38 protein-coding genes, 1 pseudogene and 1 riboswitch are annotated in these 44,122 nt (G+C 64.8%); of the genes and pseudogenes, 14 read left to right on the forward strand and 25 right to left on the reverse strand.

The features are described 5' to 3' along the window. Positions 1-118 precede the first annotated feature (118 nt). The 12 genes and pseudogenes from B2790_RS16565 to B2790_RS16620 all read right to left on the reverse strand — a co-directional run bounded on the left by B2790_RS16565 (position 119) and on the right by B2790_RS16620 (position 11,155). Positions 119-940, reverse strand: coding sequence for a Ku protein (locus tag B2790_RS16565; RefSeq protein WP_286919244.1), 822 nt, complete (start codon positions 938-940; stop codon positions 119-121). Positions 941-1,012: 72 nt separating this feature from the next. Then, positions 1,013-1,918, reverse strand: a complete 906-nt coding sequence (locus B2790_RS16570) for an SDR family oxidoreductase (protein ID WP_075045213.1) — start codon at positions 1,916-1,918, stop codon at positions 1,013-1,015. 442 nt (positions 1,919-2,360) lie between these two features. Next, entirely contained in the window at positions 2,361-2,852 is a 492-nt protein-coding gene (locus B2790_RS16575; protein WP_286919245.1) for a hypothetical protein, read from the reverse strand. A 504-nt stretch (positions 2,853-3,356) separates the two neighbouring features. Beyond that, positions 3,357-3,944, reverse strand: a complete 588-nt coding sequence (locus tag B2790_RS16580; RefSeq protein WP_286919247.1) for a nucleosidase — start codon at positions 3,942-3,944, stop codon at positions 3,357-3,359. Between the two features lie 56 nt (positions 3,945-4,000). Beyond that, the gene (locus B2790_RS16585) at positions 4,001-5,107 is read right to left on the reverse strand and encodes a carboxylate-amine ligase (protein ID WP_286919249.1); all 1,107 of its coding nucleotides are present in this window, start codon (positions 5,105-5,107) and stop codon (positions 4,001-4,003) included. Between the two features lie 6 nt (positions 5,108-5,113). Beyond that, positions 5,114-6,067 carry a class I SAM-dependent methyltransferase gene (locus tag B2790_RS16590; protein WP_286919250.1) on the reverse strand — a complete coding sequence of 318 codons (954 nt, stop codon included), beginning with the start codon at positions 6,065-6,067 and terminating at the stop codon, positions 5,114-5,116. After that, positions 6,067-7,401: an iron-containing redox enzyme family protein gene (locus tag B2790_RS16595; RefSeq protein ID WP_286919251.1), complete on the reverse strand. Its 1,335-nt coding sequence runs from the start codon at positions 7,399-7,401 to the stop codon at positions 6,067-6,069. The genes B2790_RS16590 and B2790_RS16595 overlap by 1 nt, the downstream gene beginning before the upstream one ends. A 21-nt stretch (positions 7,402-7,422) precedes the next feature. Beyond that, a complete protein-coding gene (locus tag B2790_RS16600) occupies positions 7,423-7,620 on the reverse strand; it encodes a hypothetical protein (protein WP_003259932.1) in 198 nt (65 codons plus the stop codon). Between the two features lie 60 nt (positions 7,621-7,680). Further along, positions 7,681-7,800 (reverse strand): annotated as a pseudogene (locus B2790_RS16605) (general stress protein); the annotation flags it as partial. A gap of 205 nt (positions 7,801-8,005) precedes the next feature. Beyond that, positions 8,006-9,289: an NTP/NDP exchange transporter gene (locus B2790_RS16610; protein ID WP_286919252.1), complete on the reverse strand. Its 1,284-nt coding sequence runs from the start codon at positions 9,287-9,289 to the stop codon at positions 8,006-8,008. A gap of 4 nt (positions 9,290-9,293) precedes the next feature. After that, the gene (locus tag B2790_RS16615) at positions 9,294-10,202 is read right to left on the reverse strand and encodes an aldo/keto reductase (RefSeq protein WP_085692582.1); all 909 of its coding nucleotides are present in this window, start codon (positions 10,200-10,202) and stop codon (positions 9,294-9,296) included. Between the two features lie 89 nt (positions 10,203-10,291). Then, positions 10,292-11,155 (reverse strand): Dyp-type peroxidase, encoded by an 864-nt coding sequence (locus B2790_RS16620; RefSeq protein ID WP_085615693.1) that lies wholly within the window; start codon positions 11,153-11,155, stop codon positions 10,292-10,294. Between the two features lie 183 nt (positions 11,156-11,338). Here B2790_RS16620 and B2790_RS16625 point away from each other — a divergent pair, with 183 nt between their 5' ends. Continuing rightward, positions 11,339-12,232, forward strand: coding sequence for a bile acid:sodium symporter family protein (locus B2790_RS16625; RefSeq protein WP_286919253.1), 894 nt, complete (start codon positions 11,339-11,341; stop codon positions 12,230-12,232). A 115-nt stretch (positions 12,233-12,347) separates the two neighbouring features. Here the strand turns inward: B2790_RS16625 and B2790_RS16630 are convergent, their stop codons facing one another. Then, positions 12,348-12,815: a sterol desaturase family protein gene (locus B2790_RS16630; protein WP_286919254.1), complete on the reverse strand. Its 468-nt coding sequence runs from the start codon at positions 12,813-12,815 to the stop codon at positions 12,348-12,350. Between the two features lie 398 nt (positions 12,816-13,213). Here B2790_RS16630 and B2790_RS16635 point away from each other — a divergent pair, with 398 nt between their 5' ends. Beyond that, entirely contained in the window at positions 13,214-13,927 is a 714-nt protein-coding gene (locus tag B2790_RS16635; RefSeq protein WP_013972648.1) for an MgtC/SapB family protein, read from the forward strand. A gap of 17 nt (positions 13,928-13,944) precedes the next feature. Beyond that, positions 13,945-14,454: a GNAT family N-acetyltransferase gene (locus B2790_RS16640; protein ID WP_286919255.1), complete on the forward strand. Its 510-nt coding sequence runs from the start codon at positions 13,945-13,947 to the stop codon at positions 14,452-14,454. 132 nt (positions 14,455-14,586) lie between these two features. Here the strand turns inward: B2790_RS16640 and B2790_RS16645 are convergent, their stop codons facing one another. Next, positions 14,587-16,155: a sensor domain-containing diguanylate cyclase gene (locus tag B2790_RS16645; RefSeq protein WP_286919256.1), complete on the reverse strand. Its 1,569-nt coding sequence runs from the start codon at positions 16,153-16,155 to the stop codon at positions 14,587-14,589. A 152-nt stretch (positions 16,156-16,307) separates the two neighbouring features. On the opposite strand from B2790_RS16645, the gene B2790_RS16650 reads away from it, so the two are divergent. Further along, the gene (locus B2790_RS16650; protein ID WP_075045201.1) at positions 16,308-16,808 is read left to right on the forward strand and encodes a DUF4142 domain-containing protein; all 501 of its coding nucleotides are present in this window, start codon (positions 16,308-16,310) and stop codon (positions 16,806-16,808) included. Between the two features lie 8 nt (positions 16,809-16,816). After that, positions 16,817-17,068 (forward strand): hypothetical protein, encoded by a 252-nt coding sequence (locus tag B2790_RS16655; protein ID WP_075045200.1) that lies wholly within the window; start codon positions 16,817-16,819, stop codon positions 17,066-17,068. A gap of 161 nt (positions 17,069-17,229) precedes the next feature. On the opposite strand, the gene B2790_RS16660 is transcribed toward B2790_RS16655, so the two are convergent. The 4 genes from B2790_RS16660 to B2790_RS16675 all read right to left on the reverse strand — a co-directional run bounded on the left by B2790_RS16660 (position 17,230) and on the right by B2790_RS16675 (position 21,177). Beyond that, positions 17,230-18,222: a DNA-binding protein gene (locus B2790_RS16660; RefSeq protein ID WP_286919257.1), complete on the reverse strand. Its 993-nt coding sequence runs from the start codon at positions 18,220-18,222 to the stop codon at positions 17,230-17,232. 228 nt (positions 18,223-18,450) lie between these two features. Beyond that, entirely contained in the window at positions 18,451-19,692 is a 1,242-nt protein-coding gene (codA, locus tag B2790_RS16665) for a cytosine deaminase (RefSeq protein ID WP_286919258.1), read from the reverse strand. Between the two features lie 178 nt (positions 19,693-19,870). Beyond that, positions 19,871-20,533 carry a thiaminase II gene (gene tenA, locus B2790_RS16670; RefSeq protein ID WP_084785179.1) on the reverse strand — a complete coding sequence of 221 codons (663 nt, stop codon included), beginning with the start codon at positions 20,531-20,533 and terminating at the stop codon, positions 19,871-19,873. Beyond that, positions 20,530-21,177, reverse strand: a complete 648-nt coding sequence (locus B2790_RS16675) for a TenA family protein (protein WP_286919259.1) — start codon at positions 21,175-21,177, stop codon at positions 20,530-20,532. Before B2790_RS16675 ends, tenA begins: the two co-directional genes overlap by 4 nt. A 79-nt stretch (positions 21,178-21,256) precedes the next feature. Then, a riboswitch (TPP riboswitch) is annotated at positions 21,257-21,371 on the reverse strand. A gap of 241 nt (positions 21,372-21,612) precedes the next feature. On the opposite strand from B2790_RS16675, the gene B2790_RS16680 reads away from it, so the two are divergent. The 4 genes from B2790_RS16680 (at position 21,613) to B2790_RS16695 (ending at position 29,717) form a co-directional block, all read left to right on the forward strand. Then, the gene (locus B2790_RS16680) at positions 21,613-25,005 is read left to right on the forward strand and encodes an Ig-like domain-containing protein (protein ID WP_286919260.1); all 3,393 of its coding nucleotides are present in this window, start codon (positions 21,613-21,615) and stop codon (positions 25,003-25,005) included. 156 nt (positions 25,006-25,161) lie between these two features. Then, positions 25,162-26,145 (forward strand): SCO family protein, encoded by a 984-nt coding sequence (locus B2790_RS16685; protein WP_286919261.1) that lies wholly within the window; start codon positions 25,162-25,164, stop codon positions 26,143-26,145. 82 nt (positions 26,146-26,227) lie between these two features. Further along, positions 26,228-28,552 (forward strand): putative bifunctional diguanylate cyclase/phosphodiesterase, encoded by a 2,325-nt coding sequence (locus B2790_RS16690; protein ID WP_286919262.1) that lies wholly within the window; start codon positions 26,228-26,230, stop codon positions 28,550-28,552. A gap of 214 nt (positions 28,553-28,766) precedes the next feature. Beyond that, on the forward strand, positions 28,767-29,717 hold the full coding sequence (locus tag B2790_RS16695; RefSeq protein WP_075045195.1) for a site-specific integrase: 951 nt from the start codon (positions 28,767-28,769) through the stop codon (positions 29,715-29,717). On the opposite strand, the gene B2790_RS16700 is transcribed toward B2790_RS16695, so the two are convergent. Next, positions 29,707-30,624: an SMP-30/gluconolactonase/LRE family protein gene (locus B2790_RS16700; protein WP_286919270.1), complete on the reverse strand. Its 918-nt coding sequence runs from the start codon at positions 30,622-30,624 to the stop codon at positions 29,707-29,709. The genes B2790_RS16695 and B2790_RS16700 overlap by 11 nt on opposite strands. Before the next feature lie 205 nt (positions 30,625-30,829). On the opposite strand from B2790_RS16700, the gene B2790_RS16705 reads away from it, so the two are divergent. Continuing rightward, entirely contained in the window at positions 30,830-31,759 is a 930-nt protein-coding gene (locus B2790_RS16705) for a LysR substrate-binding domain-containing protein (RefSeq protein WP_286919263.1), read from the forward strand. 144 nt (positions 31,760-31,903) lie between these two features. Here B2790_RS16705 and B2790_RS16710 read toward each other — a convergent pair whose 3' ends face one another. Both B2790_RS16710 and B2790_RS16715 read right to left on the reverse strand, forming a co-directional pair. Then, positions 31,904-33,043 carry a glycerate kinase gene (locus B2790_RS16710; protein WP_286919264.1) on the reverse strand — a complete coding sequence of 380 codons (1,140 nt, stop codon included), beginning with the start codon at positions 33,041-33,043 and terminating at the stop codon, positions 31,904-31,906. 120 nt (positions 33,044-33,163) lie between these two features. Beyond that, the gene (locus B2790_RS16715; protein ID WP_025339054.1) at positions 33,164-34,261 is read right to left on the reverse strand and encodes a sugar diacid recognition domain-containing protein; all 1,098 of its coding nucleotides are present in this window, start codon (positions 34,259-34,261) and stop codon (positions 33,164-33,166) included. Between the two features lie 163 nt (positions 34,262-34,424). On the opposite strand from B2790_RS16715, the gene B2790_RS16720 reads away from it, so the two are divergent. From B2790_RS16720 to B2790_RS16735, 4 genes are all read left to right on the forward strand, one after another. Beyond that, complete coding sequence (locus tag B2790_RS16720) at positions 34,425-35,753, forward strand: MFS transporter (RefSeq protein WP_085693197.1); 1,329 nt, start codon at positions 34,425-34,427, stop codon at positions 35,751-35,753. A gap of 197 nt (positions 35,754-35,950) precedes the next feature. Next, positions 35,951-37,471, forward strand: a complete 1,521-nt coding sequence (locus B2790_RS16725; protein ID WP_286919265.1) for an FAD-dependent oxidoreductase — start codon at positions 35,951-35,953, stop codon at positions 37,469-37,471. 71 nt (positions 37,472-37,542) lie between these two features. Beyond that, on the forward strand, positions 37,543-38,553 hold the full coding sequence (locus B2790_RS16730) for an aldo/keto reductase (protein ID WP_025339051.1): 1,011 nt from the start codon (positions 37,543-37,545) through the stop codon (positions 38,551-38,553). Positions 38,554-38,786: 233 nt separating this feature from the next. Further along, a complete protein-coding gene (locus B2790_RS16735; protein WP_286919266.1) occupies positions 38,787-39,884 on the forward strand; it encodes an alkene reductase in 1,098 nt (365 codons plus the stop codon). A 148-nt stretch (positions 39,885-40,032) separates the two neighbouring features. Here the strand turns inward: B2790_RS16735 and B2790_RS16740 are convergent, their stop codons facing one another. The 4 genes from B2790_RS16740 to B2790_RS16755 all read right to left on the reverse strand — a co-directional run bounded on the left by B2790_RS16740 (position 40,033) and on the right by B2790_RS16755 (position 43,874). Continuing rightward, on the reverse strand, positions 40,033-41,013 hold the full coding sequence (locus B2790_RS16740) for an LLM class flavin-dependent oxidoreductase (protein ID WP_286919267.1): 981 nt from the start codon (positions 41,011-41,013) through the stop codon (positions 40,033-40,035). 100 nt (positions 41,014-41,113) lie between these two features. Continuing rightward, positions 41,114-42,025: a LysR family transcriptional regulator gene (locus B2790_RS16745; RefSeq protein ID WP_286919268.1), complete on the reverse strand. Its 912-nt coding sequence runs from the start codon at positions 42,023-42,025 to the stop codon at positions 41,114-41,116. A gap of 76 nt (positions 42,026-42,101) precedes the next feature. Continuing rightward, on the reverse strand, positions 42,102-42,794 hold the full coding sequence (locus tag B2790_RS16750) for a TraX family protein (RefSeq protein WP_274120541.1): 693 nt from the start codon (positions 42,792-42,794) through the stop codon (positions 42,102-42,104). Between the two features lie 3 nt (positions 42,795-42,797). Continuing rightward, positions 42,798-43,874, reverse strand: a complete 1,077-nt coding sequence (locus tag B2790_RS16755; RefSeq protein ID WP_286919269.1) for a metal-dependent hydrolase — start codon at positions 43,872-43,874, stop codon at positions 42,798-42,800. Positions 43,875-44,122 lie beyond the last annotated feature (248 nt).

The following is a 44,122-nucleotide window of genomic DNA, read 5'->3' on the forward strand; positions in this document are numbered from 1 at the left end:
GCGGGCTTGCCCGCTCCTACAGGTACGGCGCTGGATTTGGAAAATGCGAGGTCCCTGTGGGAGCGGGCATGCCCGCGAAGGGCCGCAAAGCGGCCCCAATCAAGCCGACAAACATGGTTCACGACGCCTTGCGTGTCTTCTTCGCCGGCTTCTTGCCACCGAGGCTGCGCTTGAGCAGTTCGGTGAGGTCGAGGATGTCGGCGCTTTTCCCTGCTTCCGTCGCCTCGCCCTTCTCCACGGTCTCGATCTTGCCCTTGCTGGCCTTCTCTTCCACCAGGTCCAGGATGGTCTGGCGGAAGGCATCGTGGTAATCCGCGGGCTTCCAGGGCCCGCTCATGTCTTCCACCAACCGCTTGGCCATGTCCAGTTCGCGCTTGTCCACCTTGGCCTCGGTGACGCTGCTGTCCAGTTCCAGCGTTTCCAGCCCGCGCACTTCTTCGGGCCAGCGCAGGGTGATCATCACCAGCGCATCATCCAGCGGGCGCAACAGCGCCAGGTGCTGTCGGGTGTGCAGCACCACCGTGGCCAGCGCCACCTTGCCGGTTTTTGCCAGGGTCTCGCGCAGCAAGGCGTACACCTTGCCGCCACGGCGGTCGGGGGTAAGGTAGTACGGCGTGTCGAAGTGCTGCAGCGGGATCTCGCCAGCCTCCACGAAGGAAAAGATATCGATCGTCTGGGTCGCCTCGGGCCGGGCCTTGCGGATTTCCTCCTCGCTGATCACCACGTAGCGGCCCTTCTCGAACTCGACGCCCTTGACGATGTTGTCCTTGTCGATTTCCTTGCCGGTAACCTTGTTCACCCGCTTGTAGCCGACCGGTTCCATGCTGCGCTTGTCGAGCCAGTCGAAATCGACCCGCTCGGTGCGCACCGCGGTGTTGAGGGCCACGGGGATGTGCACGAGGCCGAAACTGATGGCGCCTTTCCAGATTGCCCTAGCCATGGAGGTGCTCCCAGGTTGCCTGCCAATACCTGAATCGACTGCAACGGGCGGCGAAGGTTTAGCCGCCCCGCCTTACGGCAGCGGGTTGCCGCCGGTCACGCCGAACACCTCGCCGGTGATGTAGCTGGACTCCTGGCTGGCCAGCAACACATACACCGGCGCACATTCGGCGGGCTGCCCCGGTCGCTTCATCGGTGTATGCGCGCCGAAGTCGGGGATTTTCTCCGGTGGTTGGCCGCCGCTGGGCTGCAGTACGGTCCAGATGGGGCCAGGGGCCACGGCGTTGACCCGGATACCGCGCTCGATCACCTGCTTGGCCAAGGCCTTGGTGAAGGCAACGATCGCGGCCTTGGTGGTGGCATAGTCGAGCAAGGTGGCCGAAGGCTGGTAGGACTGGATCGAGGCGGTGTTGATGATGGTCGCCCCCGCCGGCATCAGCGGCACGGCCGCCTGGCACAGCCAGAACAGCGCGTAGACGTTGGTTTTCAGGGTGTGGTCGAACTGCTCGTGGCTGACCTGGCTGATGTCCTTGCGCGCCTCCTGCTTGCCGGCGACGTTGACCAGGATGTCCAGGCCGCCGAGCTGCTCGTGGGCCTGGTCGACCAGTTCCTTGCAGAACTGCTCGTCCTTCAGGTCACCGGCAAGGGCCACCACCTTGCGGCCTTCGGCTTCGATCAGCTTGATGACTTCGCGGGCATCGGGTTGTTCGATGGGCAGGTAATTGAGGGCAATGTCGGCACCTTCGCGGGCGAAGGCAATGGCCACGGCCCTGCCGATGCCCGAGTCCGCGCCGGTGATCAGCGCCTTGCGCCCCGCCAGGCGGCCAAAGCCCTTGTAGGTGGTTTCGCCGTGGTCTGGTTCGGGCTGCATGTTGGCGTCCAGCCCTGGTGCTGGCTGGCCTTGGGCCGGGAATGGAGGGTGCGGGTACTGGGTCAGCGGGTTCTGCATGCTGAACTGGTCGTGCGGTTTGCTGGGCATGGGGGCCACTCCTCTGGTGAAACCGGTGTTGGCCCATTCGCGGGCTTGCCCGCTCCCACAGGTATTGAAACTGGTGGTAGTCCTGTGGGAGCGGGCAAGCCCGCGAAGGCCGTTCTACCGATTTCGAGGTAAACCGCCATCGATGGTTTTTTCCAACTGGCCCAAACACTGACCAGCGGTCGATACGTCACTCAAAGTGACTAGTTCCGTACCTCAGCTGCGTCGACATCCGGTGCATCTGGTGCGTCTGGAGCATCTGGCGCGTCGTCCACATCCGCCCTTGCAGCGTCTCTGGCTGCATTGGCAGCGACTTTGGCTTCGTCCCTGGCGGCATCTGCTGTAGCCCTGGCAGCATCTCTGGCGGCATCAGCTTCGTCTCTGGCTGCGTCGCGGGCAGCATCTGCCGCGGCCCTGGCAGCGTCTCTGGCTTCATCTGCGCCGGCTACGCCAGCAGCTTTTGCGGCGTCGCGGGCTGCATCCGCCTCGGCTCTGGCAGCGTCTCTGGCGGCATCTGCAGTAGCTTTTGCCGCATCCCGGGCGGCATCTGCCTCAGCCCTTGCAGCGTCTCTGGCTGCATCAGCATCGTCTCGTGCTGCGTCCCTGGCGGCATCTGCCGCATCGTTGTCGTTGTCGTTGTCATGCGCATCGCCTGGGCCTCTGCCGGCCATGCCACCATGGTCACCATCGCCGGCCCCCGGGCCACCATGGCCGCCATGACCGCCACCGCCATCACCACCGTGACCACTGCCTCCGCCACCGCTGCCACCACCGTGACCGCCACCGCCTCCAGAGCCACCGCCGCCACTACCGTGACCGCCGCCGCCTCCAGAACCACCGCTCCCACCACCGTGACCGCCGCCACCTCCAGAGCCACCGCCACCGCCGCTGCCGCCGTGGCCACCACCACCGCCGCCGCTGCCACCGTCTTTGGCATACACGCTGGAGAAACTACCGATGTAGTCGGGCACCAGGACGGTCGAGGCCGACAGGACGCCACCTATTGCCAATGCCAACAAACATTTCTTGAGCAACATGATGCACCTCCGCTTGGAGTTGCGTCGTCATCTCCGTATCGAACGCAATGACCAATGAGTTCGCAACCGCCCATGGAGCGGACAGCCAACCGGCGCGGCCATAGATCTGCAGTGTCAGCGAGCAGCTTCGGTTTCGCACGATCCTTCAGAGCCAGTCAGCATCTTTGCGTGGGAAATATTCCCACATATTAAGACTAGTACTGTCTGCCTGAGTTCAAAGGACCGAATATCAGGCCAAGGTACGTTCCAAGACTGTTGGGGCCGCTTTGCGGCCCTTCGCGGGCGTGCCCGCTCCCACAGGAACCGCGCATATCCTGAGCATGGCACCAAACCTGTGGGAGCGGGCAAGTCGGGACGCCGAACCGCCGCGAAGGGCTGCAAAGCAGCCCCAATCAAGCTAGCAGTCACGCCTGGCTGAACAGCACCTGCCTGAAAGCCTCAGCAGCCAGGTGAACCTGCACCGCCCAGTCCTGCGCCGCGTCACTGCCAGCATCATCGGAAATATATTTCAGGCACACGAACGGGATGCCTTCGCCGCGTGCGATCAGCGCCAGCACGTAGGCTTCCATGTCGACCACGTCATAAGGTGCATCGCCATGGTTGATCTCGAAGCTGTCACCACTGCCGCAAGTCTCCAGGGCCAGGCCGGGGATCTGCGCCCCATGCTCCAGCACCACCGGGATGTCCGACAGAGGTGTCTGGTAGCGGGCGAAGCCCAGCGGGGTCACATCCATGTCGCGCTGCACGAAGCGGGTACAGCACACCACCTCGCCCTTGCCATGGCGCTGGCTGCCGGCCGAGCCGAGGTTGACGATCAGCCTGGGCCGGCGCGCGGCAATGGCCTTGGTCAGGGCGATGGCAGCATTGACCTTGCCGATGCCGGTGAACACGGTGTTGACGTAAGCGAATACATCGCCGGCCTCGGCTTCGAGGGCAAAGACAAACAACGTGTCGTCCAGGGAAATGTCGGGGAATTGCTTGATCAGCATCATGGCGCAGGTGGTTCCGAGTGGCTGCGAAAGGCGCGGCCATTTTCGGCAAACCCCGGCTAATTGCAAGCCCCGGCGGCCACCACGGCCCGTAACGCCTGCGCCCTGCCCAGGCCGGCAGCGCTGGCCTGAGCCAGGCATTGCAGTTGCTGATCGGCATGGGTGCCGTCGCGCAGCAGGCGCTGTGCATGGTGAAAGGCACGCTCGGCGTCTGCGGTGTCGATCGGCAACTGCTCCTGCAGCTGGGCCAACCAACCTTCGGCCGTGACCGGCTGTTGCTCATGCAGGCCAATGAACTCGCCCTGGCGCCCATGACGCATGGCGCGCCAGTAGTTTTCCTGGGTGATCCAGCGCTGTTCGCGGTTGCAGGCCGCCGGGTCATGCCGGTACACGATGCTGTGCTCCACCAGGTGACGAAACAGCGCAGCGATGCACAGCGCGTCCTCCAGCCGCGGGCAGCCATCGCAGATGCGCAGCTCGACCGTCGGGAAGCGCCGCGAAGGCCGGATCGCCCACCAGAAGTCGCCATCCGCGGCCAGCGATCCTGTGCGTTGCAGCAATGCGCGGTAGCGCTCGTACGCGGCCCAGTCCGGCAACGGCTCCGGCAAGCCCATGTGCGGCCACTCCCCGCAAATCACCCGACGGTAGCTCATGTAGCCGGTGCACTGGCCTGCCCACAGCGGGGATGACGCACTCAGCACCAGCAACAAGGGCAACCAGCCCAGTACGCGGTTAATCAATTGCATGCGGTCGCAACCTGGCGGTACGCCCACGTGTACATGCAGGCCGTTGAGCAGGCTGCGCCGCGCCACATGCCGGTAGTCGGCGAACAGTTGCTGGTAGTGCGCCGGGGTAGCAGGTTTCTGCCGCAGCCAGGCGGCATTGGGGTGGCTCGCCGCACCGTACAGGCCCATGCCCTCTTCGGCCAGCGCTGTGTTCAGCTGCTGGCGGCTGTGCTGGAAGAACTCGCGTGCCTCGAACAGGTTGGTGAACACCGGCGAGGCCACCTCGATCTGGCTGCGGAACATTTCCTGGGCAAAATGCTGGCCCAGCACCTTGCGACAACGCCCGACCACGGCTGGCGAAGGTGTGGCTGGCACCTGCCCTGTGTCCAGGTTCACCAGCAGGTATTCTTCCTCGATGCCGAACGTGCAGGGTCGGGCCATGCTGCCTCAGCTGTTGCGGGTAACTGTGAGCACCACCGCAGCGATGCGCTCGACCTGCTCGTAACCGGGTTCGTTCAGTTGCTCGCCGAACACGTCCGGGTCGATTTCCCGATACACCCAGGACCATTCCGGGCCTGCCAGGCGCAGGCGAATGGCTTCGAGCAAGGCGTCCCGGCCTTCGACGATCGCCACGCCGGTATACAACAGTAGCGAGCCCCCCGAGCCGAGCCGCTCGCAGGCTTGTTCGACGATTCGCAGCGAAAGCTGCGCGCCGAGCGAACCGCCGCCATGCCGATAGGTACGTTCGCTGGCATCGAGCATGTACGGCGGGTTGGCAACGATAAGGTCGAACAGCCCGGTAATACCGCCGAGCAGGTCACTTGGCTCCACGGACACATTGCTGACGCCCGCCAATGCCGCGTTGATCGCGGTGTAACGCAATGCGAGCGGGTTGATATCCACGGCGCTGACCTGGGCATTGGGAGCCGCCCGGGCAATCAGCAAGGCGCCGACACCCGTGCCGCAACCGATATCCACGGCATGCTCGACACGCTTCGGCGTGCGTTGCAGGTGATCATGGATGACCTGGGCGAAACGGTAACTGTCGGGGCCGAAAAACACCGCGTCGGATTGTTGGGTGGGGTACGCAGAGTGCACCAGCAGCAGGTCGTCGAGCGTGGACCAGCGCACCCTGCTGATCAGCAAATCACCGTGCTCCTCGAGTACCTGGGCCTGCCGCATCTGGTCCAGCTCATCGGCAGAAACCAGTGACGATCGGAACGGACGGTTCCAGCCGAACACATCGCGCACTGTCCTGGCCTGCCCGGCTTCCGGGCGCGCATTCACGCGAGCATGGGTTGCCGGGGTGACGCAGGTGAAGCGGTAGCCGTCGGCGCGCAGGCGCCTGCCCAATTGCAGCATTGCCTGGTCAGCCTGGATCTGTTGCGGATCGAGCAGCATCAGCGGGTCATCTCCTGAACAAGGCCGGTAGCACGCATGTAGCGCCGAGTGGCCAGCAAGCCTTCCGGTGTTGCATGGCGGTTACCGGACATCGTGTCGATCAACGTCTCGATATCGGCGTCCGGGGCAGCAGTCGCAAGCGCATCATCCGATTGCACTTGCACCTCCCAGCTGCCAGGCAGCACGCGGCGCCCCCGGGATTGCCAGCCTGCCGCGATCCAGTCGTGCCATAGTTGTTTTTCATACGCCGTGAACACGCCACACATCGGTGCCGAGGGGCCGTCGATGAGCCCCCACCAGCGGCTGTTGGCGGGTGCTTCACCACGGCGGATCCAGCCCTGCGCCTGCAAGGCCTGCAGAAACGCGGGCATGGCGCCGGGTTCGGCCAGCCATTGGTTGACGGTACGCTTTTGCAGGCGGCAATGGTCGGAATGCATGAACTGGCCAAAATTGCGCTTGTGCTCCAGTGCCGACAGCAATTCGGATTCAAGATCGAAGCTGCTGATCAGGCTGGGTGTATCAAGCCCCAGGACGTTCAAGCGGTACCCACTGCGCACCCGCTGGTAGAACTGGCCAGCTTCGTCGGCCGGGCAGAGTTGGCGTAGCGCCTGGATGGACAGATGCGCATGCCCGCTGGCCGCGTTGTCGATGGTCACGTGAAGCTGGAAATAATGGCCATCGATGCCCAATTCCGACAATTCGTAGGTGGTGATCAGCAGATGCAACGGTGGTTGTTCATAGCCCAGGTTGTAGCCGATAACCTCGGGAAGAAAATCATCGCCGTGGCGCCCCAATGCCAACTGCAAGGCGCCTTGCAGATAACGCTGGTCGTCCAGTTCAGGCAAACCCAGGCAACCCAGCCGGCTCAACAGCCGTTGGTAGATCAGCACATGGTTGCAGCGCGGATCACCGCCGCCCAGTTCTTCCAGGTAGGTGCGAATCAGGCCGTGATAGCGCGGATCGCCCCACTGTCGCAAGGTACTGTGCAGCCATGCCCCGTCCACTGCCTTGGTGGGCGCCACTTGTTGCAGGAACCACAACGCCTGGGCGCGGTTGGCAAAATAGCGCCGCGGCGCGCCTTGGCGGCGTTGCTCGAGGTAACTGGCATAGGCCTCGGCCACCTGGTTTGCATGGCTAGCGCTCCAGGCTTCCAGCTGAGCAGGATCGGCAGGCAAGTCATCCGGCAAATGCTGCGCGCGTACCAATTGTTCGCTCAGCCACGCCGCGCTCGTGGTGTCGTGGGCCACGAGCAACTTGTTGTAACGCTCCTTCAGGCTTGGCCCATTTGCCGAAGCTGGTATCACCGCGGCGGTCTTGCGGGTCATTACCGTCATGCCGTAGTCCTTGTCCGCGTTTTATTGGCTGGGTTTCTGGCCAGGCATCGGCTCAGGGTCCGGCGCAGGTTGGGGAGCAGGTTTGTCGCCGGGTTGCTGCATCTGCAGCGAAGGTTTGCTCTGGTCGGCATCCTTTGCCGGGTGGTCGTTGTCCCGGTCGAAACAGCCACCCAGCAAGCCAAGCGTGCCCACCAGCGCTATCAGAGGGATCAATCGCATGGGGTTCTCCTCATGTGCAGAATCGCAGTGCCCGATCACCCGGGCACTGCGTAGCCTCACTTACGAACGGCCGCCCTTGCGGCCCGATTCGCTGGTACGGCCACCACCGGATTGCTGGCCGCCCTTGCGCCCAGCTTCGGAGGCTTTTTCGCGGTCATTGGCAAAGTTGCCCGGGTTCTTGTTGCCACCTTGGCTGCCCTGCTGGTTGCCGGTGCGGCTGTTCTCTTTGTTGGCCATGGTCTTAAACCTCGTATGACTTCGGAATGCACGGCATTACCTGCCGTACACCAGTTGGGAGTTCGGCCATTTCGGCGGATTCGGTTTAATGCGAAGCGTTCGGACCAACGGCATTAAATAAGCGGCATCAGCATATTTGGCGCGCCTGTCAGTCGCGCGATGTGGTTTCCAGGCGTGCCTGTCGCCTTCCCAGCAAACCTCCGGTCATCGCCCAGCCCAGGGCAATCAGCGTACCGATCAACATCGCCAGTTGCGGGTACTCGCCCATCACATCCAGCCCCCGCTTGACCCAGCCGCTGAGCGCGTCGCCGCCGCGGTAGACCACGGTGTCGATGAAGTTCTTGGCCTTGTACTTGTCCTCGGGGGGCAGCACGGTGAACAGCATCTCCCGCCCCGGCCGCACCAGCGCGTACTCACCGGCCCGGCGCACCACCATCACCACCGCGAACACGGCGAACACCGGGGCCAGTGCCAGCCACAGGAAGCCCGCAGCCATCACCAGCGGCACCGCCACCAGCAGCACGCCCACCCCCAGGCGGCGGGCCAGGCGCCCGGTGAGGAACACCTGGGTGAGGATGGCCAAGGCCTGTACCACGGTGTCGATCAGGCCGAACACCTGGGTTTGCCGGGTACGGTCGGTGAAGGTTTCGCTGACGATGCGCGCCTGTTCGAAATACAGGAAGGTGCTGACACTGGCGAGCAACACCACGAACAGGGCAATGCCCAGCAGGTAGGGCGAGCGCAGTACGGCAGTGGCACCGGCAAACGGATTGCCGCCCAGTGGCCGGGAACCTGCCCGCTCGGCTTGCGCCGGCAGTGGATGCCGCGTGCGCCAGCGTTGCAGGTACAACGTGGCGCCGATGCTGCCCAGCAGCAACGCTGCGGCCAACACCAGCAACCCGGCATGGCCCAGCGGCGCCACCAGCAGCGTGCCCAGGATGGGGCCACTGAGCCCACCCAGGCTGGCCCCGGCCGCGAGCAGGCCGAACAGGCGCTTGCCTTGCGCGGTGGAAAACAGGTCGGCGAGCACGCTCCAGGCCAGCGAGATGCTCAGCAGGTTGAACACCGACAACCAGATGTAGAAGGCCCGAGCCGTCCACGAAGCTTCCGGATTGCGGGCAAACAGCACGGCGAACAGCAGCAGGTTGCTGGCGAAGAAGCCGTAGGTCCAGGGCAGGATGTACCGGCGCTGCACCTTGGAGGCCAGACAGCCAAACAACGGCAGGCACGCCAGTGTGGCGATGAAGGTGCCGGTGAACAGCCATTGCAGGTTGTCCACGCCACCGGCAACGCCCATGGTTTCGCGCACCGGGCGCAGCATGAAATAGCCAGTGAACAACAGGTAGAACAGCAGCAAACCGGCGATCACCGCCGGCCCTTCGCCGGGCTGGATGTTCAGCCCCTGGTCCAGGCGACGCCGCCAGGCTGCCATGGTGTCAGGCAAACTGCTTGATCAGCGCCTGTTGCTGCGCCTGGGTCAGCAACGGCCCGTGCCCGGCCTTGAGCTGGTCAAGTTGGCGCTCGGGCCGGCTGGTCGCGGGGATGACCGTGGTCACCGCCGGGTGACTGATGGCGAACTTCAGAAACAGCTGCGCCCAGCTGCCGATACCTGCCTCTGCGGCCCAGCCGGGCAAGGCCTGGTCCTTCACCCGGGCGAACAGGCGGCCATCGTCGAATGCCCGGTTGATCAGCACGGCGACGCCCTTGTCCTGGCACAGCGGCAGCAGTTCGCGGGCGGCGTCGGGGGCATTGACCGAGTAGTTGATCTGGATGAAGTCCAGCGGTTCGCTGCGCACGATGCGGGCGACCTCGTCCTGGCCACTGTTCAGGTAATGGGTGATGCCGACATAGCGGGTCTTGCCCTGCTGCTTCAACTCGCGGGCATAGGGCAGTTGGGTCTGCCAGTCGCGCAGGTTGTGGATCTGCAGCAAGTCGACCTTGTCGGTGCGCAGGCTCTCGAGGCTGCCGGCCCATTGCGCTTCGGCGTCTGCCCGGCTGTCGGCGGCGATCTTGGTGGCGATGAAGCATTGCCGGTGCCAGCCGCCCTCTTCCAGCAGCTGGCCGAGAATGCTGTCGGCGCCGCCATAGTTGGGCGAGGTGTCGATGACCCGGCCACCGCCTTCGAAGAACGCCTTCAGTACAACTTTCAGCTGCTGGTACTGGGCCGAACCGGCTTGCACTTCGAAACTGCCGGAGGTACCGGCACCGATCACCGGCAGCGCTTCACCGGTGCTCGGCACGTTGCGGGTCAGCAAGCCCGCCGGGGCAGCGGCGTGCAACCAGGGGCTGGCGGCCAGCAAGCCCAAGGTAGCACCCGCACGTAGGACATCACGACGTGCGTACATGGAAAAGCTCCCGTCACGAAGCGGAAACTTTCAAGGCTAGCCGCTGTACCCCACTGCGCCCGGTGTTTCTGTATCTGGATATTTAGCGATCAGGCTTGCAGCAGCAGGCTCAGGTCGACACCCGTCTCGCTCATGGGCGGGCACCAGTAGTATCCACCGGTCAGTGGCCGGCTGAAGCGGTACAGGCCGTCGATGATGCCGTCCTCCAGGCCGCTCATGCGCCGCAGCTGCACCTCGAACGCATCGAAGCTGTGGCCCAGGGCCACGAACGCCAGGCCAGCGCCACGTTGGTCTGCCCAAGCCACCGAACGACGGACGATGAACGCTTCTGGTTCGAAGCTTTCCTGGGCCGTGCGCTTGACGTGGGCGGACTCGGGGGCATCGTCGAGCTCTTCGTTGTCGCTGAGGCGGCGGCCGATGATGTTGTCCTGGTCGGCCTGGGGCAGCGACTTGAAGTACTCCAGGTCGTGCTTCCACAACTGGAACGCGGCAAAGCTGGAGCCATCGGCGCCAATGGCCGCTTGCACGGCCTCTTCGTCCACCGGGTTTTCGGTGCCGTCCTCATAGCCGGTCAGGTCATGGCCGCCACGGTGCAGGAAGCCGTCGACGCTGTCGGCCAGGCGCAGGGCCGGTGCCAATGCCAGCTCCAGGGCCTGGGCCCGCAGCAGCAAGTCGCCGCGCTCGTTGCCGCGCAGCCACAGCCACAGGGCGTGTTGGGTGCTGGGGTTCTCCACTGCAGCATCCAGCTGCGGGAAGGCGCGCAAGCCAGGTACTTCACGGCCCAGGGCCTTGGCCAGCGGGGCGCCGACACCCAGGATCAGCTGTTCGCCATCGACCTGCGGCAGCAAGGCATCCAGGGCAGCAGGCAGGGCCTCTGGCGACTGCAGGGTGAAGAACAGGTGACGGGCGTGGGCCGGCACCGGGGTGGCAAGCAGACCTTGCTGGAACGGCATGACAGGCTAATCCTCGGTAAAAACCGGAATGCTACTGCGCCTGCAGGCCTACTGCAACGCGGCATACAGCCTCGCTGGCCGCTGCGCTTGGTAACAAACGGTTACCAAGGCTGGCGCTTTGCAATTAGCTATCAATCAGGGCCGACCTACACTCCTCGGGATCCTTCGCCCGAGAGACCGCCCATGACCGCCTCACCTTTGCTCTCCGCCTTTCTGCCGCTGGCCCTGGGCATCATCATGCTCGGCCTCGGGTTATCGCTGACCCTGGCCGACTTCGCCCGCGTGGTGAAATACCCCAAGCCGGTGGTGGTAGGCCTGGTTTGCCAGATCCTGCTGCTGCCGCTGGTGTGCTTCCTGATTGCCAACGGCTTTGGCCTGGAGTCGGCTCTGGCGGTGGGGTTGATGCTGCTGGCCGCCTCGCCTGGAGGCACCACGGCCAACCTTTTCAGCCACCTGGCCCATGGCGATGTGGCGTTGAATATCACCCTGACGGCGGTTAACTCGCTGATCGCGATCCTGACCATGCCACTGCTGGTGAACCTGTCGCTGAGCTGGTTCATGGCATCGGACCAGGCCATACCGCTGCAATTTGCCAAGGTGATGCAGGTGTTCGCCATCGTCCTGCTGCCGGTGGCGCTGGGCATGCTGGTTCGCCGCTTCGCACCCGCTTTCGCCGCGCGCATGGAGAAGCCGATGAAGCTGGTGGCCGCGTTGTTCCTGGCGTTCACCATCGTCCTGGCGCTGGCCAAGGACTGGCAGACCGTGGTTGCGTACGCGCCGGTGGTGGGCCTGGCCGCGCTGCTGTTCAACCTGCTGAGCCTTAGCGTGGGCTACTGGGTGCCGCGCCTGCTGAACATTCCCAAGCGCCAGGCGATTGCCATCGGCATGGAGATCGGCATCCACAACGGCACCTTGGCGATTGCCCTGGCATTGAGCCCTTCGCTGCTGAACAACGCCACCATGGCGGTGCCGGCGGCGCTGTACAGCCTGATCATGTTCTTCACCGCGGCGGCGTTTGGCTGGTGGGTGAGCCGCGGGCATGTGGCGGCGCAGCCCAAGGGTGAAACGGTGAATTGAGGCGAGTTCCCTGTGGGAGCGGGCGTGCCCGCGAACACCGGCAAAGCCGGTGCCATGCACCGCGCTGCCTGCTTCGCGGGCATGCCCGCTCCCACAGGTCAGGTGCCAGTCCCTGTCACAACTGGCTGCGCTTACGCCGCAACTGCTGTTTCAGCACCTTCAACGGCGGTGCATAGAAAAACCCGAACGACACACTCCCCGTGCGCCCCTTCACCGCGTGATGCAACCGGTGCGCGCGATGCAAACGCTTTAGGTAGCGGTTGACCGGCCGTGGCTTGCGTGGCCAATGCCGGTGAAAGAACCCGTCGTGGGCCACGACATACAGCACGCCGTACCCCGCCACGCCGCCACCCACCCACTGCAAGGGCGCAAAACCACCCTTGCCCAGGGCCACCAGCAGCGTGGCGATCAGCCCCAGGGCCACCAGGTACAGGTCATTGGTTTCGAGCATGCCCAGTTGCGGCTCATGGTGCGAGCGGTGCAGCCACCAGCCCCAGCCATGCATGATGTACTTGTGAGCCAGCGTGCCAACGCCCTCCATGGCCACCAGGGTGCCGAACAGCACGGCGAGATTGAACAGCATGGAACGGTCCGGGGGATGGCAAGGGAAGGCGCAAGGGTACCGATTGCCCGCATTTTTTTCCATGCAGGCGTGACCGGTAGCAGGCCCATTGCGGATGAAGCCATTGTCATGTTTTTGCCCTTGACCTGGCCTGCCACGGGGCGTAAGGTCCGCGGCGCAATTTTGCATCCCTGAACAGGAGACCTGCATTGGACAGTAGCCCCAGTCGCATGCGACAGGCCCACGTGGCGCGCTAGTCCGGCGGTGTCCTGCACTGTCTGGCCGGCCTGGCAAGACGGTGGTTTCTTGTAATCCCCCTCTTCTTCCTCCCTCCTTCGTGGTCCTGCGCATTTTCTGGTTTTTCAACCGCGCCAGCTGATGGCGTTCTTGCGGGCGTGTGCCCGTGGAAGAGGTTTGCTATGGATTGGAAAGTATTTCTGCTGCGTGTCAGCATCGCCCTGCTGCTGGGGGCGCTGATCGGCGCCGAACGTCAACTGCGCCAGCGCCTGACCGGGCTGCGCACCAATGCACTGGTCAGCACCGGTGCCTGCCTGTTCGTGCTGATGACCCAGGCGGTGCCGGGCATGGCGCCCACCGATGCGTCGCGTATCGCCGCGTACGTGGTATCGGGCATCGGTTTTCTTGGTGGCGGCGTGATCATGCGCGACGGGTTCAACGTACGCGGCCTGAACACCGCCGCCACGCTGTGGTGCACGGCCGCGGTCGGCGTGCTGTGCAGCCTCGGGCTGCTGCTGGAAGCGACGCTGGGTAGCCTGGTGGTGCTGTGTGCCAATATCCTGTTGCGTGACATTGCCCAGCGCCTGGACCGCCAGGAAGTGGTGCCGGCCAGCGAGGTGGAACAGCACTTCGAGGTGCGCATCGTCTGCCGCGCCGAGGACGAGATCCAGGTCCGCAGCCTGATGTTGCACAGCCTGGGTGACCCGCAGCTGCGCCTGCAGTCACTGCACAGCGAAGACCTGGCGAACCCCGCACGCCTGGAAGTTCGCGCCGAACTGCTCGGCACCGCGCAGGCACCAGCGCAACTGGAACGGTTGGTCAGCCGGGTCAGCCTGGAGAAAGGTGTAAGCTCGGTGCGCTGGCAATTGCAGCCGCAGGTGCTGGCGGCAGACTAGAACGAAAGGACTTTTTCATGCGCATTCGCCCTACCCTCGAGCAAGACATTCAATGGCTGCCGGGCGTCGAACGCTCGGCTGCCCAGGCCTTTGCCGCCCGGCCGGCGCTGGCATGGCTGGCGCAAGGAGATGTGATGGACTGCGGCACCCATCAGGCATTTGTCGAAGCTGGCGGGAGCTGGGTGGCCGAGGGGCCGGATGGGCGCATTCTGGGGTTTGCATGTGCCCGGTTCGAGGATCAGGCGCTGCATCTTCATGAAGTTTCGGTGCGTCGGGAGGCCCAGGGGCAAGGTGTCGGGCGCAAGCTGCTGCAGCAGGTGGCCGATGCGGCGCGCCAGGCGGGGGTGCGGGAGCTGACCTTGACCACCTTTGCCGATGTGCCGTGGAATGCGCCGTTCTATGCGCGGGTGGGGTTCGAGGTGATTGATGAGGGGCTGCTGGATGCACGCTTGCAGCAGATTCTGGCCGAGGAGCGTGCCCATGGGCTTGAGGGCCGTTGTGCGATGCGCCTTGGCGTAGATAACTAGCCCCCCGGGGCTGCTTTGCAGCCCATCGCCGGCAAGCCAGCTCCCACAGGGACCGCGCCGTGCCAAAGAGATGCATATTACCTGTGGGAGCTGGCTTGCCGGCGATGGGGCCGGTACAGGCAACCCGGGACCTTATTCATCTACGCCCACCACCGCATGTTCTGCCACGCAATACCCGTCCCGCCCCTGGCGCTTGGCTTGGTACAGCGCCGCATCCGCTGCCGCCATCAGGCGCTCGGCCGTCACTCCCTCCCGCGTCAGGTCACCCACGGCAATCCCCGCACTGAACGACACCCGCCCCAGTGGGCTGCCCGCATGCTCCAGCGGCTGCCGACGCAACAGCTGTTGCACTTCCTGCATCAGCAGTTCCGCCCCGCGAACATCGGTATCAGGCAGCAGCAATGTGAACTCCTCGCCGCCATAGCGCACAGCCAGGTCGGCCGGCCGCTTCAGCGCCTGCTGCAGCACCTCGGCAAAGCGCCGCAGGCACTGGTCACCCGCGGGGTGCCCGTAACGGTCGTTGTAGGCCTTGAAGTAATCCAGGTCGAGCATCACCAGCGCCAGCGGATAGCCCTGGCGTCGCGCCCGGCGCAGCTCCGGCTCGAACACTGCATCCAGCCGCCGGCGGTTACCCAGGCCGGTCAGGCTGTCGGTCAATGCCAGGGCCTTCAGGGTCTGGTGTGCCTGGTGCAGCGCTCGCTCGATGACGATACGCTCGCGCAACTGGCGCAGCACCACGCCACCAAAGGCCGCCAGCCCCACCAGCAACAGCAGCAAGACCGCCACCGACTTGATCGCATCGTGTCGCCAGGGCGCAACGATCGACTCCCGCGACAAGCCCGCCTCCACTACCAGCGGGTAGCTGCCCAGCGCGCGAAAGCCATACAGCCGTGGCGTGCCGTCCACCACGGCGACCGCCTCGGCCACCCCTTCGCTTGCAAACGGCAGGTGCTTGCGGAAGATCTCGCTGCTGCTCAGGCTGCGGCCCACCACCTGCTCGACGAACGGCCGCCGTACCAGAATGGTGCCGTCGCGCTTGGCCAGCACCAGCGCGCCACGTTCATCGATCTTGAAGTCGCCGTAGTAGCGCACGAACCACTCCACCTTGATGGTGCCCAGCAACACCCCGGCGAAGCTGCCATCGGCGTATTGCAGGCGCCGCGAAATGGGGATGATCAGGTCGCCAGTGGAACGGCTGCGCACCACCGAACCGATGTGTACCCCACGGTCGGTATGGTCGCGGTGGTAGATGAAGTAGTCGCGGTCGGCATTGTTGGCATTGGGCGGGACTACCGCCTGGTCGGTCACGATCCAGCTGCCATCCGGGCCATACACGAACAACCCGTGCAACTGCGGCATGATGCTTTTCTGCTGCACCAGCAAGGTATGCAGACGCGGCCGGTCGATGTGCTCGAAGCCGTCGCCTTCCAGGCGCTCGGCCAGCGCCGCGGTAATTGCGTCGACCTGGCGGATGGCGTCTTCGGCATGCTGCGCCGTGGCCCGGGCCAGGTTGGTGACCATGTTTTCGGCGTTGGTGAAGGCGTGCCGGTAGTCGCGCCAGATACGCCAGCCTTCAACCACGACGAAGGCCAGCATCACCACCAGCATGAACGCCAGTACCAGGCGGAACAGCGCCACGGCGCGGCCCTCGCCTGTTATCGCGAAGAACCCGTCTTCATCCTGTTTCCTGGCTGCACACATTGAAATCCCTAGCCACACCGAGTTCGCCGCCCTTCACTATAGTTCAGTACCACCTGGGCGCAGCCGGCCAGGAAAAAGATTAAACCTTTGCCGCCCATTCACCCTCAACCGTACGCGACACTGAGGTCGCGCCACGGTTTAAGGAGTGAAGCATGAGCAGTCTCTTCATCAAGCGCGTCGGTTTTTCGATGGTGTTGGGCCTGGCATCGGTACACGCGATGGCGGCGAGTTCCGATGACTTCGTCGAAGCGGCCACCGAGGCCGGTATTGCCGAAGTGGTCACCGGCAAGCTGGCTTTGGAAAAAACTCAGAATGCCGAAATCAAGACCTTCGCCCAGCAGATGGTCACCGACCACACCCAGGCCAATCAGAAACTCGGCGACATCGCTCGCAAGCTCGATATATCCGTACCCGATGAGGCGGCAATAACCGACAAGGTCAAGAAAATGATCCTGGAATGGCGGGAGGAGTCGTTTGACAAGTCCTACGTCAACAACCAGGTCGACGCTCACGAAAAGGCAGTGGAGCTGTTCAAGAAGGAAGCGGCATCTTCTGACAAGGCTGAATTGAAGGCCTTTGCCAGCGAAACCCTGCCCAAGCTAGAACAGCATCTGGAGCATGCCAAGGCGCTTCAGGCCAAACACGCCAAGTGAGGGCCGCCATGAGTAACGATGCATTGAAAGCCGAAGTGCTGACTCGCCTGCTGCATGCTCACCCCCAGGGTCTCGGCAAGGAAGTGCTGGACAACTACCGGGGCGAGAAGGCCGTGGCCGGTATGCTCAAGACGCTGCAGGAGGCCGGTTTGATTCAGGATGGCAGCGTGGCGGTGAGCAGCGACCATCAGATCAGCGTGAACTACCCCATCAAACTCTCGGCTGCGGGCGTGGAGGCAGCCAGACAAGCCGAAGACTGAGCGCTCCCTCCCGCCCAACCTTGTCGCACAGGGAACAAGGTTCGAGAGCGTGTCACATTCCCTGTGGGAGCGGGCGTGCCCGCGAAGGGCGCAGCGCGGTGTATGGCACCGGCTACGCCGGTGTTCGCGGGCATGCCCGCTCCCACAGGGCCTCTTCGCAGCTACTGCGCCGCGTTGGCGGCAGACAACTGCGACTGACACTGGTGCAACGCCTCGTCTCGCGCCTTGAGCTGCTCTTCAAGCTGCTGCAACTGGCGAGCCTGTTCCGTGCACAAGTCGCGCCTGGCCTCCAGGCTCTGTGCCTGTACATCCAGCTGCCGACGCATTTCCTCGCTGGCACCCTGCGCCTGGGCCAGGATCGTGCGCAAGCCCTGGATCTGCGCATCACGCTGTTCCAGCAATTCATCCTGCGCCCTGCAGGCGCTGGCAGCCTGGCGATGCTCTCCCAGCAAACGCTCGTTGTCGCGGTGCAGGCGGGTCAGCTCGTCCTGCTTGACGATCAAGCCTTGCTGCAGCTGACGCACCTCCACCTGCAACTGTTGCAGTTGCGCTTCGTGGCGACGCTGTTCCTGTTCACGCTGTTCGCGGCTGGCGTTGCGGTAGTGCTCCAGCGCATCGCGGGCATGACGGTGCTTGTCTTCCAGTGATTTGACCTGCTCTTCCTTGTCGGCGAGGCGCACCTGCAGCTCGCCCAGCGACTGGTTGAGGCTGGCACTGCGCAGCTGTTCGGCTTGAAGGGTGCTTTGGGTGGAGAGCAGTTTCTCCGATTCGGCCGCCAGCGCGGCCGCGTCGATCTGATGCTGCTGATGCGCCGCAGCCAGTGCCTGCTGGGCAATCGCCAGCTGCGCCTCCAGTTGTTCGCGCTGTCGAGTGAAGGCGCTTTCGGCCTGCTCGATCTTCAGGTCGGCCTCGTCCTGCAACTGGGTTGCCAGCTGCCCGACCATTCGGCTCAGCACGTCGCTCAGCGCAATGCCGCCCTCGGAGGCCACAGGCTGCTGGCCATTCAACTCTTTCAGGTAGCGGTGAATCGTGGTCTTGGAGCCGGTGTTGCCCAGCTCGATACGTATGGCATCGATGCTGGGGTTCTCGCCACGGGCAATCAGCGCCTGACGCGCCTGCTGCACTACAACCTTGTTGATACCGCCCCGGGCCATGCTTGCTCCTACGATTTTGTAACGTGTTATGTACTATGTAATTACATACCAATTATGGAGACAAGCCTTTGCCCGTGCAAACATTTCCTATGATGGAATAATCACGGCTTATCGCATGTGAGTGGTTCATGAAGGCCGTGCAAGGGAATAAAGCAGTACGCCAGACAGCAAAACGCCCCGCTCGGCTTCAAGCCGGCGGGGCGCTGCAGAATGTTGACGCAGGGAGCGTCAGGTGTAGTGTTCAACCCTGGCAGGCGTTCTACGCATCAGCACCTTGCCGTTGCGTACCGACACCAGCGCATGCCCCTGGCTGCGCACCATTTCGTAATCGTCCGGCGCCGACAGCAGCAACAGGTTGGCCGGCCGCCCCACTTCGATGCCGTAGCGCTCGCCCAGGTTCAGGGTGCGGGCGCTGTTGTCGGTGATCAGGTCCAGGCAGCGCTGCAGGTCTTCGTAGCCAAGCATGTGGCAGATGTGCAGGCCGGCCTCGAGAATACGCAGGATGTTGCCATTGCCCAGCGGGTACCAAGGGTCGACGATGGAGTCCTGGCCAAAGCACACGTTCATCCCGGCCCGGTCGAGCTCGGCCACGCGGGTGACGCCGCGGCGTTTCGGGTAGTTGTCGAAACGCCCTTGCAGGTGAATGCTCTCGGTCGGGCAGGACACGAAATTGATACCCGACTGCTTGAGCAGGCGGAACAGCTTGTAGCAGTAGGCATTGTCGTACGAGCCCATGGCCACGGTATGGCTGGCTGTCACCCGGGCGCCCATGCCGCGCACCCGCGCCTCTTCGGCCAGAACTTCGAGAAAGCGCGACTGCGGGTCGTCGGTCTCGTCGCAATGCACATCCACCAGGCAGCCGCTGCGCTCGGCCAGGTCCATCAGGAACTTGACCGACGACACGCCCTGGTCGCGGGTGTTCTCGAAATGCGGGATGCCGCCAACCACGTCGGCACCGATGGCAACCGCTTCGGTCATCAGCGCCCGGCCGTTGGCATAAGACTCGATACCCTCCTGGGGGAAGGCGACGATCTGCAGGTCGAGCAGGTGGCGCACTTCGTCACGCACTTCGACCATGGCCTTCAGCGCGGTCAGAGTGGGGTCGGTGACATCGACATGGGTACGCACATGCTGGATGCCATGCTCCACCAGCATGCCGATGGTCTTTTTCGCGCGGATCTTGATGTCGTCGTGGGTGGTGATCGCCTTGCGCTCGGCCCAGCGCTCGATGCCTTCGAACAGGGTGCCGCTCATGTTCCAGCGCGGCTCGCCGGCTGTGAGCGTGGCGTCCAGGTGGATGTGCGGTTCGATGAAGGGCGCCACCACCAGGTTCTGCCCGGCATCCAGGTCATCGGCAGCGCGCGTCGCCACCCCTTCGGCCTGGGGCTCGATGGCGGCAATGCGTTCGCCGCTGAGCTCGATGCGGAACAGGCCGGGCTTGCCGCGCAGGCGTGCGTTGATGATGTTCATGATGCTTCTCCCTGGGCTTTGCGGGTGGCCCTACCCGCATAGTGGCCCAAGCCTTGTGGTATTTGCTACTGGCCCTATCGCCGGCAAGCCAGCTCCCACAGGTAAACCACAGCCCTTAAGTCTGTGCAGTACCTGTGGGAGCTGGCTTGCCGGCGATAGGGCCGGCGCAGGCAGCAAATCAGGCTCCGTCCAAGCCCATCTGCCAGAAGTCCGCCTCCAGGCTGGACGCCTGGCCGAAAATCCCCACCAGCTCGGCAAACCGTTGCTCGGTCATGCTCCGCGCTGCCAGCTCGTCCAGATGCTTGCGCGCCGCGGTGGCAACACCCTGATAGCCCTCGCCGGCATACTCGGCGATCCACTCGCGGTACGGGTGGTTGCTCAGATCGCCAATGCGCTCGGACAACGCCCGGCCAATCTCGGCATAGCCGATCACGCAAGGCGCCAAGGCCACATGCAACTCCAGCAGGTCACCCGCGGCACCGCAGTCCAGCACATAGCGGGTATAGGCAACCGTGGCCTGGTGCTCTGGCGCGGCCTCGATATCGGCCTGGGTCAGGCCCCAGCGTGCGCACAGGCGCAAGTGCAGCTCGGTTTCATCCAGAATCGCCGCCAGCCCGGCCTGCGCGGCGCGGATGTCGGCCGGGCGACGGCTCTTGTAGGCGGCCAGCGCCCAGGCGCGGGCGAACTGGATGAGGAACAGGTAATCCTGTACCAGGTAGGTGCGGAAGGCGGCTTCGCTCAGCGTACCCTCGCCCATCTGGCGCACGAATTCGTGGTCGACGTAGCTGTTCCACTGCGGCGTGGCGGCAGCCTTGAGGCGGTCGAAGATATCCATGCTCATTTGTCCTCCGGGTAGACGGCATCGAAGAAGGCCAGCTCCAGCGCCACGGTGCGCTGGTAAAAGTCAGCCGCCAGCGCGGCTTCCTGCGGGCCGACGCGGTCGAGTTCGGCTTGCAGGAAGGCAACGAAGTCCTGGAATGCCGGGTTGTCGTGCAGGGTGATCCATTCGGCGTGGACGAAGTTGTCCGGCATCGGTTCTGGCGCCTTCAGCGCCCAGTCCAGGTACAGGCCTTCGGCGACGTTGAGCACCGCCAGCGCGGCCACATAGGACCGGGTGGCCGCCGCTTCGCGCATGATCGCCTTGAAGCCTGCGGTTGGCACGGTGTCGGCCGGTTCGCTGCGTTGCGCGGGGCTTACCCCCAGGGCCTCGAAGGCGCGCAGGAAGTAGGTGTTCTCGTCACTGGAGATCATCCCGGCAAAGCGGCCGAAGCGCAGGCGCGCCTCGAAGGTGTCGGCGGTGGCGATGGCCGCGCCCAGCAGGGTCAGGAAGCTGTCGAGGAAGCGGTGGTCCTGCACCAGGTAGTCGACCATGATCGGGTCCGGCAGGCTGCCGTCGCACAATTGGGTGACGAAGCGGTGGCCAACGGCCGCCGACCAGGTCGGCTCGCTGCGGCGGCGCAGGGACTGGCTGAAGCGTTCGGTCATGTTGCTGTCCTTGATGGGGGGTGACAGCGAGACCGCGATGGTTGGCATGGACGGGCCTCGCAGTGAGGCCGGCAAAAAGGCAGGTTTCAAGTCCCATCCCTTCGCCGGCATGATCCGGATCAGGTTCGAAGGGTCACCGCGCTGCAGCATCCAGCGGTTTCTCAGCCCGATGCCGGGCTCCCCTTGGTGGCGCTCAGGTATACCCCAGGGCGCCGCTGCTGTCACCACCCGATCTGTGGGCAATGGGTGACCCACTGGTGGGGCCCCTCACCCATTTTTGACGCAATGGCATTTAGCGCACATCAGGCGGCACAAGGATTTGTTTAGAAACACATTCCTCGTATTTGGTTGGCACACCCGTTGCTCTAGCCCCAGAAACGGGCAAAAAGCCATTGATGGCCGCAGGCCATTATGTCGAGAGCGAGGCACAAGGCAATGAAAACACCTGCCGTGATCCACCCTGCCAGGCATGCATTCCAGCTGTCCACCCTCACCACGCTGATGCTCGGCCTCGGGCTGGTCACGGCTATCGCCGCTCCCCTCGACGACAACAGCATGCCACCGCCGACCGACCCTTCGGCCTATACCGACCAGCCGGAAGATCCAACCCAGGCCTTGCTGGACCTTTACAGCATGCCAGAGGCCAATCGAGGCGCACTCGAGTTGACCGATGGCGTGTACGGTGACCGCGACACAGTACGCGCCAACAACGTGCTGCCGCCGGCCCTGCAAACCGGAGAAAAATACCCCACCAACGGCAAGCCCAGCCCTTTGTTCGGGGCGCTGCCGTTTACCCAGCAGTTACTGCTGTTCGAGGAATTTGGCACGGAAAAACTCGACCCCACGTTGCCGCCGCCGGCCCTGACCTTCCCGGTGCCCACCTTGGGCGCAGCACCGGCGCAGGACCCTAATGTGGTGGCCCGCAGCGGCCCTAGCGGCACGGCCCTGGAAGCCTTCCTCAAACAGCCGGGCCTGTACCCGTTCCCGACCCAGTATTCCAACGTGCTCGACCGCAACCCGTGGAAGGCGCAGATCGAAATGTTCCTCAACCGCCAGCCGGTCGGCTCGCCGGCGGAAGGTCGACCACCAGGAAAAGGCTGGTCGCACCAGCGCTGGAACGAGTTCTACCCGCAGGCAGGGTTCAAGACCGCCCAGGCCGGTGCGCGCATCAACCTCGGCCTGCGTGACCGCAAGCAACTGCACAACTATGCAGTCGGTGAATTTGCCCCGGGAGGTCTGTACTACCAGACTTCCGACATCCCGAACACATTGGGCACCACCAAGGGCATCGACACCCGCTTCCACCCAAAAATGCCGCTGCAGAACCACAAGTCACTGTGGACCTTCGACGGCACCTTCCCGCCCAAGCTGCTGATGGTGCGCTATGGCCAGCCGATCCTGATGCGCCATTACAACGCCCTGCCGATCGACCCTGCAGCTAACAACGGCTTTGGTCTGCACACCCTCTCCACCCACGAGCACAACGGCCATTCGCCGGCCGAGAGCGACGGCTATGCCAATGCCTACTTCTTCCCCGGCCAGTATTACGACTACCGTTGGCCGTTGCAGCTGGCCGGCTACGACACCATCAACACCCGCGCCCAGGACCCGCGTGCGGCGTTCCCCTGCTCTCCGGGTGAAACCCTGTTCGTCAATGACGCCTCGCCAGGCCTGAAAACCTGCCAGAACGGCAGCATCAAGATTCGTGGTGACTGGCGCGAAACCATGAGCACCCATTGGTTCCACGACCACATGATGGATTTCACGGCACAGAACGTCTACAAAGGCAACGCCGTGATGATGAACTACTACAGTGCCCTGGACCGCGGCAACGAGGCGCTGCAGGATGGCGTCAACCTGCGTTTCCCCAGTGGCTCGGGCATGCCGTGGGGCAACCGGGACTACGATGTCAATCTGGTGATCGCCGACAAGGCCTGGGATGCCAACGGCCAGTTGTGGTTCAACCCGTTCAACACCGACGGCTTCCTCGGCGACCAAATCCTGGTCAACTGGCAGTACCGGCCCACGCTCAAGGTACGCGCACGCAGCTACCGCTTCCGTATCCTCAATGGCTCGGTGTCGCGCTACCTGAAGCTTGCCGTCGTGCGGGAGATCGCCGGCAACAGCGGCGAGTTCAAAGGCCCCACCGGCTCCAACCTGTCGTATGCGCGGGTACCGTTCCACATGATCGCCAACGACGGCAACATCATGGAACACACCGTGCCGTTCGACGGCACCATGGACCTCAACGGTGACGGCAACCTGCAGGACAACAACGGCGTCCTGCCGCTGCAGGGCATCGCCGAGCGCTACGACATCATCATCAACTTCGCCAAGCACGGCATCAAGGTCGGCGACAAGCTGTACCTCGTCAACCTGGAGGAGCATCAGAGCGGCAAGGGCCCGGAAGGCGCCATTGCCCTGGCCGATGTGCTGTCGGAAAAATACAAGGCGGTGATCAAGCAGACCAGCAACGGGCCGGAGTGGGACAACGGCGACCCGGCGATCGGCAAGTTCATGCAGTTCGTGGTTCAGCCCTACAGCGGCCAGGACCTGAGCATGGACCCGGTTGCCTATGAGCCGGCCAAACCGGGCAAGGCCGAAGGCCTGAAAATGCTGCCGCTGCCGATTGACCGTAATTCGGCCACCGACCAGGCCAAGCTCAAGGATGCCCGCCATCGCGAGTTCATCTTTGGTCGCTCGGACGGTACCGACACCCAGCCCTGGACGATCAAGACCGATGGCGGCTTTGGCTATTCCATGGACCCACGGCGCATCAACGCGGCGCCACAGTTGGCCCAGCAGTCCACCGACGGTGGCTTCAGCGGCGACGGCACCCTGGAAGTGTGGAAGATCATCAACGGCGGCAATGGCTGGAGCCACCCGGTGCATGTGCACTTCGAGGAAGGTGTGATCCTCAGCCGCGATGGCAAGGCCCCACCAGAATGGGAAAAATGGGCGCGCAAGGATGTGTATCGCATCGGGCCGGATATCGATTCTTCGGAAGAAGTGGAAGTGGCCCTGCGCTTCCGCGAGTTTGCCGGGACCTACATGGAACACTGCCACAACACCCAGCATGAGGACTCGTCGATGCTGCTGCGCTGGGACCTGGAACACCCAGGCCAGTTCCAGGTGATGCCGACCCCGCTGCCGGGTTGGGATGGCGTGGAGTACGTGGCTTCGGTTGGCCTGCCGACCTTCCGCACCAAAGACCATGATGACGACGACCCGGCCAACAAACCGCCGGTCGCGGCCAACGACAGCGCGGCTACTACGGCAGGCAAGCAGATCACCCTGAACGTGCTCGCCAACGACACCGATCCGGAAAACAACCTGCCGTTGACCGTCGTCGGCCTCAGCCAGCCGAGCTCCGGCCAGGGCGCTACCAGTACCGACGGCACAACGGTCACCTACGTCCCACCGGCCACGGTAACCACAGCGTTCACCGCCAGCTTCAACTACTCGGCTCGTGATGCCAAGGGCGCCGAATCGGTGGCCCCGGCCACGGTCAGCATTGCGGTGAGCCCGGCAGCGGCGGTCGACCAGATCCAGGTCACCAGTGCCACGGTGCAGGTGCGCAGCGGCAACCGCTTCACCTGGGACATTTCGGGCACCACCACGGTGGCCACCGGCAACAGCATTACCGTGACGGCGGCTACCACCAGTGGCCCGCTGCTGCTGGGCACGGCCACGCTCAGTGCCACTACCAGCGGTGCCCGTTGGCGGTTGTCGACCACCACCACCGGCAGCGGCCCGGCCACACCAGCGACCGTGACCGTGAAATCGGCACTGGGGCAGAGCGTGACGGCGCCGGTCAGCATCAGGTAACCGAAAGCGGGGGCCGCCATGCGGCCCATCGCTGGCAAGCCGGCTCCCACCTCGACCGCATCGGCTCCAAGCCTTGTGCAGTACCTGTGGGAGCTGGCTTGCCGGCGATAGGGCTGCAGGGCAGCCCCCAATACCGTTATCGACGAGGACCGCATCATGTCCGGCTCATGGCGTTTCCTGCTGGTGCTCTCACTGTTCGCCGCCAGCATCCCGTTCTGGCCGCTGCAACCGCAGCAACCCGTGGCCGAGGAAGCTGCAACGCCCTGGGGTGCCGACTACTTCCCCAACATCCCGCTGCTCACCCAGGAAGGTGAAAAAGTGCATTTCTTCGACGACCTGATCAAAAACAAGGTGGTCGCCATCAACTTCATCTTCACCGGCTGCTCCGATTCCTGCCCGGTGGAAACCGCCCGCCTGCGCCAGGTACAAAAAATCCTCGGTGACCGGGTCGGCAAGGACATCTTCCTCTACTCCATCAGCATCGACCCCTACAACGACACCCCCGCCACCCTCAAGCGCTACGCCGAAAAGTTCGGTATCGGCCCCGGCTGGACGCTGCTCACCGGCGAGCCAGCCGATATCGAACAATTGCGCCGCAGCCTGGGCCTGTACATCGATGGCCTGGAAAACGGCCGCTCCAAAGACCACAACCTGAGCCTGATCATCGGCAACCAGGCCACCGGCCGCTGGATGAAAGCCTCGCCCTTCGAAAGCCCGTACATCCTCGCCGACCGCCTGGGCAACAGCCTGCACAACTGGAAACAGGCCAGCGCCATGGCCAACGACTACGCCCAGGCTCCCGAGGTGCGCGCCCCCAGCAGTGGCGAGCAGCTGTTCCGTACCCGTTGCTCGTCCTGCCACACCCTGGGCAACGCCGAACCAGGGCAGCCCGGCATCGGCCCCGACCTGCTGGGCGTGACCCGCCAGCGTGATGCCAGCTGGCTGACCCGCTGGCTGAAGGAGCCCGACCTGATGCTGGCCCAGAAAGACCCCTTGGCCATGCTGCTGTACGAACAGTACAACCGCGTGGCCATGCCCAACATGCGCCTGGGCGATACCGAAGTCAGCGCGCTGATGAGTTACATGGAGGAAGAAACCGCGCGCCTGCAGACGCCCCTGGCCGATAAGGGCAATCCTTAAAGGCAATTAGCCATCAGTCATTAGGCTGTCATCTTACTGTCGTATTTTTTCGACCATCACCCAGGGTCGGGAACTATCAGCAGTGATTCGCCGTTCGCTTTCATCCGCCAGCCTTCTGCGGCTGCTGATCCTGATGCTCTGTGCAGCCACCCTGGCCTTTCTCTGGGGGCTGCACGTTTCGCAGAAGGCCGCCGCCCGCCAGGACGCGCTGTCGGCCAAGGCCGCCGAGCACCTGAACCTGGCCAGTATCGTCGGCGAGAGCCTGCGCCAGCTGGTGGATCGCGCCCAAGCCGTGGGCCGGGTCACCCAGGACGACATGAAGGTGCTGCGCCAGGGCAGCGTCAGCCTGGCGCGGATGCTTGCCGAAGACCCGGTATTCAAGCGCATGAGCCTGTATGACCGGCAAGGCCGGCTGTTGTCGGCCAGCCATGCCGACGAGGCTGCCGAGCTGCCCGAAGACTGGTTGCGCCAGCTGCAGCGGCACGTTGCCCGCTACGGCTTTAAACCGTTCCTGCCCAGCGTGCAGCCCCCCGGCCAACCGGCCACCCTGCCCAACTGGCACCTGCCCTTCCTGCTGCCGCTGACCAACCTGCCCGGCCGCGAAATCGACAATATCCTGGTGGTGCAGCTGGACATCGGCTACCTGGCGGTGCTGCTACAGCACATCGACCTGGGCAGCAGCGGGCTGGTGCGCCTGTTGCAGGATGACGGCCTGGAGCGGTTGCGCATCGATAGCAGCGGCGTGGTGGTGGCCGGCGACGCCCTGCTGCCCGGGCTGCCGGACAGTGGCAGTGAAGCAGGCATGCTGACCCAGTACGCGGCCGGCGACCCGTACCAGAGCCTGTACCGGCGCCTGCCAGAGCGGGGTTTCAGCGTGGTGGTCAGCCAGCGCCAGGACGAAATCCTCGCGCCCTCGACGCTGGCCTATTCCCGGCAGTTCTGGCTGAACCTGAGCATGACCCTGATGATCCTCGCCAGCCTGCTGTGGACCTTGCGCCTGTTGCGCAAGCGCCAGGAGGCCTTCAGCGCGCTGGAACAGGCGCAGCAGGTCAACCAGCAGTTGATCGGCCGCCTCGAGGACGAACACCGGCGCAGCAGCCATGCCGCGGCCACCGACCACCTCAGCGGCCTGCACAACCGGCGCCAGTTCGTCGAGGTGGCCAGCCAGGCGCTGACCCGGCAACGCGGCAAGCGCCGGCTGATGGCGATCCTGTTCATCGACATGGACCGTTTCAAGTCGATCAACGACTCGCTCGGGCACAAGGTCGGCGACCTGCTGCTGCAGGCCGTGGCCGGGCGTATCCAGCGTCTGCTGGAGCCAGGCGACGAGGCTTCGCGCTTTGGTGGCGACGAGTTCGTGGTGCTGCTGGCCGGCGAGCGCAGCGAGGAACAGATCAATGCCTGGGTGCGCGTACTGGTGCAGAAGCTGTCGGCCACCTACGCGCTGGACGGCCAGGAGGTCAACACCAGCCCCAGCGTGGGCGTGAGCATCTGCCCGCGCGATGGCCAGGACATCGACAGCCTGATCCGCAGTGCTGATGCCGCGATGTACTCGGCCAAGCAGGCCGGGCGCGCCCAGTACCGTTTCTTCGACCCGTCGCTGAACCTGGCCGACATCCACGCCTTCACCCTCGAACAGGCCTTCGGCAGCGCCCTGGCCGAGCGCCAGTTCGTGCTGCACTACCAGCCACAGATCCGCCTCGACACCCAGCAGGTGCTGGGCTACGAAGCGCTGGTGCGCTGGGACCACCCCGAGTTCGGCCTGCTGTACCCGGACCGGTTCATTGACCTTGCCGAACGCAGCGGCTTCATTGTCGAACTGGGCTGGGAGGTGCTGCGCCTGGCCTGCGAGGCCTTGTCGAGTTGGCACGCCCAGGGCCGGGAGACACGGCTGGCGGTCAATGTATCCGCCCTGCAGCTACGCCAGGCGGACTTCGCTGCACGGCTATTGAGCAAACTGCAGCAGTACGCCATCGCCCCGCAGCAGCTGGAGCTGGAAATCACCGAAACCACCATCCTCGACCCCGAAGGCACGGCGGTGGCGCACCTGCACACCCTGCGCGACGCTGGCCTGGGCATCAGCCTGGACGATTTCGGCCGCGGCTACGCCGGATTCGCCCACCTGCACTCGCTGCCGCTGAGCAAACTGAAGATCGACCGCTCGCTGATTGCGCCGCTGTCCAACAGCCACGACGACAGCCCGATCGTGTCGTCCACCATCATCCTTGCCAAACGACTGGGCCTGGAAGTGGTGGCCGAAGGCGTGGAAACCCGCGAACAAGTGGTGTGCCTGAAGCTTGCCGGCTGCGATATCGCCCAGGGCTACCACTTCAGCCGGCCGCTGTCGCCGGCGCAGTTGCGTGACTACCCGCTCTTCAACGGTGTCGAGGACAAGGCCTGCGTGTAACGCAAGCCAGATTGGGGCTGCTTCGCAGCCCATCGCGACACAAGGCCGCTCCCACAGGTACAGCGCTGGACCTGCAGGCAGCGCAACCCTGTGGGAGCGGCCTTGTGTCGCGAAAGAGGCGCAAAGCGCCCCCGACAATCCCGCCAGCATCGCAGCCAGGACAGGCAACCCATTTCGGTTTATCGTGTGCCCATCATCCACTCGCCCCCGCACCATGACCGACATCGAGCGCTACCTCCGCGCCGCCACCCGTGACAACACCCGGCGCAGCTACCAGGCCGCCATCGAGCATTTCGAAACCCATTGGGGCGGTTTTCTGCCGGCCACGGCCGAGAGCATCGCCCGCTACTTGGCCGACCACGCCGACCAGCATGCCGTCAGCACCCTGCGCCAGCGCCTGGCGGCGCTCAGTCAATGGCACGTCGCCCAAGGTTTCCCCGACCCGACCAAGGCGCCGCTGGTGCGCCAGGTGCTGCGCGGCATCCGCACCTTGCACCCGACACCGCCCAGGCAGGCCGCGCCGCTGTTGCTGCAGCACCTGCAAAGCGCAGTGGAATGTTTCGAAGAAGAAGCCCGCCAGGCCCGGGAACAGCATGACCTGGCCACCCTGCGTCGGGCGCGTCGCGACGCTGCGCTGCTGTTGCTGGGCTTCTGGCGCGGTTTTCGGGGTGATGAACTGGCACGCCTGCGCGTGGAGCACATCCAGGCCGAGGCGGGTGTCGGCATCACCCTGTTCCTGCCGCGCAGCAAGGGCGACCGCGAGGCCCTGGGCGTACAACACCGCACCCCGGCCCTCAAGGCCTTGTGCCCGGTCACGGCCTACCTGCAATGGCTGGAAGTCGCCGGCATCGCCCATGGGCCGGTGTTCCGCAAGCTCGACCGCTGGGGCAACCTCGGCGACACCGCGCTCAACAGCAACAGCCTGGTCGGCCTGCTGCGGCGCATGCTGGAACGCGCCGGGGTACCGGCGGCGCTGTATACCGGCCACTCGCTGCGCCGTGGCTTCGCCACCTGGGCCACGGCCAACGGTTGGGAGTTGAAGGCGCTGATGAGCTATGTGGGCTGGAAAGACGCCAAGTCCGCGTTGCGCTACATCGACGCGGCGCAGCGCTTTGGCGAACTGGCCGTGCTACCGGCCAGCCAGGCGCAAAAGCTCATTCCTTGAAGGTGTGCCGGGCGATGCCGCCAATTTCCGGGTTGATGGCATACAGGTCGCCAGCGTCGGGGTAATGGTGCAGGTCTTCGGCACTCATGCCGAAGCGCGCGGTACTGATGAACAAGGTATTCATGCCCGCCCCGCCAAAGCAGCAACTGGTGGGGCACGGCACTGGCATCAGCACCTGGTCGGTCAGGTGGCCGTTGCTGTCATAGCGCAGCAGGCAACTGCCATGGTACTGGCACACCCACAGGCCGCCTTCGCGGTCCAGCGCAAGGCCGTCCGGGCGCCCCAGTTCGGCAGGGGTTTCGGCAAACAGGGTGACCGCACCAAGCCGGCCTTCGACCAGGTAGCTGGCGCGGTAGATCGAGCGCGCCGCCGAATCGACGAAGTACACCGTGTGGCCATCCTGCGACCAGGCCAAGCCGGTGGGTAACGCCATGTCGTCGTGGATCACCTGGTCGCTCAACTGCCCGTCAAAGCGGAACAGCGCCCCGGTATTGCCACTCAGGGCATCGTCCATCAGCCCGGTTACGAAGCGGCCCTGCGGGTCGCAGGCGCCGTCGTTGAAACGGTAGGTCGAACGTGGGTGAACCGACACCGAATGCCGGCGTACCTTGCGCAGCGGCACGTCGAAGATGGCCACGCTGGCGTCTTCGGTGAAAATCAGGTTGCCCTGGTCGGTCAACGCCAACGCGCCGATGCGTGCCGCGGATTCGTACAGGCATTCGGCTTCGCCATCGGGTGTCAGGCGGTTGATCCGCCCGCCAGAGATATCGACGAAGTACAACGCGCCGCTGCATTCATCCCAGACCAGGCTCTCGCCCAGGTCGGCGCGGGTGTTGGCGACGTTGACTGGCACATGGCTGCATGCCTTGAGGCGGTTACGCAGTTCGCCCACTTCCGCCAGCGTCATGGAACAGGCCAGTCCCAGGCCCTGTGCGGCATCGGTGAAGACCGCAACGTTGTCGTGGAAAGGCTCTGTGACGGGCATTTGCTGGCTACCTTCGATTCTCCCTTCTACGATAACAACAAAAAAATCAAAGACTTAATATTAAAAGCATGTAACTTTGATATCTCATGGATATCACCGCCGGTTCACCGGGCCGAAGGACCGCAGGATGATCGAGACACGTTTGCTTCGGCAGTTCGTTGCCGTGGCCGAAGAGCTGCACTTCCACAAGGCCGCCGCGCGCCTGCACATGGCGCAACCACCGCTGAGCCAGGCGATTGGTCGCCTCGAGGACAAGCTCGGTTTCAGCCTGTTCCTGCGCAACAAGCGCGGGGTGCGGCTGACTGCAGCGGGCACGGCCTTCCTCGACACCGCCTACCGCACGCTGGCCGAGCTGGAACAGGGCATCGAGTATGCGCGCAATGTGTCCGCCGGCATCTGCGGCAAGCTGCACATCACCGCCATTTCCATCGCGTATTACGAGTCGCTGCTCACCACCTTGCGCCGCTTTCGCGAGGCGTACCCGAGCGTGCAGCTGACCATCCGCGAGATGCCATCGGCCTTGCAGGCCAAGGCCCTGCTGGCCGGTGAGGCGGATATCGGCTTCATGCGCAGGTTGCCGTTGCCGGCTGGCACCCTAGAGTCACGGTTGCTGCTCGACGAGCAAATCGTCATGGCCCTGCCCGCCCGCCACGCCAAAGCACAGGAAGGGGCGGTAGACCTGCGCGATTTCGCTGATGAGGATTTCGTCTTCACCCCGCAAGCCCTGGGCAGCGGCTACCACGCGCAGTTGACGGCGCTGTGCGAGGCGGCGGGTTTCTACCCCAGGGTGGTGCAGGAAGCGGCACAGGTCCACACCCTGCTCGGCCTGGTGGCCTGTGGATTTGGCGTGGCCCTGGTGCCGGCCTCGTTCATCGGCTCCATACCGCGCGAGCGCGTGCAGTTCCGAGCAATCCTGCCAATCGACGACCAGCCCACCCCAGGCCTGGGCTTGTACATGAAATGGAACGCGCGGAATGCTTCACCGGCGCTGGCCAACTTCATTGCCATGTTCGAGAACCCGGGCGGGGCGGCGTCCCAACTTGCCCGCTCCCAGTAACCGCGCTTTTTCTGAACCTCGCACGAAACCTGTGGGAGCGGGCATGCCCGCGAACACCGGCGAAGCCGGTGCCATGAAACCGCAGTGCCTGTTTCGCGGGCACGCCCGCTCCCACAGGGTTCACCGCCAGTACCTGGATCTCGATCAAGTTCGCGTTGCGCAGCGCCACAGCCGCCCGATATCACAAGCCCGCGCCTGCAGAAGCCCAGCCGCATCGGCACATGCCTGCTCCAGGCTCATCGGCCCGCTGGCCAGGGCAAAGGCAGCATCGACACCATGGGCATACAGCTGCTGATAGCCTTCACCCAAGGTCCCGGCCAACACCACCACCGGCACCCCGTGGCGCTTGGCAACCCGGGCCACGCCCATCGGTGTCTTGCCACGCAAGGTCTGGGCGTCGAAGCGCCCTTCGCCGGTCACCACCAGGTCTGCGCCCTGCACCAAGGCATCCAGGCCGGCCAGTTCGGCCACCACTTCCACCCCTGGGCGGAACTGCGCGCCCATGAAAGCACGCGCGGCGAACCCCATGCCGCCGGCAGCGCCACAGCCAGGGTAGTCCCGCACATCCTCACCCAGCAGCTGCGCACAATGGTCGGCAAAATGCCCCAGGGCCTGGTCCAGCGCCTGCACCTGCTGTGGGTTGGCGCCCTTCTGCGGGCCGAAGATCGCCGAGGCGCCATTGGCGCCACACAGCGGGTTGTCGACGTCTGCTGCGACTTCGAACTGCACCTCGGCCAGGCGCGGGTCGAGGTCGCTGGCATCGATGCGGGCCAGCTTGGCCAAGGCCAGGCCGCCCTCTTCCAGCGCTTGCCCATCGGCGTCCAGCAGGCGCAGGCCCAGCGCCCGCAACATGCCGCTGCCCGCGTCGTTGGTGGCACTGCCGCCGATGGCCAGCACTACCCGTTGCGCGCCGGCGGCCAGGGCGGCGGCAATCAGCTCACCGGTGCCCCAGGTGCTGCTGCGGCAGGCATCGCGCTGGCCTGGCGGCACCAGCTGCAGGCCACTGGCCTGGGCCATTTCGATGATCGCCGTGCGGCTTTGCGGTAGCCAGCCCCAGCCGGCCTCCACGCTTTGCCCCAGCGGCCCGCGCACGGTCTGACGACGCAGTTCGCCGTGGCTGGCGGCGAGAATCGCATCCATGGTGCCTTCGCCACCGTCGGCCATCGGGCACTCGACCAGCTCGGCCTCCGGCCAGGCCTCGCCCAGGCCCGCCGCAATGGCGCGGGCGACACCGGCAGCGTCGAGGCTGTCCTTGAACGAGTCGGGGGCAATGACGATCTTCATGGGGTTTCTCCTGTCCTGATGAGCGGCATGCTGACAGGTGGCTGCCAAGGAGGCCTCGGTCAAATGCACAAAACGCCGGGCGGGTTGTTTGGGCAGATGCCTTTCGCCTGCACCGGCCCTTCAGTCGGCAGGCAGCAGCTGCAACCCCAGGTACAAGCTAAGCATCCCTTCCATGCGCAGCGGGTCGACCTCGCCCAGCTCGGCAATCCGCTCCAGGCGGTAGCGCAGGCTGTTGCGGTGGATGCCCAGGGCATCGGCACAGGCCTGGCTCTGGCCGTCATGGGCACACCAGGCGCGCAGGGTGGTAAGCAACTGCCCACTGCTGTCCTTGCTGCGAATACGCTGCAACGGCTCCAGCAATTCATCCAGCGCATCATCGTTGCGATGCCGCCACAGCAATGCCGGCAACCGGTAGCGTTGCAGGCTGAGCAGGCGCTCGCCCGGCAGTACCTCGCGCCCATAGGCCAACAGGTCGCGCACCCGGCGATAACCCCGGCGCAGTTGTTCCAGGCTTTGCGCGGCACTGCCCAGGGCCAGCCGCTCCACTTCCCAGCCATGGCGCTGCAGGCGTTCCAGCAGGCGAGGTTCGTCCAGCACCACGCCTGCCGGGCGACACCACAACAATGACTGGCGGGCCGGGCTTACGCACCAACTGTCCGGGTAGCGGCTCATCAACCATGCCGCCAGGGTTTCGGCGGCTGGCCCCGAGGCCAGTTCGAACAGGCACGGTACCCGTGGCAACTGGGGTTTCAGGCCCAGTTGCCGGGCCTCGTCGAGCAACCGCGGAGAATCGCCGCTGCCGCCCAGCAGCAGGGCCAGCAAATCGTCACAGCGCTGCCGTCGCCATTGCTGGTCGGCCTGCAAATGGCGCTGGGCCAGCAGCATTTCGGCGGTCATGCGCACCAGTTCACCATAGGTACGCACTTGCTGCGGGTCACCGGTCAGGCCGAGTACGCCCATCAATCGGCCATCCAGCATCAGCGGCAGGTTCACCCCGGGCTGCACGCCCTTCAGGCATTTGGCCGCGTCGGTATCCAGCTCGACGATGCGGCCGTTGGCCAGCACCAGTTGCGCGCCCTCGTGGCGGGTGTTGATACGCTCCGGCTCGCCACTGCCAAGGATCAACCCCTGGCTGTCCATGACATTGACGTTGCATGGCAGAATGGCCATCGCGCGGTCAACGATATCCTGCGCCAGGTCATGGTCGAGTTCGAACATTGAACGGTCCTTTGGGTGTCAGGGTTTTGGGCTCGGGCACAGCAGCCCGGTGCAAGTGCTGTGCAAAAGCACAAAGACAGGCACGCCGCAGTCCCCGAGACTCGTCAGGGCGAGCGCCGGAACAGGCGACGCGGCGACAACCATAACAACAGAGAACCCGATCATGGCATACAGCCCCGCCCCTGACCAAGGCACGGACACCAACCGCAACGCGCTGTACCGGCGCATCACCCTGCGGCTGATTCCGTTCATTTTCATCTGCTACCTGTTCAACTACCTGGACCGCGTCAACGTCGGCTTTGCCAAGCTGCAGATGCTCGACGCGCTGAAGTTCAGCGAAACGGTGTACGGCCTTGGTGCCGGCATCTTCTTCATCGGTTACGTGCTCTGCGGCCTGCCGAGCAACCTGGCACTCAACCGCTTCGGCCCGCGGCGCTGGATCGCGCTGATGATGATCGCCTGGGGCAGCCTCTCCACCTGCCTGCTGTTCGTCACGACGCCCACCGAGTTCTACGCCTTGCGCCTGCTGACCGGCGCCGCCGAAGCCGGCTTCTTCCCAGGCGTGGTGCTGTACCTTTCGCGCTGGTTCCCGGCGGCACGCCGCGGTCGCATCATGGCCCTGTTCATGTCGGCGATCCCGGTTTCGGGCCTGCTCGGCGGGCCGTTCTCCGGCTGGATCCTCCAACACTTCGCCGCCGGCCAGCACGGCCTGGCCGGCTGGCAATGGATGTTCCTGATCCAGGGCCTGCCGACCGTTGCCCTGGGTGTACTGGCGGTGTTCCTGCTCAGTGACGGCTACCAGAAAGCTGCCTGGCTGAGCCCGGCCGAACGCCAGCTGATCGCCGCCGACCTCGAGGCCGATGCCGCCAGCAAGCCGAGCACCACCGGCGACGGCGTGCTCGCCGTGCTGACCAACCCGCTGATCTGGACCTTCGGCTTTGTCTACTTCTGCATCCAGAGCGGTGTGTACGCGATCAACTTCTGGCTGCCGTCGATCATCAAGAACATGGGCTTCGACAACCCGCTGCTGATCGGCTGGCTCAGCGCCATCCCGTACCTGCTGGCCGGCGTGTTCATGATCCTGTGCGGGCGTTCGGCCGACCTGCGCAACGAGCGCCGCTGGCATCTTGTGGTGCCGATGCTGATGGGCGCCATCGGCCTGCTGATCGCGGTGAACTTCGCCGGCAACCCGGCCATCGCCATCCTCGGCCTGTCGATCGCCACCATGGGCGCGCTCACCGGCCTGCCGATGTTCTGGCCGATGCCCACCGCGCTGCTCAGCGCCGGCGCGGCTGTCGCGGGCCTGGCGATCATCAACTCGGTGGGCCAGATGGCCGGTTTCCTCAGCCCGTACCTGGTCGGTTTCATCAAGGACCAGACCGGCTCGACCGATGCCGCGCTGTATTCGCTGGCGGCGTTGATCGTGCTGGGTAGCCTGGTGGCCTTGCGGGTTACCCGGGCTGGTGCGCTGAGTACTGCAAGGGCCAGTTGAACCCATTCGCGGGCTCGCCCGCTCCCACAGGATCACCACAAGCTCGAACACTGTGGTATCCCTGTGGGAGCGGGCAAGCCCGCGAAGAGGCCCGCCCAGACCACACACAATCCCCCCCTCCACCGATCGTCAGCTCAACGCATCCCCTCCCCGACCCAGGCGTCAAATGGTTCCAAAGGTCCCTTTGGAGAACCCCCATGACCCAGCACGCCGTGGCCCGCCTGGCCCAACTCGACGAACACCGCCCCCTGCGCGTCCAGGCCGGCAACGAGGAGATCATCCTCATCCGCCAGGGCGACCAGGTGCACGCCTACCAGGGCAACTGCCCCCACGAAGGCGCGCCACTCAATGAAGGCGTGGTGTGCGGCGGCCTGCTGGTGTGCCCCTGGCACAAGGCCGCGTTCGCCGTGGACGAGGGCGCGGTCTGCGAGCCGCCGGCCCTGGCCGACCTGCGCCGCTACAAAACCTGGGTCAAGGGCGACGAGGTCTGGGTCGACGACCAACCCCTGCCCAGAACCGAGCCGCCCCGCCACAGCGACGCCCGCTGTTTCGTGGTGGTCGGCGCCGGTGCCGCGGGCAGCGCCGCAGTCGCCACCCTGCTGGCCCATGGCTTTGCCGGCCGCCTGGTCTGGGTCGATCAGGAGCGCCAGCCAGCCTACGATCGTACTTCCCTTAGCAAATTCGTGATCGCCGGGCAGATGCCGCCCGATGAAGTGCCGGCCCTGCTCGACGCCGACGCCCTGCGCAAGGGCCAGCTGGAGCGCAAGCATGGCAAGGTGCGCACCCTGAACACCCAGAAACGCCAGATCACCCTGGCCGACGGCCAGCAGATCGACTATGACGCCTGCCTGCTGGCCACCGGCGGCAAGGCGCTGCGGCCCGACATCCCGGGCGTCGACCTGCCCGGGGTATTTACCCTGCGCTCACGGGAGGATGCCGCGCACCTGCTGGACGCTGCCGAGCCCGGCCAGCCGGCAGTGATAGTCGGCGACGGTTTCATCGGCCTTGAGGCCGCCTCGGCCTTACGCAAGTACGGCGTGCAGGTGCACCTGGTCACCCGCCATGAGGTCCCCCTGGCCCGGCAGCTGGGCGAGCGCATCGGCCGTAGCATCCGCGAGTTGCACGAACGCAAGGGGGTCACCTTCCACGGCCCCACCGAGGTCGAGCGGATCGAGGGCCAGGGCAAGGTCGAGGCCGTGCTGCTGGCCAACGGTGAACGGCTACAGACGCCATTGGTGCTGCTGGGCACCGGGGTCAGACCGGCGACCGCTTTCATCCAGGGGGTGCTGCTGACCGAAGACAAGTCGGTGCAAGTCGACGCTGAAATGCGCGCTGCAGATGGCCTTTGGGCCGCAGGGGATATCGCCACCTTCCCGCTCAGCGGGCGCCCGGTGCGTATCGAACACTGGCGCCTGGCCCAGCAACATGGGGTGATCGCCGCCGCCAACATGCTTGGCGAGCAGCGCCGCTATGCCGACGTGCCGTTCTTCTGGACCTACCAGCACGGCCGCACCTACGAAGTACTGGGCCACGCCCGGGACTGGAACCGCATCGAGTTCGTCGGCGAGCCGGAAAAAGGCGACTTCATCGCCTTGCAATGCGTGGATGAGCGCGTCGAGGCGGTCATCGCCAAGGGCTATTCCGATGCCATGGCGACGTTGTCGCAACGCCTGAAGCGCCCGTTGACCTTGCAGGAGGCCTTGGCGCTGATCGGTTGAGGCTGCCTTTCATTGCGCCCCGGTTGTGTGTAAAACGGGAAGATCAGCCTACTGCACAAGGACCCAAGCGCATGATCTACCGCCCCCTCGGCCACAGTGGCCTGCAGGTTTCCGCCCTTACCCTGGGCAGCATGATGTTCGGCGAGCAGACCAGCACCGAGGACGCCCTGCGCATCATCGACAAGGCCTGGGACCAGGGCATCAACTTCATCGACACCGCAGACGTGTACAACGCCGGGCGCGCGGAGGAAATCGTCGGCGAAGCGGTGGCCCGCCATCGCCAGGACTGGATCGTGGCCAGCAAGGTCGGCTTCGGCCCGGCCGATGGCCTGCCCAACCGCAGCGGGTTGTCGCGCAAGCACATCTTCAATGCCCTGGAAGCCACGCTGACGCGCATGGACATGGACTACCTGGACATCTACTACCTGCACCGCGAAGACCACAAGGTGCCGCTGGAAGAAACCGTACAGGCCATCGGCGACTTGCTGCGCCAGGGCAAGATCCGCTACTGGGGCGTGTCCAACTTCCGCGGCTGGCGCATCGCCGAGGCCTGCCACATTGCCGAGCGCCTGGGCGTGCCCAGGCCAGTGGTGAGCCAGCCGCTGTACAACATCGTCAACCGCCAGGCCGAGCCGGAGCAACTCACCGCAGCCGGCGCCCATGGCCTGGGCGTGGTGCCGTTCAGCCCGCTCGCGCGGGGCGTGCTCAGCGGCAAGTATGCGCCGGGGGCGGTGCCGGATGCCGGCAGCCGTGCCGGGCGCCAGGACAAGCGCATCATGGAGGTGGAATGGCGCCAGGAGTCGCTGGCCATTGCCCGGCAGATCCAGGCCTATGTGGAGGCCAAGGGCGTGGGTATCGTCGAGTTCGCGATTGCCTGGGTGCTGAACAACCGGCTGGTCAGTTCGGCGATTGTCGGGCCGCGGACGGAAGAACAGTGGGATACCTATGGCGGCGCGCTGGCGGTGAAGATTACCGCGGAGGATGAAGCGTTCATTGATTCGCTGGTCACGCCGGGGCATGCGTCGACGCCGGGGTTCAATGATGTGGCGCATTATGTGAGTGGGCGGTTGGCCCGCAGCTGATCGTTCTCCTGTTCTGGCCTCTTCGCGGGCACGCCCGCTCCCACAGGATCACCACAGTCTGGGAAATTGTAAGGTCCCTGTGGGAGCGGGCGAGCCCGCGAAGAGGCCGGAACAGGCGGTGCAGAAGCATCAGGAACAGCCATTGGGGAGCCCAATGCCGGGCTCCCGGTCCCCCCTTTCCCCAATCACCTCGGTATCGTGCGCACCATTGGTTTTCCACCTCTGGAGCAGCAATGAAACTCTTGCAACCCCTGAAAGTCGGCCCGCTCACCCTGCCCAACCGGGTGTTCATGGCCCCCCTCACCCGCCTGCGCAGCCTGGAGCCGGGTGACGTACCTACCCCGCTGATGGCCGAGTACTACCGCCAACGCGCCAGCGCCGGGCTGATCATCACCGAAGCCACGCAGATTTCCTTCCAGGCCAAAGGCTATTCCGGCTCGCCAGGCATCCACAGCGCCGAGCAGATCGCCGCCTGGAAGCGTGTCAACGAAGGCATCCACGCCGATGGCGGCCATAGCGCCGTGCAGGTGTGGCACACCGGGCGGGTATCGCACACTTCCTTGCAACCCGGTGGCGAAGCCCCGGTGGCACCTTCGGCGCTGCCGGCCGCTGCCCGCACTACCCTGCGTGACGAGCACGGCAACCTGATGCGTGTGGAAACCTCTGCGCCGCGGGCGCTGAGCGAGGCGGAAATCGCCGGCATCGTTGCAGACTTCGGCCAGGCGGCGGCCAATGCCCGTGAAGCCGGGTTCGACTTCATCGAGCTGCACGCCGCCCACGGCTACCTGCTGCACCAGTTCCTCACCCCCAGCGCCAACCAACGCGAAGACCGCTACGGCGGCAGCGTCGAGAACCGTGCGCGTATCGTGCTTGAAGCAGTGGACGCGGCGATTGCCAACTGGAGCGCCGAACGCGTGGGTATCCGTGTGTTCCCGCTGGGTGGTTTCAATGGCGTGGACAATGGCGAGGACCAGGAAGCCGCAGGCCTATACCTGATCCGCGAACTGGCCAAGCGCAACCTTGCCTACCTGCACCTGTCCGAACCGGACTGGGCTGGCGGCAAGCCGCTGCGTGACGAATTCCGCCAGGCGATTCGTGCAGCCTACCCGGGGGTGATCATTGCTGCCGGTGCCTACACCGCCGAGAAAGGCGAAGACCTGATCGGGCGTGGCTTGATCGATGCCGTAGCGTTTGGGCGCAGCTTCATTGCCAACCCGGACCTGGTAGAGCGGCTGCGGGTGCAGGCGCCGTTGAATGCGCACCGGGCCCAGTTCGACTATGCCAATGGGGCTGAGGGGTATACGGATTATCCGTTCCTCAAGCAGGCTTGATGCTGAAAGAGGGAGCTCATGGGCTCCCTTTTTTGTTGCCTGTGCCGGCCTCTTCGCGGGCACGCCCGCTCCCACAAGGCCCCCACAGGACGAAAGACCTGCGCAATACCTGTGGGAGCGGGCATGCCCGCGAAGAGGCCTGTAGGGCTTAGCTCAGTTCAGCCAGGGCCTGCGCGGCATAGGCATGCGAACGCTGCCGCGCCAGCGGGTCGTGGATGCGGCAGTCGATCATCAGTTCATCCGCCCCGGTCTGCTCGATCAGGGTGCGCAACCCTTCCCTTACCCGCTCCGGCCCGCCGGCCACGGTGCAGGCCATCACCTGCTCAAGTACCGCGCGCTCATGGCCCGGCAGGCTTTCGACATAACCCTCCTGCGGCTTGGGCAGCAGGCCGAAGCGCCCGACATGCAGGTCCAGCATCCACTTGCGATGGGAGCTGGCCAGGTAATCCGCCTCGGCGTCGCTGTCGGCGGCGAACAGGTTCATGCCCACCATCACATACGGCTTGGCCAGTTGTGCCGAAGGCTGGAAGTTGGCCCGGTAGTGGGCAATGGCCTGCAGCAGGTAGCGCGGGGCAAAGTGCGAGGCGAAGGCATAGGGCAGGCCCAGTTTCGCTGCCAGGTCGGCGCCGAACAGGCTGGAGCCGAGGATCCACACCGGGATGTCATGCTTGCCCGGCACGCCGCGCACGCGGCGCTGGCCGTTGTCGGCCAGGTAGTCACGCAGCTCGGCGATGTCCTGGCTGAAGTCGCGCTCTGGCGCAGCACCACGCAAGGCGCGCACGGTCGGCCCCGAGCTGCCCGGCGCACGGCCGAGGCCCAGGTCGATGCGGCCAGGGTGCAGGGTGTCGAGCGTGCCGAACTGCTCGGCCACCACCAGCGGCGCGTGGTTGGGCAGCATGATGCCACCGGCGCCGACGCGGATATGCCGGGTGGCGTTGGCGATTTCGTTGATGACCAGTGACGTGGCGGCCGAGCCGATGCCCGGCATGTCGTGGTGTTCGGCGATCCAGTAGCGGCTGTAGTGCTGTTGCTCGACATGGCGCGCCAGTTGGCGGGACTCTTCGATCGCGTCGGCGAAGGTCTTGCCTTCGCCGATCATGACCAGGTCCAGTACGGACAGTGCAGTCATGGGGTCTCCACAGGGATTATCAGTGACTGCCAGTTTCCCTGCTGCGCAGCCAGTGATAAACCCGGCTTCAGGCCCGGCATAGGGGCCTGCCATTCCCCAATCAGTATTCCCAGGGCACGCCCGGTTCCCAGCTGGCCACCAGCAGATCAATGAAGCCGCGTACCCGTGGCGACAGGTGGCGCTTGCTTGGGTACACGATGCGAATCGGGTCCGCTGGCGGCCGATAGGCTTGCAGCACCTCCACCAGGGTGCCGGCGCGCAGGTCGTCGCCGGTAATGTAGGTGGGCAGGTGAATCAGCCCGAAACCCGCCCGCGCGCCGTCGAGCATCGCCTCGGAGCTGTCGATGTTCAGCCGCCCGGGGTCTTCGCACAGGTGCAGCCCCGCTTCGGTATGGAAGCGCCACGGCATGGCCTTTTCACCGGCCAGGAAGGCGATCTTGTCGTGGCCGTAGAGGTCGCCGGGCACCTGCGGTACGCCGCGTGCGTCCAGGTATGCGGGCGAGGCGCAGGTGACGAACTGCTGCCAGGCCACCGTGCGCGTCAACAGTTGCGAGTCTTCCTTCGGTGCGCCGACACGCACCGCAACGTCGATACCCTCCTCGACCAGGTCGACGAAACGGTCGGTGAAGCGGATATCCGCGCGCAGCTCGGGCCACTGCTTCAGGTAGCGGTCGAGAATCGGCAGCACATGGCGCTGGCCGAACGACAGGGGTGCTGTCAGGCGCAGGGTGCCGGTGGGCTTGCCACGGCGCTGGGCCATGGTGCTTTCCACCTCGTCCAGGTCATCCAGAATCTGCCGCCAGCGCTCGTAGGCCACCAGGCCCTCGTCGGTCAGGCTCAGCTTGCGCGTGGTGCGGTTGAGCAGGCGCACGGCCATGCGCGCCTCCAGGCGAGCGATGCTCTTGCCCACCGCCGAACGCGTCAGGCCCAAGGTGGCGGCGGCGGCGGTAAAACTGCCGGCCTTCGCGGCGCTGACGAAGGCGGCGATGTCGCCGAAGCGGTTGGGTTCCATGGGGGTTCCTGAGTCTGGTGCGGCCGGTTTAGATGGGTATGGATTTGTGAAATGCAAGCAGGACCGTCGAGAGCGATCAAGCGAAAACCTTGATCGCCAATAAATGCACCGGATAGAACAGGTAGCCCCAACGCCCCACGGCTGGCACCCGCCAATCATCATGACGCAGCAACAGCAACCCGACCGGAATGGCCAAGGCTGCAGCAATCAGCGTCAGCACGGTAATGGGCGCCAACAGATGTTCCCGCAACCAACTGTTGGTCAGGTTCCCACCCATGGCCAACAGGCAAGGTAACACCCAGGCCGCCCCTCCCTTGCGGCGGGCCATCAACCAGGCGCCCGGCAGCATCACCCCCGGCAGCCCGTACATCAGCTGTTCGCTGAACAACCACCCTGCAAACAGACCGGCAACGCCTAGCACGCGCGCCGACCTCGATGGATGATGCACGCCCCAGGCAACCAGCAAGCCCAACACCAGGGTCGGCATCACGCTGAACGTTGGCGAACCACTGTCCAGCCAACGGTATACAGGCTCCGACAGCACCGCGAACACCAGCATCAACCCCATATAACGCAGGTTGCCGCGGGTATACAGCGCCCCGCCCCTGGCACGCCCCACATTCACTGCAATGGCCAGGCAGAACAGCGGAAACGCCAACCGGCCCAGTACGAACAGGCCATCGGCAGCAGGCCACAGGAAACGCAGGTGGTCGGCGACCATGGTCAGCATCGCCGTCCACTTGACCAGGTCCAGCCCGGCTGATCGCATGCCTCAGCGCCCGGGCTCGACTGCGCCAGGGCCCAGGTAACGGTCGGTCCAGGCAGCCAGCGGCAAGGGTGGCTGCTGTTCGACGATCCGTCGCCAGATCAGCACCAGGTCGTCGCCATTGAACGCCGCCCCTGGTCCAGCGCCCTTCCACATCGACGGCACATCGGCAATCCAGTGCCCCTGGCTGTCTCGGTGGGCCATGTTGAAGCGGAACGTGTAGTTCCCCGGGATGCCCATGCGCAGGTCGCTGACCACCAGCGCATCGCCGACCTGGTCGTAGCGCAGCCAGTCATCGGTGAACCAGCGCAAACGCTGGTGCAACGGGTGCCCGGCCAGCGCTTGCGCCAGTTGCAGATTACGCGGCAAACGCTGCATTTCTGGCGCTTGCTGGTCGAACCCGCTGCTGATGCCTTCGTAGTAATCACCATCCGGGGTCTTGGCCAGCACCCGCCAGACCAGGCTGTTGAAGGCTATCGGCACGGCACGTACCTGGCTGACGGCGATACCCTGGCGATCGAGGGCAGCCTGGAAACGTTGCTCGGCCGCCATGCGTCCGGCCAGGCCGAAACCCAGGTAGGCCGCGCTGAATACCAGGGCCAAGGTGAGTAGCTGCGTAGCCTTGCTGGTCAGCCCCTTGATGATTGCGTAGATCACCGCGGCCAGCAGCGGCACGGTGTAGACCGGGTCGATGATGAACACCGCGGCCCAGCTTTCCGGGGTGGCCTGCAAGGGCCAGAACAACTGCGTGCCGTAGACCGTGAAGGCGTCGAGCAACGGGTGGGTGACCAGCACCAGCCAGAACGCCAGGAACAGCCTGGGCAAGGTATAGCCTTTGCCTGGCCAGCACTTGTTGACCAGCCAGGCCAGCAGCAAGGCCAGCCCGGTGAGCACGAACAGGGAATGAGAAAAGCCGCGGTGGTAGGTCATCTGCGACACCGGGTCGGCGTAGCGGATGATCACGTCCAGGTCAGGAAGCGTGCCCAGCGCCGCGCCATACAGCAGCGAGCGGCGGCCCTGGATGCGGCCGAGTACGGTACCTTGCAGGGCTGCGCCGAGTACGGCCTGGGTGATGGAGTCCAAGGGTGGCATTCCTGAAAAGGTGGTTTCCAGAAGCTACCTTCATCCTGCCCTGATGCGCAATTCCCTTGGTTATGGGCTTTCATTGTGGGAGATGGCCCAGCCCTTTGGGCTGCGCTGTCGCGTAGATAACTCAGTGCGCAAGCGGTCCGCGTACCGTGTGGGAGCGGGCGTGCCCGCGAAGATCCAACGCGGTGCCTGGCACCGGCTCCGCCGGTGTTCGCGGGCGCGCCCGCTCCTATGTATGGACT

This window comes from Pseudomonas sp. UBA6753 (assembly GCF_002453565.1).
Lineage (GTDB): Bacteria > Pseudomonadota > Gammaproteobacteria > Pseudomonadales > Pseudomonadaceae > Aquipseudomonas > Aquipseudomonas putida_Z.

Bases quoted from the DNA above. Each gene is read 5' to 3' on its own strand.
- B2790_RS16685 (WP_286919261.1), top strand. From the start codon at position 25,162: ATGTCCGGCTCATGGCGTTTCCTGCTGGTGCTCTCACTGTTCGCCGCC.
- B2790_RS16640 (WP_286919255.1), top strand. From the start codon at position 13,945: ATGCGCATTCGCCCTACCCTCGAGCAAGACATTCAATGGCTGCCGGGC.
- B2790_RS16635 (WP_013972648.1), top strand. From the start codon at position 13,214: ATGGATTGGAAAGTATTTCTGCTGCGTGTCAGCATCGCCCTGCTGCTG.
- B2790_RS16625 (WP_286919253.1), top strand. From the start codon at position 11,339: ATGACCGCCTCACCTTTGCTCTCCGCCTTTCTGCCGCTGGCCCTGGGC.
- B2790_RS16740 (WP_286919267.1), bottom strand. From the start codon at position 41,013: ATGACTGCACTGTCCGTACTGGACCTGGTCATGATCGGCGAAGGCAAG.
- B2790_RS16575 (WP_286919245.1), bottom strand. From the start codon at position 2,852: ATGCCAAAGACGGTGGCAGCGGCGGCGGTGGTGGTGGCCACGGCGGCA.
- B2790_RS16695 (WP_075045195.1), top strand. From the start codon at position 28,767: ATGACCGACATCGAGCGCTACCTCCGCGCCGCCACCCGTGACAACACC.
- B2790_RS16600 (WP_003259932.1), bottom strand. From the start codon at position 7,620: ATGCGATTGATCCCTCTGATAGCGCTGGTGGGCACGCTTGGCTTGCTG.
- tenA (WP_084785179.1), bottom strand. From the start codon at position 20,533: ATGAGCATGGATATCTTCGACCGCCTCAAGGCTGCCGCCACGCCGCAG.
- B2790_RS16730 (WP_025339051.1), top strand. From the start codon at position 37,543: ATGATCTACCGCCCCCTCGGCCACAGTGGCCTGCAGGTTTCCGCCCTT.
- B2790_RS16735 (WP_286919266.1), top strand. From the start codon at position 38,787: ATGAAACTCTTGCAACCCCTGAAAGTCGGCCCGCTCACCCTGCCCAAC.
- B2790_RS16585 (WP_286919249.1), bottom strand. From the start codon at position 5,107: ATGGCCCGACCCTGCACGTTCGGCATCGAGGAAGAATACCTGCTGGTG.
- B2790_RS16705 (WP_286919263.1), top strand. From the start codon at position 30,830: ATGATCGAGACACGTTTGCTTCGGCAGTTCGTTGCCGTGGCCGAAGAG.
- B2790_RS16710 (WP_286919264.1), bottom strand. From the start codon at position 33,043: ATGAAGATCGTCATTGCCCCCGACTCGTTCAAGGACAGCCTCGACGCT.
- B2790_RS16675 (WP_286919259.1), bottom strand. From the start codon at position 21,177: ATGACCGAACGCTTCAGCCAGTCCCTGCGCCGCCGCAGCGAGCCGACC.
- B2790_RS16660 (WP_286919257.1), bottom strand. From the start codon at position 18,222: ATGGCCCGGGGCGGTATCAACAAGGTTGTAGTGCAGCAGGCGCGTCAG.
- B2790_RS16590 (WP_286919250.1), bottom strand. From the start codon at position 6,067: ATGCTGCTCGATCCGCAACAGATCCAGGCTGACCAGGCAATGCTGCAA.
- B2790_RS16745 (WP_286919268.1), bottom strand. From the start codon at position 42,025: ATGGAACCCAACCGCTTCGGCGACATCGCCGCCTTCGTCAGCGCCGCG.
- B2790_RS16645 (WP_286919256.1), bottom strand. From the start codon at position 16,155: ATGTGTGCAGCCAGGAAACAGGATGAAGACGGGTTCTTCGCGATAACA.
- B2790_RS16630 (WP_286919254.1), bottom strand. From the start codon at position 12,815: ATGCTGTTCAATCTCGCCGTGCTGTTCGGCACCCTGGTGGCCATGGAG.
- B2790_RS16615 (WP_085692582.1), bottom strand. From the start codon at position 10,202: ATGTACGCACGTCGTGATGTCCTACGTGCGGGTGCTACCTTGGGCTTG.
- B2790_RS16700 (WP_286919270.1), bottom strand. From the start codon at position 30,624: ATGACGCTGGCGGAAGTGGGCGAACTGCGTAACCGCCTCAAGGCATGC.
- B2790_RS16720 (WP_085693197.1), top strand. From the start codon at position 34,425: ATGGCATACAGCCCCGCCCCTGACCAAGGCACGGACACCAACCGCAAC.
- B2790_RS16570 (WP_075045213.1), bottom strand. From the start codon at position 1,918: ATGCCCAGCAAACCGCACGACCAGTTCAGCATGCAGAACCCGCTGACC.
- B2790_RS16620 (WP_085615693.1), bottom strand. From the start codon at position 11,155: ATGCCGTTCCAGCAAGGTCTGCTTGCCACCCCGGTGCCGGCCCACGCC.
- codA (WP_286919258.1), bottom strand. From the start codon at position 19,692: ATGAACATCATCAACGCACGCCTGCGCGGCAAGCCCGGCCTGTTCCGC.
- B2790_RS16655 (WP_075045200.1), top strand. From the start codon at position 16,817: ATGAGTAACGATGCATTGAAAGCCGAAGTGCTGACTCGCCTGCTGCAT.
- B2790_RS16680 (WP_286919260.1), top strand. From the start codon at position 21,613: ATGAAAACACCTGCCGTGATCCACCCTGCCAGGCATGCATTCCAGCTG.
- B2790_RS16580 (WP_286919247.1), bottom strand. From the start codon at position 3,944: ATGATGCTGATCAAGCAATTCCCCGACATTTCCCTGGACGACACGTTG.
- B2790_RS16725 (WP_286919265.1), top strand. From the start codon at position 35,951: ATGACCCAGCACGCCGTGGCCCGCCTGGCCCAACTCGACGAACACCGC.
- B2790_RS16610 (WP_286919252.1), bottom strand. From the start codon at position 9,289: ATGGCAGCCTGGCGGCGTCGCCTGGACCAGGGGCTGAACATCCAGCCC.
- B2790_RS16715 (WP_025339054.1), bottom strand. From the start codon at position 34,261: ATGTTCGAACTCGACCATGACCTGGCGCAGGATATCGTTGACCGCGCG.
- B2790_RS16565 (WP_286919244.1), bottom strand. From the start codon at position 940: ATGGCTAGGGCAATCTGGAAAGGCGCCATCAGTTTCGGCCTCGTGCAC.
- B2790_RS16595 (WP_286919251.1), bottom strand. From the start codon at position 7,401: ATGACGGTAATGACCCGCAAGACCGCCGCGGTGATACCAGCTTCGGCA.
- B2790_RS16750 (WP_274120541.1), bottom strand. From the start codon at position 42,794: ATGCGATCAGCCGGGCTGGACCTGGTCAAGTGGACGGCGATGCTGACC.
- B2790_RS16650 (WP_075045201.1), top strand. From the start codon at position 16,308: ATGAGCAGTCTCTTCATCAAGCGCGTCGGTTTTTCGATGGTGTTGGGC.